This is a genomic window from Streptomyces hamibioticus (assembly GCF_047946815.1).
Taxonomy (GTDB): domain Bacteria; phylum Actinomycetota; class Actinomycetes; order Streptomycetales; family Streptomycetaceae; genus Streptomyces.
Map to the genome: position 1 here is coordinate 960,849 of NZ_JBKKQY010000001.1, position 56,230 is coordinate 1,017,078.

At 73.7% G+C, this 56,230-nt stretch carries 49 protein-coding genes, 2 tRNA genes and 1 pseudogene (1 of these 52 running past the window's edge); 29 read left to right on the forward strand and 23 right to left on the reverse strand.

Annotation, left to right across the window (positions count from 1 at the left end; genetic code table 11):
* Window positions 1-78: 78 nt before the first annotated feature.
* Complete coding sequence (locus ACLGIH_RS04395) at window positions 79-1,311, reverse strand: cation:proton antiporter (RefSeq protein ID WP_416523887.1); 1,233 nt, start codon at window positions 1,309-1,311, stop codon at window positions 79-81.
* Window positions 1,312-1,585: 274 nt separating this feature from the next.
* Between ACLGIH_RS04395 and ACLGIH_RS04400 the strand changes: the two genes are divergently transcribed.
* Complete coding sequence (locus ACLGIH_RS04400) at window positions 1,586-2,692, forward strand: TerC family protein (RefSeq protein WP_416523888.1); 1,107 nt, start codon at window positions 1,586-1,588, stop codon at window positions 2,690-2,692.
* A 51-nt stretch (window positions 2,693-2,743) separates the two neighbouring features.
* On the forward strand, window positions 2,744-2,986 hold the full coding sequence (locus ACLGIH_RS04405; RefSeq protein WP_416523889.1) for a hypothetical protein: 243 nt from the start codon (window positions 2,744-2,746) through the stop codon (window positions 2,984-2,986).
* 21 nt (window positions 2,987-3,007) lie between these two features.
* On the opposite strand, the gene ACLGIH_RS04410 is transcribed toward ACLGIH_RS04405, so the two are convergent.
* From ACLGIH_RS04410 to ACLGIH_RS04425, 4 genes are all read right to left on the reverse strand, one after another.
* Window positions 3,008-4,912 carry an ABC transporter ATP-binding protein gene (locus ACLGIH_RS04410; protein ID WP_416529278.1) on the reverse strand — a complete coding sequence of 635 codons (1,905 nt, stop codon included), beginning with the start codon at window positions 4,910-4,912 and terminating at the stop codon, window positions 3,008-3,010.
* A 343-nt stretch (window positions 4,913-5,255) separates the two neighbouring features.
* Complete coding sequence (locus tag ACLGIH_RS04415) at window positions 5,256-6,500, reverse strand: NAD(P)/FAD-dependent oxidoreductase (protein WP_416523890.1); 1,245 nt, start codon at window positions 6,498-6,500, stop codon at window positions 5,256-5,258.
* Window positions 6,497-7,900, reverse strand: coding sequence for an FAD-dependent oxidoreductase (locus tag ACLGIH_RS04420; RefSeq protein WP_416523891.1), 1,404 nt, complete (start codon window positions 7,898-7,900; stop codon window positions 6,497-6,499). Before ACLGIH_RS04420 ends, ACLGIH_RS04415 begins: the two co-directional genes overlap by 4 nt.
* Window positions 7,897-9,339 carry an FGGY family carbohydrate kinase gene (locus ACLGIH_RS04425; RefSeq protein WP_416523892.1) on the reverse strand — a complete coding sequence of 481 codons (1,443 nt, stop codon included), beginning with the start codon at window positions 9,337-9,339 and terminating at the stop codon, window positions 7,897-7,899. The genes ACLGIH_RS04420 and ACLGIH_RS04425 overlap by 4 nt, the downstream gene beginning before the upstream one ends.
* Before the next feature lie 259 nt (window positions 9,340-9,598).
* On the opposite strand from ACLGIH_RS04425, the gene ACLGIH_RS04430 reads away from it, so the two are divergent.
* The 6 genes from ACLGIH_RS04430 to ACLGIH_RS04455 all read left to right on the forward strand — a co-directional run bounded on the left by ACLGIH_RS04430 (window position 9,599) and on the right by ACLGIH_RS04455 (window position 17,919).
* Window positions 9,599-10,594, forward strand: a complete 996-nt coding sequence (locus ACLGIH_RS04430) for a hypothetical protein (protein WP_416523893.1) — start codon at window positions 9,599-9,601, stop codon at window positions 10,592-10,594.
* A gap of 56 nt (window positions 10,595-10,650) precedes the next feature.
* Complete coding sequence (locus ACLGIH_RS04435) at window positions 10,651-12,165, forward strand: amino acid permease (protein WP_416523894.1); 1,515 nt, start codon at window positions 10,651-10,653, stop codon at window positions 12,163-12,165.
* Between the two features lie 176 nt (window positions 12,166-12,341).
* Entirely contained in the window at window positions 12,342-13,526 is a 1,185-nt protein-coding gene (locus ACLGIH_RS04440; protein ID WP_416523895.1) for a mechanosensitive ion channel family protein, read from the forward strand.
* On the forward strand, window positions 13,523-15,742 hold the full coding sequence (locus ACLGIH_RS04445; protein WP_416523896.1) for an NADP-dependent isocitrate dehydrogenase: 2,220 nt from the start codon (window positions 13,523-13,525) through the stop codon (window positions 15,740-15,742). Before ACLGIH_RS04440 ends, ACLGIH_RS04445 begins: the two co-directional genes overlap by 4 nt.
* 89 nt (window positions 15,743-15,831) lie before the next feature.
* Window positions 15,832-16,629: an N-formylglutamate amidohydrolase gene (locus ACLGIH_RS04450; RefSeq protein ID WP_416523897.1), complete on the forward strand. Its 798-nt coding sequence runs from the start codon at window positions 15,832-15,834 to the stop codon at window positions 16,627-16,629.
* Window positions 16,630-16,698: 69 nt separating this feature from the next.
* Entirely contained in the window at window positions 16,699-17,919 is a 1,221-nt protein-coding gene (locus ACLGIH_RS04455; protein WP_416523898.1) for a cytochrome P450, read from the forward strand.
* Between the two features lie 21 nt (window positions 17,920-17,940).
* On the opposite strand, the gene ACLGIH_RS04460 is transcribed toward ACLGIH_RS04455, so the two are convergent.
* Genes ACLGIH_RS04460 through ACLGIH_RS04470 form a run of 3 tightly spaced genes read right to left on the reverse strand, consistent with a single transcriptional unit; the run spans window position 17,941 to window position 20,551 of the window.
* Window positions 17,941-18,474, reverse strand: coding sequence for a hypothetical protein (locus ACLGIH_RS04460; RefSeq protein ID WP_416523899.1), 534 nt, complete (start codon window positions 18,472-18,474; stop codon window positions 17,941-17,943).
* Window positions 18,471-19,121 carry an RNA polymerase sigma factor gene (locus ACLGIH_RS04465; protein WP_416523900.1) on the reverse strand — a complete coding sequence of 217 codons (651 nt, stop codon included), beginning with the start codon at window positions 19,119-19,121 and terminating at the stop codon, window positions 18,471-18,473. The genes ACLGIH_RS04460 and ACLGIH_RS04465 overlap by 4 nt, the downstream gene beginning before the upstream one ends.
* Window positions 19,118-20,551: a S8/S53 family peptidase gene (locus ACLGIH_RS04470; protein WP_416523901.1), complete on the reverse strand. Its 1,434-nt coding sequence runs from the start codon at window positions 20,549-20,551 to the stop codon at window positions 19,118-19,120. Before ACLGIH_RS04470 ends, ACLGIH_RS04465 begins: the two co-directional genes overlap by 4 nt.
* Before the next feature lie 124 nt (window positions 20,552-20,675).
* Between ACLGIH_RS04470 and ACLGIH_RS04475 the strand changes: the two genes are divergently transcribed.
* Window positions 20,676-21,383 (forward strand): tetratricopeptide repeat protein, encoded by a 708-nt coding sequence (locus ACLGIH_RS04475; RefSeq protein WP_416523902.1) that lies wholly within the window; start codon window positions 20,676-20,678, stop codon window positions 21,381-21,383.
* A complete protein-coding gene (locus ACLGIH_RS04480) occupies window positions 21,308-23,695 on the forward strand; it encodes a CHAT domain-containing protein (protein WP_416523903.1) in 2,388 nt (795 codons plus the stop codon). The genes ACLGIH_RS04475 and ACLGIH_RS04480 overlap by 76 nt, the downstream gene beginning before the upstream one ends.
* Before the next feature lie 18 nt (window positions 23,696-23,713).
* On the opposite strand, the gene ACLGIH_RS04485 is transcribed toward ACLGIH_RS04480, so the two are convergent.
* The gene (locus ACLGIH_RS04485; RefSeq protein ID WP_416523904.1) at window positions 23,714-25,525 is read right to left on the reverse strand and encodes a LuxR family transcriptional regulator AbsR2; all 1,812 of its coding nucleotides are present in this window, start codon (window positions 25,523-25,525) and stop codon (window positions 23,714-23,716) included.
* 96 nt (window positions 25,526-25,621) lie between these two features.
* Between ACLGIH_RS04485 and absR1 the strand changes: the two genes are divergently transcribed.
* Window positions 25,622-26,749 (forward strand): beta-glucuronidase AbsR1, encoded by a 1,128-nt coding sequence (gene absR1 / locus ACLGIH_RS04490; RefSeq protein WP_416523905.1) that lies wholly within the window; start codon window positions 25,622-25,624, stop codon window positions 26,747-26,749.
* A 257-nt stretch (window positions 26,750-27,006) separates the two neighbouring features.
* On the opposite strand, the gene ACLGIH_RS04495 is transcribed toward absR1, so the two are convergent.
* A tRNA-Pro gene (locus ACLGIH_RS04495) sits at window positions 27,007-27,080 on the reverse strand.
* Window positions 27,081-27,357: 277 nt separating this feature from the next.
* Here ACLGIH_RS04495 and ACLGIH_RS04500 point away from each other — a divergent pair.
* The gene (locus ACLGIH_RS04500; protein ID WP_416523906.1) at window positions 27,358-27,702 is read left to right on the forward strand and encodes a cupin domain-containing protein; all 345 of its coding nucleotides are present in this window, start codon (window positions 27,358-27,360) and stop codon (window positions 27,700-27,702) included.
* Between the two features lie 12 nt (window positions 27,703-27,714).
* On the opposite strand, the gene ACLGIH_RS04505 is transcribed toward ACLGIH_RS04500, so the two are convergent.
* Entirely contained in the window at window positions 27,715-28,758 is a 1,044-nt protein-coding gene (locus tag ACLGIH_RS04505) for a LacI family DNA-binding transcriptional regulator (protein WP_416523907.1), read from the reverse strand.
* 115 nt (window positions 28,759-28,873) lie between these two features.
* Here ACLGIH_RS04505 and ACLGIH_RS04510 point away from each other — a divergent pair, with 115 nt between their 5' ends.
* Window positions 28,874-30,037 carry a Gfo/Idh/MocA family protein gene (locus ACLGIH_RS04510; RefSeq protein ID WP_416523908.1) on the forward strand — a complete coding sequence of 388 codons (1,164 nt, stop codon included), beginning with the start codon at window positions 28,874-28,876 and terminating at the stop codon, window positions 30,035-30,037.
* A 30-nt stretch (window positions 30,038-30,067) separates the two neighbouring features.
* On the opposite strand, the gene ACLGIH_RS04515 is transcribed toward ACLGIH_RS04510, so the two are convergent.
* Window positions 30,068-31,102, reverse strand: a complete 1,035-nt coding sequence (locus ACLGIH_RS04515; RefSeq protein WP_416523909.1) for a LacI family DNA-binding transcriptional regulator — start codon at window positions 31,100-31,102, stop codon at window positions 30,068-30,070.
* Window positions 31,103-31,358: 256 nt separating this feature from the next.
* Between ACLGIH_RS04515 and ACLGIH_RS04520 the strand changes: the two genes are divergently transcribed.
* Complete coding sequence (locus ACLGIH_RS04520) at window positions 31,359-32,363, forward strand: Gfo/Idh/MocA family protein (protein WP_416523910.1); 1,005 nt, start codon at window positions 31,359-31,361, stop codon at window positions 32,361-32,363.
* A gap of 133 nt (window positions 32,364-32,496) precedes the next feature.
* Here ACLGIH_RS04520 and ACLGIH_RS04525 read toward each other — a convergent pair whose 3' ends face one another.
* The 4 genes from ACLGIH_RS04525 to ACLGIH_RS04540 are packed head-to-tail and all read right to left on the reverse strand — an operon-like array spanning window position 32,497 to window position 36,453.
* On the reverse strand, window positions 32,497-33,399 hold the full coding sequence (locus ACLGIH_RS04525; RefSeq protein ID WP_416523911.1) for a sugar phosphate isomerase/epimerase family protein: 903 nt from the start codon (window positions 33,397-33,399) through the stop codon (window positions 32,497-32,499).
* A gap of 1 nt (window position 33,400) precedes the next feature.
* Window positions 33,401-34,348: an ATP-binding cassette domain-containing protein gene (locus ACLGIH_RS04530; protein WP_416523912.1), complete on the reverse strand. Its 948-nt coding sequence runs from the start codon at window positions 34,346-34,348 to the stop codon at window positions 33,401-33,403.
* Window positions 34,349-34,354: 6 nt separating this feature from the next.
* Window positions 34,355-35,431, reverse strand: coding sequence for an ABC transporter permease (locus ACLGIH_RS04535; RefSeq protein ID WP_416523913.1), 1,077 nt, complete (start codon window positions 35,429-35,431; stop codon window positions 34,355-34,357).
* A complete protein-coding gene (locus ACLGIH_RS04540; protein ID WP_416523914.1) occupies window positions 35,431-36,453 on the reverse strand; it encodes a sugar ABC transporter substrate-binding protein in 1,023 nt (340 codons plus the stop codon). The genes ACLGIH_RS04535 and ACLGIH_RS04540 overlap by 1 nt, the downstream gene beginning before the upstream one ends.
* Before the next feature lie 222 nt (window positions 36,454-36,675).
* Between ACLGIH_RS04540 and iolC the strand changes: the two genes are divergently transcribed.
* From iolC to ACLGIH_RS04565, 5 genes are read left to right on the forward strand one after another with little or no spacing between them, the layout of a single operon-like run.
* Window positions 36,676-37,683, forward strand: coding sequence for a 5-dehydro-2-deoxygluconokinase (iolC, locus tag ACLGIH_RS04545; RefSeq protein ID WP_416523915.1), 1,008 nt, complete (start codon window positions 36,676-36,678; stop codon window positions 37,681-37,683).
* Complete coding sequence (locus ACLGIH_RS04550) at window positions 37,680-38,558, forward strand: Cgl0159 family (beta/alpha)8-fold protein (RefSeq protein WP_416523916.1); 879 nt, start codon at window positions 37,680-37,682, stop codon at window positions 38,556-38,558. The genes iolC and ACLGIH_RS04550 overlap by 4 nt, the downstream gene beginning before the upstream one ends.
* A 20-nt stretch (window positions 38,559-38,578) precedes the next feature.
* On the forward strand, window positions 38,579-39,472 hold the full coding sequence (iolB, locus tag ACLGIH_RS04555) for a 5-deoxy-glucuronate isomerase (RefSeq protein ID WP_416523917.1): 894 nt from the start codon (window positions 38,579-38,581) through the stop codon (window positions 39,470-39,472).
* Window positions 39,469-41,349: a 3D-(3,5/4)-trihydroxycyclohexane-1,2-dione acylhydrolase (decyclizing) gene (iolD, locus tag ACLGIH_RS04560; protein ID WP_416523918.1), complete on the forward strand. Its 1,881-nt coding sequence runs from the start codon at window positions 39,469-39,471 to the stop codon at window positions 41,347-41,349. Before iolB ends, iolD begins: the two co-directional genes overlap by 4 nt.
* A gap of 34 nt (window positions 41,350-41,383) precedes the next feature.
* Window positions 41,384-42,139, forward strand: a complete 756-nt coding sequence (locus tag ACLGIH_RS04565; protein ID WP_416523919.1) for a GntR family transcriptional regulator — start codon at window positions 41,384-41,386, stop codon at window positions 42,137-42,139.
* A 7-nt stretch (window positions 42,140-42,146) separates the two neighbouring features.
* Here the strand turns inward: ACLGIH_RS04565 and ACLGIH_RS04570 are convergent.
* Window positions 42,147-43,134: pseudogene (locus ACLGIH_RS04570) on the reverse strand (aldo/keto reductase).
* A 145-nt stretch (window positions 43,135-43,279) separates the two neighbouring features.
* Between ACLGIH_RS04570 and ACLGIH_RS04575 the strand changes: the two are divergent.
* Window positions 43,280-43,666 (forward strand): BlaI/MecI/CopY family transcriptional regulator, encoded by a 387-nt coding sequence (locus ACLGIH_RS04575; RefSeq protein WP_416523920.1) that lies wholly within the window; start codon window positions 43,280-43,282, stop codon window positions 43,664-43,666.
* A 6-nt stretch (window positions 43,667-43,672) separates the two neighbouring features.
* Complete coding sequence (locus ACLGIH_RS04580) at window positions 43,673-44,605, forward strand: M56 family metallopeptidase (protein ID WP_416523921.1); 933 nt, start codon at window positions 43,673-43,675, stop codon at window positions 44,603-44,605.
* Between the two features lie 61 nt (window positions 44,606-44,666).
* On the opposite strand, the gene ACLGIH_RS04585 is transcribed toward ACLGIH_RS04580, so the two are convergent.
* On the reverse strand, window positions 44,667-45,122 hold the full coding sequence (locus ACLGIH_RS04585) for a tellurite resistance TerB family protein (protein ID WP_416523922.1): 456 nt from the start codon (window positions 45,120-45,122) through the stop codon (window positions 44,667-44,669).
* A gap of 245 nt (window positions 45,123-45,367) precedes the next feature.
* Window positions 45,368-45,441 (reverse strand) — tRNA-Pro (locus tag ACLGIH_RS04590).
* Window positions 45,442-45,541: 100 nt separating this feature from the next.
* On the opposite strand from ACLGIH_RS04590, the gene ACLGIH_RS04595 reads away from it, so the two are divergent.
* Together ACLGIH_RS04595 and cobF are read left to right on the forward strand one after the other, a co-directional pair.
* Window positions 45,542-46,120, forward strand: a complete 579-nt coding sequence (locus ACLGIH_RS04595; RefSeq protein WP_416523923.1) for a DUF309 domain-containing protein — start codon at window positions 45,542-45,544, stop codon at window positions 46,118-46,120.
* Window positions 46,121-46,172: 52 nt separating this feature from the next.
* On the forward strand, window positions 46,173-46,943 hold the full coding sequence (cobF, locus tag ACLGIH_RS04600; protein WP_416523924.1) for a precorrin-6A synthase (deacetylating): 771 nt from the start codon (window positions 46,173-46,175) through the stop codon (window positions 46,941-46,943).
* Window positions 46,944-47,081: 138 nt separating this feature from the next.
* On the opposite strand, the gene ACLGIH_RS04605 is transcribed toward cobF, so the two are convergent.
* The 4 genes from ACLGIH_RS04605 to ACLGIH_RS04620 all read right to left on the reverse strand — a co-directional run bounded on the left by ACLGIH_RS04605 (window position 47,082) and on the right by ACLGIH_RS04620 (window position 51,539).
* The gene (locus ACLGIH_RS04605) at window positions 47,082-47,837 is read right to left on the reverse strand and encodes a cobalt-precorrin-6A reductase (RefSeq protein ID WP_416523925.1); all 756 of its coding nucleotides are present in this window, start codon (window positions 47,835-47,837) and stop codon (window positions 47,082-47,084) included.
* A gap of 20 nt (window positions 47,838-47,857) precedes the next feature.
* Entirely contained in the window at window positions 47,858-48,631 is a 774-nt protein-coding gene (locus tag ACLGIH_RS04610; protein WP_416523926.1) for a sulfite exporter TauE/SafE family protein, read from the reverse strand.
* Between the two features lie 63 nt (window positions 48,632-48,694).
* The gene (locus ACLGIH_RS04615) at window positions 48,695-50,209 is read right to left on the reverse strand and encodes a long-chain-fatty-acid--CoA ligase (protein ID WP_416523927.1); all 1,515 of its coding nucleotides are present in this window, start codon (window positions 50,207-50,209) and stop codon (window positions 48,695-48,697) included.
* A gap of 142 nt (window positions 50,210-50,351) precedes the next feature.
* Complete coding sequence (locus ACLGIH_RS04620) at window positions 50,352-51,539, reverse strand: thiolase family protein (protein WP_416523928.1); 1,188 nt, start codon at window positions 51,537-51,539, stop codon at window positions 50,352-50,354.
* A gap of 203 nt (window positions 51,540-51,742) precedes the next feature.
* On the opposite strand from ACLGIH_RS04620, the gene ACLGIH_RS04625 reads away from it, so the two are divergent.
* From ACLGIH_RS04625 to ACLGIH_RS04650, 6 genes are all read left to right on the forward strand, one after another.
* Window positions 51,743-52,552 carry an alpha/beta hydrolase gene (locus tag ACLGIH_RS04625; protein ID WP_416523929.1) on the forward strand — a complete coding sequence of 270 codons (810 nt, stop codon included), beginning with the start codon at window positions 51,743-51,745 and terminating at the stop codon, window positions 52,550-52,552.
* Between the two features lie 125 nt (window positions 52,553-52,677).
* Entirely contained in the window at window positions 52,678-53,160 is a 483-nt protein-coding gene (locus tag ACLGIH_RS04630; RefSeq protein WP_416523930.1) for a Dps family protein, read from the forward strand.
* A gap of 83 nt (window positions 53,161-53,243) precedes the next feature.
* Complete coding sequence (locus ACLGIH_RS04635; protein WP_416523931.1) at window positions 53,244-53,576, forward strand: DUF3140 domain-containing protein; 333 nt, start codon at window positions 53,244-53,246, stop codon at window positions 53,574-53,576.
* Between the two features lie 2 nt (window positions 53,577-53,578).
* Window positions 53,579-54,226, forward strand: coding sequence for an endonuclease (locus tag ACLGIH_RS04640; RefSeq protein WP_416523932.1), 648 nt, complete (start codon window positions 53,579-53,581; stop codon window positions 54,224-54,226).
* Between the two features lie 515 nt (window positions 54,227-54,741).
* Window positions 54,742-55,578, forward strand: coding sequence for a hypothetical protein (locus tag ACLGIH_RS04645; protein ID WP_416523933.1), 837 nt, complete (start codon window positions 54,742-54,744; stop codon window positions 55,576-55,578).
* Between the two features lie 93 nt (window positions 55,579-55,671).
* Window positions 55,672-56,230, forward strand: the 5' portion of a protein-coding gene (locus ACLGIH_RS04650) for an SAM-dependent methyltransferase (RefSeq protein ID WP_416523934.1). 254 nt of this gene lie beyond the right edge of the window; the window shows 559 of its 813 coding nt (coding positions 1-559); it begins with the start codon at window positions 55,672-55,674; its stop codon lies off the right edge, out of view.

Below are 56,230 nucleotides of genomic sequence, written 5' to 3' on the forward strand. Positions count from 1 at the left end.
ATTCTTGCACAGTGCAAGGGTGTGGAGCCGGACGGCCTCGCCCCGGGCCGGCCCGGCCTTGCCTGGCCCTGACCCGCCCTACTCGGAGGTGGTCCGCGCCGTCTCGGTGTCCCGCCGTCCGTCGCCGTCGGCCATGCCCGCCAGGTCCTCGACGTCGAAGGCGCGGGCGATCGGAACGTCCGTAGAACTGTGCGCGACGATCGAGAAGGCGATGCAGACGGCGATGAGCGTGAACGCCTGTTCCGCCTCGGGGACGCCGGAGTGCAGCACCAGCAGCCCGTAGACGACCGACGCGAACCCCTTCGGGCCGAACCAGGCCGCGACCAGCCGCTCCTTGCGTGTCAGGCGCGTGCCGACGAGGGACAGCAGGAGCGAGGCCGGCCGGATCAGGACGATCGCCAGGATCACGGCCAGGTACCCGCCCACCGAGAGGTCACCGAACAGCTGCGGGGTCAGCAGCGCGCCGAACACCAGCAGTGCCGCGAACTTCGCCAGCTCCGCCAGTGCCTCGCCGAGGGGCGCGAAGGACTCCTTCGCCTCCGGGGAGAGGTGGGCGATGACCGCGCCCGCCGAGAAGGCCGCCAGATACGGGTTGGCGTGCGTGAGGTGGCAGGCGGCGTACAGGATGACCCCGACGGCCAGCGGCAGCAGCGGCTGGAGCTTCGGTTCCGCGCCCAGCAGCCGGAAGCGCACCAGCCAGTTGACCAGCAGCGGCAGCAGACAGCCGAAGACCAGTCCGAGGAGCAGTTCCAGGGAGATCGCGCCGGGCGACGCGTGCATGCCCTCGGCAGTGGGGCCCGCGGCGGCGATCAGGATCAGCACGACCGGGAGGGCGAGCCCGTCGTTGATCCCGCTCTCCACGTTCAGCAGCTGACGCAGCTTGGCGGGGACCTCCGCCCGGCCCACGATCGCCGAGGCGAAGACCGGGTCGGTCGGCGCCAGGACCGCGCCGACGAGGAAGGACGTCGTCCAGTCCAGGCCCACCAGGTAGTGCGTCACCAGCGCCATGAAGACGAACGCCAGCGGCATGCCCAGGCCCAGGGCCCGTGCCGGGTTCCGCCAGTTGGACCGCAGCTTGTCGAACGACACGTGCATGCCGTCGGTGAACAGCACCGCGAAGAGCGCCAGATCGGCCGTCACGGACACGATCTCGCTGTCCGGCGTGACATGGATCAGCCCGAGGAAGCCGTCGCTGACGAGCGCGCCGCCGACCAGGAACAGCAGGGACGTCGACAGGACCGTGCGTGCCGCGAGCCCCGACAACAGCACCGCCACCAGCAGCGCGACGCCGAACACCACTACCAGGACCATGCCGGAAAGCCCCCGATCGGAAGAAGATTGCCCCTGCTCGCCGACCAGACTTCCCGGCACACCGAGGCGCACACTACATGTTCTTGACACGTCATCGACAGCTTGCTCATGCGCACACGGAGTAGTCGCACATTGCCGGGTCCCGGCAGTGTCGGCACCGGGGCGGAGCGGCCCCCGCGGCCGGACGGCGCTGTTCGCGGGGGAGACATCCACCCACCGATGCCCCAGACTCTAAGCAGGACATGAGGTCGATCCCGCTCGAGAGGTCGGACCTGTGCATGATGTGCCGTTCTGGTTGTGGGCGGTTTTCGCCGTCACCGTGATCGTGTCGTTGGCCGTCGACCTGCTCGCGCATCGACAGGCGCATGTCATCGGCTTCAAGGAGGCCGCGGCCTGGAGCTGTGTGTGGGTGGGGCTGGCGGTGGTGTTCGGCGCCGTCGTCTTCGTCGTCGTCGGCACGACCGCCGGCGTGGAGTACACGACCGCGTGGCTGCTGGAGAAGAGCCTGTCCGTCGACAACCTCTTCGTCTTCGCGCTGATCTTCGGCTATTTCCAGGTGCCGCGCGCCTATCAGCACCGGGTGCTCTTCCTCGGGGTGCTCGGCGCCCTGATCTTCCGCGGCGTCTTCCTGGCCGCCGGTGTGGCGGTGGTCAGCCGCTTCACCGCCGTGCTGTTCGTCTTCGCGGCCATCCTCTTCTGGAGCACGTACAAGATCCTCCGGGAGGAGGACGACAGTTTCGACCCCGGCAAGAGCATCGCCGTGCGCATGCTGCGCAAGGTCGTCCCGGTGCGGGACGAGTACGCGGGGCCCCACTTCTTCGTGAAGGAGGCCGGCAAGCGCGTCGCCACGCCCCTGCTGGCGGTCGTCGCCGCCATCGAGGCCGCGGACCTGGTGTTCGCCGTGGACAGCGTGCCCGCCGTCCTGGCCGTCAGCAGCGACGCGTTCATCGTCTACACCAGCAACGCCTTCGCCATCCTCGGTCTGCGTGCCCTGTACTTCCTGCTCGCCGGCCTGCTGGACCGCTTCCACTACCTCAGCAAGGGTCTGGCGCTCATCCTGGGCTTCATCGGCGTCAAGCTGATCCTTCAGGCCTCGCACAAAACGATCAGCACGGCCGTGCCCGAGATCCCCTCGCTGCTCAGTCTCGCCGTCATCGTGATCGTGCTGGCCGTTTCCGTCGGGCTGAGCATGGCCCGGCCCCCGGCATCAGGCGAACGCGACGACCACGGCGACCACGGCGACCACGGCGACCACGGCGACCGTGAGAAGCGTCAGGGTCCCGAGGACCTCGTAGACCGCATAGACCGCATAGACCGCGAAGACCGCGAAGACCGCGAAGACAAGGCATGGACCGAGGCGAATGAGCCACCCGACGGTTAAGGCACGTCAAGCACCCCCCAAACGCCATTAAAAAGGACGTAAAATACCATCATGAACAGCGAGCGACGACACAAGGCGGCCTCGCACTCCCCGCAGGTCTGCCCCAAGTGCAAGCAACCGGTGGAAGCCGTCGTGGAACGGCACAAGAACATGGCGGTCTACGTTCCCGTCTGGTCCCCGGGCCCCTGTCGCAACCCGCGGTGCGAGCGGTACGAACCGGAAATGGTGCCGATCGACTCGGTGCGCGGTCCCCGGAAAGAAGGGGGCGACGAGACCGGCCGGCCGGCCGGCTAGCCGCTCACGTCGCCCCCTGTCTCACACCGCGAGGGTCTTCGCCGGCCGCTCCGGCTGCTCCGGCCGCTCCGGCTGCCGGGCGAACTGCGTGCGGTACAGCTGCGCGTACCGTCCGCCGGCGGCCAGCAGTTCGTCGTGCGTGCCCCGCTCCACGATCCGGCCCGCCTCGACCACGAGGATCTGGTCCGCCGCGCGGACCGTGGACAGCCGGTGGGCGATGACCACGGCCGTCCGGCCCTGAAGCGCCTCGGTGAGGGCCTCCTGCACGGCCGCCTCCGAGGTGTTGTCGAGGTGGGCGGTGGCCTCGTCGAGGATCACCACGCGCTGGCGGGCGAGCAGCAGCCGGGCGATGGTCATGCGCTGGCGCTCGCCGCCGGACAGCCGGTAGCCGCGCTCGCCGACCACCGTGTCCAGGCCGTCCGGCAGCGACCGTACGAGGTCGTCGAGGCGGGCGCGCCCCAGGGCGTCCCACAGCTCGTCGTCACTCGCGTCGGGGCGGGCGAGCAGCAGGTTGGCGCGGACGGTGTCGTGGAAGAGGTGGCCGTCCTGGGTGACCATCCCGACGGTCTCCCGCAGTGACCCGGCGTTCAGGTCGCGCACGTCCACGCCGCCGATCCGCACGGCGCCGCCGTCGGTGTCGTACAGCCGGGGCAGCAGCTGGGCGATGGTCGACTTGCCGGCGCCGGAGGAGCCGACGAGGGCGATGGTCCGACCGGGCTCGGCGCGGAAGGAAACGCCGTGCAGCACCGCGGCGCCGCCCCGGCTGTCCAGCGTGGCGACCTCCTCCAGGGAGGCGAGGGAGACCTTGTCGGCCGACGGGTAGCCGAAGCGGACGTCGTCGAACTCCACCGACACCGGGCCGTCCGGGACCCGGCGGGCGTCCGGCTTCTCCTCGATCAGCGGCTTCAGGTCCAGCACCTCGAAGACGCGCTCGAAGCTGACCAGCGCGCTCATCACCTCCACCCGGGCCCCGGCGAGCGCGGTGAGCGGCGCGTACATCCGGGTCAGCAGCAGCGCCAGTGCCACGACGGCACCCGGCTCCAGGCTGCCGCGCAGCGCGAACCAGCCGCCGAGCCCGTAGACCAGAGCCAGGGCGAGGGCGGAGACCAGGGTCAGCGCGGTGATGAACGCCGCCTGGGCGGTGGCGGTGCGCACGCCGATGTCGGCGACCCGCCGGGCCCGCACCGCGAACTGGGCCGACTCCTCCTCCGGACGGCCGAACAGCTTCACCAGTGTGGCGCCGGGCGCCGAGAACCGCTCGGTCATCCGGGTGCCCATGGCCGCGTTCAGGGCGGCGGCCTCGCGCTGCATGCGGGCCATGCGGCTGCCCATGCGCCGGGCCGGCACGACGAACACCGGGAGCAGTGCCAGCGCGAGCAGCGTGATCTGCCAGGACAGGGTGAGCATCACGGCGAGCGTGAGCAGCAGCGTCACCAGGTTGCTGACCACGCCGGACAGGGTGTTGCTGAACGCCCGCTGGGCGCCGATGACGTCGTTGTTGAGACGGGAGACGAGCGCTCCCGTACGGGTACGGGTGAAGAACGCGACCGGCATGTGCTGCACATGATCGAACACGGCCGTGCGCAGATCGAGGATGAGTCCCTCCCCGAGCGTCGCCGAGAGCCGCCGGGAGAGGATGCCGAGCCCCGCCTCGGCGACGGCGATCAGCGCGATGAGCAGGGCCAGGCGGACGACGGTTCCCTCGTCGCCGTCCGACACGATCGTGTTCACGACGCGGCCGGCCAGGACGGGAGTGGCGACGGCGAGCAGAGCGGTCACCACCCCGAGCACGACGAACAGGGTGATACGGCGGCGGTGCGGACGGGCGAAGGCGCCGATGCGGCGCAGCGTCGCGCGGGCGAAGGGGCGGCGGTCCTGCTCGGCGTTCATGACGCTGTGCAGCTGGGTCCAGGCGGTGGTCTCCATGCTCATGGTCAGGACGGTAGGACCTCAAGCAACCTTGAGGTCAAGCGTCGTCCGCCGTCCGTCCGCAACCCGCCGGTCCCGCCGCGCCACCAATGGGTGGCCTGCTGTGGCCTGTTACTGATCGGCCTGCGGGATCCGGACGACCGCAGTCCCTGCCTCCAGGTCTACCGCGGCTCGGCGAAGCGGGACTCCGCAGGCAGTCGACGTCGATCCGGCCTCGGTCGAGCCCGTCGTACATGGCGCCGTGCCGACGCCGGTGCTCCGGCGACAGCCCGGTTCTCCGGCAACAGGGTCGGCTCCACCGCCGGGCGCGCCGCATCCGGCGCACAGAGCGCCCCCGGGCTCAGCGGCGGTGGGGCCGCACGCCGACGCGTACCGGTCCGCCGCCCGGGTTCACGCGATCGGTCCAGCGTGCCGACAGACGCAGGTTCCGGTTCGGCACGGCCGTACGGGCCCGGAGGCGTTCGCGGTGCAGTGTGCGGCCGTCCTGGGTGACGTACAGGACCGGGCGGGTCAGCAGGGCGTCGGTGCGCAGCACGTACGGGAGCCGGTCGGACGGGGTGACGCGGTGCGGCGCGATCCAGCGCAGGGGCGCTTCGGCCAGCAGGGGGACGGAACCGGGGCGCTCGCCGGAGCGGGGCCACTCGCCCGAGGCGAGCCAGTCGCGTACGGCGGCCGCGGCCCGGGCGCCCTCGCGGGCCGCGGTGGCGGCGGTCCCGGCGGGGTGCAGCACGCTGCCGACGGCGAACACGCCCGGCCGCGCGGTGCGCAGGGCGCCGTCGACGGCGGGGCCGCGGGTGCCGGGGTCCAGGGCGATGCCGCCGCGCCGGGCCAGACCGTGCTCGGGGGCGAAGTCGCCGGTGAACACGACGGTGTCGCAGGGCAGCGTCGCCGTACGTCCGTCCCGGTGGCGTACCCGGACACCCGACAGCCGTCCGTGGCCGAGGAGTTCGGTGACCGTGGTGGACGTGAGCACGGGGACCCGGCGGCGCAGCCGTGCGTCCAGCGCCCGCACGGTCCCCGTCTGGACCACGGGCAGGCCGGTGACCAGGGCGACGACCTCGGCCCCGGCCGCCCGCACGGTGCCGGCGGCGGCGTAGGAGACGTCCTCGGCGCCGACGATCACCGCCCGGCTGCCGATCCGCTGCCCGAACAGGTGGACGGCCTGCTGGAGTTCGCCGGTGGTGTAGACGCCGGCCGGGCGGGTGCCGGGAACCAGGCGGGCGGCGCGGGGGCGTTCGCGGGCGCCGGTGGCGAGCACGACCGCCCGGGCGGCGAGGGTCTCCGGTCCCCGGGGCCCGACGGTCGTCAGCGACAGCGGCCCCGCCCAGTCCAGGGCGGTGACGCCGGTCCGCACGGACGCGCCCGACCGCAGCGCCGCCTCGGTGAGCCGGCGGGCGTACGCGGGGCCGGTCAGCGGGCGCGGCCAGGTGCCGAAGCCGCCGTGCGCGCAGTGCCGGGGCACGCCCCCGGCGCGCTGCTCCCGGTCCAGCACCTCCACCGAAGCCCCGTCGGCCGCCAGCCGGGCCGCGGCGGCGAGTCCACCGGGTCCGGCGCCCACCACGAGCACCTCGACGCGTCGGGTCACGCCCGTCCCTCCTCCAGCAGCGCGCGGACGGCCGCCCCGCAGTGGAAGCCCTGGCAGCGGCCCGCCCGCGCGCGGGTACGGCGGCGCAGTCCGTCGAGATCGCGGGGCGGGACCGTACTGGCCAGGGCGTCGCGGATCTCGCCGCGGGAGACGCGCTCGCAGTGGCAGACCAGGGTGCCGTACTCCGGGTCGGCGGCGATCAGTTCGGGCCGCTGGTACGGGCGGGGAAAGGCCTCGCCGATGTTGGGCATGCGCACCGGGTCCGGTGCCCGCTCCGGGCCGAGGTCCAGTCCCGTGCCGGCGAGCAGCCCGGCGACATGGTCGGCGATGGCGAGGGAGGCCGTCAGTCCGGTGGAGCGGATGCCGCCGACGGTGACGTACGCGCGCTCCGGGTGAGCGGCGATCCGGTAGTCGTCGTGCCCGGTGGCGGCGCGCAGTCCGGCGTAGACCGCGGTGACCTCCTCGTCGGCCAGCGCGGGCAGGACGCGGCGGCCCCGGGCGCGCAGCAGGGCGATGCCCTCGGCGGTGGAGCCGGTGGCGGTCTTGTCGTCCAGGTCCTCGGCGGTGGGCCCGACCAGGACGTTGCCGTGGACGGTGGGGGCGACAAGGACGCCCTTGCCGAGGGCGGTGGGGACGGGCAGCAGGATGTGCCGCACCAGCGGGCGGGCGGCCTTGTCGTGGACGATGAGCTGGCCGCGGCGCGGGGTGACGGTGAAGTCGTGCAGCCCGAGCCGGGCGTCGAGGGTGTCGGCGTGCAGTCCGGCCGCGTTGACCAGCCACCGGGTGCGGAGGGCGCCGCGCGGGGTGTGCAGGAGATGGGTGTCCTCGTCCGCCCGCACGTCGCCCACGGGGCAGCCGAGGTGCAGGTCGACCCCGGCGCGGACGGCCTGGGTGGCGTACGCCAGGGTGGTCGTCCACGGGCAGACGATGCTCTCGCCGGGCACGTGCAGGGCACCGAGGGCGCCGGGGCCGAGGTGCGGTTCGCGGGCGTAGAGGTCGCCGGGGGCGAGGAGGCGGGCGGCGTCGTAGGCGTTGCGCCGGGCCTTGTCCGCCAGGCGGGGCAGGGCGGCCAGCTGTTCCTCGTCCCAGGCCACGAGCAGCGCGCCGACCGGCTCGACGGGGATGCCGGACTCGGCGGCGTAGACGGTGAGGGCCCGGGCGCCCGCGCGGACGAGCCGCGCCTCCAGCGAGCCGGGCACGGCGTCGAAACCGGTGTGCAGGATCGCCGTGTTGGCCTTGGACGTGCCCTGGCCGACGTCGCCCCGGGCCTCGACGAGGGCGACGCGCAGCCGCGGGTGGTGGGCGAGTCGCCGGGCGATCGCGCAGCCGACCACACCGGCGCCGACGATCGCCACGTCGTACGGCTGCGGGGGCAGCGGACCGTCGGCGGTGACCGTCATGCGGGGTCCCCGTCGAGCAGGGCGGCGACGGCGGAGCGGAACCGGCCGAGGCGGTCGGCGGCCTCGTCGGCGGTGATGCGCGGTTCGTACACGGCCGCCGGTGCATCGTCCGGCAGCACCTCGGCCGGCGTCAGGCCGGGTTCCGTGCCCAGCCGGGCCAGGGCGGCGACGCCGAGCGCGGTGGCGTCCGGCAGGACGGACACCTCGACGGGGCGTTGCAGCAGGTCGGCCTGGGTCTGCATGAGCAGCGCCGAGCGGGTCAGACCGCCGTCGGCGCGGAGCACGGTCAGGGGGGAGCCGAGGTCGGCCGCGGCGGCGTCGGCGAGTTCGGCGACCTGGGCGGCCAGTCCGTCGCACAGTGCGCGCACCAGGTGCCCGGGCGTGGTGTCCAGGCCGAGCCCGGTGAGCGAGCCGCGCAGGTCGCCGCGCCACCAGGGGGCGGCGAGGCCGACCAGCGCAGGGACGAAGGTGACGCCACCGCTGTCCGGCACCGCGCCGCCGACGGGGTCGAGGTCGGCGGCGCCGGTGATGACGCCGAGGTCGGTGAGCCAGCGCACGGCGGAGGCGGCCGTGTAGACCTGGCCGTCGAGGCAGTAGCCGGCGCGTCCGGCGAGCCGCCAGGCGACGCAGCTGACCAGGCCGGAGGCGCCGCGGCACGGGGTGTCGCCGGTGTGGGCGAGCAGGAACGCGCCGGTGCCGTAGGTGCACTTGGCGGTGCCGGGTGCGGTGACCCGCTGGGCGAACAGGGCGGCCTGCTGGTCGACGGCGAGGCCCGTGAGCGGGAGTTCGGGGCCGAAGGCGGTGGTCGTGCCGACGGGCCCGGCGTTGTCCACGATCTCCGGGAGGCGTTCGCCGGTGAGGCCGTACACCTCCTGGGCGCGGGGCGACCAGTCGACGCGGTCGAGGTCGAGCAGCTGGGTGCGGGAGGCGGTCGCGGCGTCGGTGACACAGGCACCGGTGAGCCGGTGGACCAGCCAGGCGTCGGAGGTGGTGACCAGGCCGTCCCCGGTGAGCCGGCGGCGTATCCAGGCCATCTTCGGGGCGGCGAAGTACGGGTCGAGAGGCAGGCCGGTGAGGTCGCGCAGCTCGTCGGCGTGCGGGGCGAGTTCGGCGCAGACGGTCTCGGCGCGGCGGTCCTGCCAGACGAGGGCGTCGGTCAGCGGGCGGCCGGTGTCCGGATCCCAGGCGAGGACGGTCTCGCCCTGGTTGGCGAGGCCGAGGGCGGTGACCGGTTCACCGGCCTCGGACAGGGCGCGGTGCCCGGCGGCGAGGACCGAGCCGTACAGCTCCTCCGGGTCTGCCTCGACCCGGCCGCCGGGCAGGTGGCGGGGGCGGACGGGAGCGAAGCCGGTGCCGATGACGCCGCGTTCGGGGCAGACCACCAGGGCCTTGGTGCCCGAGGTGCCCTGGTCGACGGCGAGCAGCGGTCCCCTGGTCAACGCGCGCCTCCCGGTCCGGACGATCACTGCGCGTCAGCCTGCCCCCGGTGCGCACGCCCCGTCAAGCGGTGCTGACCGATGGTCATGAGCCACTGGTTGCGAGGGAGTTGGCCAGAGATCGTCATAACCCGACAGGGGCGGAAGGTCCGCCTCTATAGTGACCGCCGACCACCACACTGCTGTACCACCGCCCCTGGGGAGGGCTGTTGTTACTCCATCCTGCCGTCGTGCCCGTGCCGCTCCCGGGAGCGGGCGGGTGATGGCCAGAGACGGAGCACGCCCCGCCTACGACCCCGCCGGCCACGACACCGCGCTGCGCGCGGCCCTCCAAGAGGTGCGCACCGGCCGCTGGATGTCGATGCGCACCCTGCTGGAGCAGACCACGTCCTGGTGGCAGTGGACGCAGCGCACCCAGGTGCTGGCGACCGCGGCGGCCGGCACGGACGTGGTGCGGGCCTGGCTCGGGGAGGAGCCGCACAGCGTGCCGGCCGCGGTGATGCACGCACGCGTGGCCGTCGAGCGGGCGCTGCGGGCGCACCGCGAGGAGCACCGCCGTACGCACGAACTGTGGCTGGAGGCCTGGCACGCGTGCGACGCGGCGACGCGCGTCGCACCGTACGACCCGGTGCCGTGGGTGTGTCTGCTGGCCCTGGCCCGGCTGGACGGGGAGCAGCGCTGGGCGGAGCACCGGGTGCCGCCGCCGGAGCCGATGCTTCCGCCGGGCCCGTGGGGGCTGCTCGGCCAGGCCGACAAGCGGGACCCGTTCAACCGCGAGGCCCACCACCGGATGCTGCAGTTCCTCTACCCGCGGGCCGGTTCCGGACGGATGGCCGAGGCGGCGGGGTTCGCCCACTGGGCGGCCGGTGCGGCCCCGCCCGGGTCCGCGCTGCATGTGCTGCCGCTGTACGTGCGGGTCGAGCGCTACCGGCGCTCGGACGGGCGGGCGGCCGCACTCGACCTGCACTGGGTGGCGGAGGACGCCGCCCGTGAGGCGCGGCAGGCGTTCCACTCCTGGTTCCGGCTCACCGCTCCCGCCGAGCGCTCGGTGCTGGACCTCAACCATCTGGCACACGCCCTGTGGGGCGCCCTGAGCTTCCCGGAGGCGGCGGAGGTGTTCGACGCGCTGGGCCCCTACTGCACCCCGCTGCCCTGGGCCCTGCGCGCCACCGACCCGGGCGATCCGGGCCGGGCCGTGGAGGTCTTCGTCCAGGCCCGGGCGCGCAGCCGGTCGGCCGCGGGCCGGTCCCCCCGCTGAGCCGCGCCACGCCCCGCCCCCGCCACCCACCCTCTCGACCCGACGGAGGTTTCCGCATGCCACGCACCCCCGCTTCCCCGCCGCGCGACGAGGAGCAGCGCCTGCGCGAACTCGGCTACCGGCCGGTGCTGGCCCGCCGCATGGGCGGGTTCGGCAATTTCGCGATCAGCTTCTCGGTGATCTCGATCCTGTCCGGCTGCATGACCCTGTACGGCTTCGGCCTGGGCACCGGCGGCCCGGCCGTGATGCTGTGGGGCTGGGTGGGCGTCGGCCTGTTCGTGCTGTGCGTCGGAATGGCGCTCGCCGAGGTCACCAGCGCCTACCCCACCTCCGGCGCGCTGTACTACATGGCCGACCGGCTCGGCGGCCGGCGCTGGGGGTGGTACACGGGCTGGCTGAACCTGCTGGGGCTGCTGGGCGCGATCGCCGGCATCGACTACGGGGCGGCGCTGTTCACCGGCGCCTTCCTGAACCTCCAGTGGGGCTTCCAGCCGACGCCGGAGAAGACGATGCTGATCTTCGTCGTGATCCTGCTGCTGCACGCCACCCTGAACCTCTTCGGGGTCCGGCTGGTCAGCGTGCTCAACTCGGTCAGCGTGTGGTGGCACCTGGCCGGCGTGGCGCTGATCGTCGGCGCGCTGGTGATCGTCCCCGACCACCACCAGTCGCCGTCCTTCGTGTTCACCGAGTTCGTCAACGACACCGGCTGGGACAACCCGCTGTACGTGGCCGCGATCGGCCTGCTGCTCGCGCAGTACACCTTCTCCGGCTACGACGCCTCGGCCCATCTGTCCGAGGAGACCGCCAACGCCTCGGTGTCGGCGGCGCGCGGCATCGTCCGGGCGATCTGGGCCTCGTGGATCGCGGGTTTCGTGCTGCTGGCGGGCCTGACCTTCGCCATCCAGGACTACGAGGCCACGCAGAACACCGCGACCGGGGTGCCGCCCGCCCAGATCCTGCTGGACGCCCTGGGCACCGACGGGGCGAGCGCGCTGCTGCTGGTGGTGATCGTCGCCCAGTTGTTCTGCGGCAACGCCGAGGTCGCCGCCGCCAGCCGGATGGTGTTCGCGTTCAGCCGGGACGGGGCGCTGCCCGGCTCGGCCCTGTGGCGCAGGGTTTCGGCCCGCACCCAGACGCCGGTCGCCGCCGTGTGGCTGTCGGTGGCGGTCGCCTGCGCGCTGGCGCTGCCCTCCCTGTACTCGGCGACCGCGTACGGTGCGGTGACCGCGATCAACGTCATCGGGATCACACCGGCGTACGCGATCCCGGTCCTGCTGCGGCTGCGGGCGGGCTCCCGGTTCACGCCGGGGCCGTGGCACCTGGGCCGGTGGAGCAGGCCGATCGGCTGGATCGCGGTGGTGTGGGTGGCGTTCGTCACGGTGCTGTTCTGCCTGCCGCAGTCGTCGCCGGTGACGGTGGGCACGATGAACTACGCCGCGGTCGCCCTCGTGACGGTGCTGGTCCTGGCCACGGTGTGGTGGTTCGTCGCCCGTCGCCGGTACGCGACCCCGACCACGGCGGCGTACGGCGACGACCGCGAGCAGGCGGAACTGGCCGAGGGCATCGTCTGAGCGATGCGCCGGTACGAACGGCCCCTGCGGATGGGGCAGGATGAGCGAGCGCGCCGGTCGAACTCCCTTGCGGAGACGGCGCGCTCGCATCCCGGAATCCGAGCAGGTGACGACGTGTCGACATTTCACATACCGCCCAGTCCCCTCCTGGCGAGCGCACACCACGGAGGTGTCCGGTGACGCACGACCTCACCGTGGACTACCTGGTCCCCGCCGGCATCGCGCTGGCCGCGGGCCTGCTGGGCGCGTTCCTGCTGCGCATGCTGCTGCGCTGGCTGGCGGGCCACGCCGGCCGCACCCGCTGGAGCGGTGACGACGTCATCGTGGACGCGCTGCGCACGGTGCTGCCCTGGGCGGCGGTCTCGGGCGGTGTGGCGGGCGCCGCGGCGGCGCTGCCGCTGACCCGGACCGTGCAGCACAACGTCAACCAGGTGCTGACGGTGCTGCTGATCTTCGTCGTGACGGTGTCGGCCGCCCGGGTGGTCGCCGGCCTGGTGCGGACGGTGACGACGTCCCGGTCCGGGGTGGCCGGATCGGCCACGATCTTCGTCAACATCACCCGGATCCTGGTCCTGGCGATCGGCTTCCTGGTGGTGCTGCAGACGCTGGGCATCTCCATAGCGCCGCTGCTCACCGCGCTCGGTGTCGGCGGTCTGGCGGTCGCCCTGGCCCTGCAGGACACGCTCGCCAACCTCTTCGCGGGCATTCACATCCTGGCCTCCAAGACCGTGCAGCCCGGTGACTACATCCAGCTCAGCAGCGGCGAGGAAGGGTACGTCGAGGACATCAACTGGCGGCAGACCACCGTCCGTGAGCTGTCCAACAACCTCGTCGTGATCCCGAACGGCCAGCTCGCCAAGTCGAACATGACCAACTTCATGCGGCCCGAGCAGCAGCTCACCATCCTGGTGCAGGCCGGCGTCGCCTACGACAGCGACCTGGACCACGTGGAGCGGGTGACGACCGAGGTGGTCGCCGAGGTCATGACGGAGATCACCGGCGCCGTGCCGGATCACGAGCCGGCGGTGCGCTTCCACACCTTCGGCGACTCGCGGATCGGCTTCACCGTGATCCTGGGCGTCGGCGAGTTCAGCGACCAGTACCGGATCAAGCACGAGTTCATCAAGCGACTGCACCGGCGTTACCGCGCGGAGGGCATCCGGATCCCGGCGCCCGTCCGGACCGTCGCGCTCCAGCAGGGGGCGGTGGTGTTCCCGCAGCAGCGGGCCGGCGACGCCGACGACGCCCCGCACGCCGGATTCGCCCCGGAATCTCCGGGCGGACCCCAGTCGAGGACGGATCGATCAGGAGATATCTTGATGTCGAGCAATGTTGCAGACGTGGAGCGGAGCACCCGGTGACTGACTCGACCATCATCTATACGCACACTGACGAGGCCCCCGCCCTGGCGACGTATTCCTTCCTGCCGGTGGTCCGGGCGTACGCCTCGCAGGCCGGTGTCGGGGTGGAGACCCGCGACATCTCGCTGGCCGGACGCATCATCGCCGTGTTCCCGGAGTACCTCACCGAGGACCAGCGCATCCCCGACGCCCTCGCGGAGCTCGGCGAACTGGCCAAGACGCCGGCCGCGAACATCATCAAGCTGCCGAACATCTCGGCGTCCATCCCGCAGCTCAAGGCCGCCATCGCCGAGCTGCAGGGCCAGGGCTACGCGCTGCCGGACTACCCGGACGACCCGAAGACCGACGAGGAGCGCGAGATCCGCGCCCGCTACGACAAGGTCAAGGGCTCCGCGGTCAACCCGGTCCTGCGCGAGGGCAACTCCGACCGCCGCGCCCCGGCCTCGGTGAAGAACTACGCCAAGGCCCACCCGCACCGCATGGGTGCCTGGACCGGCGAGTCCAAGACGAACGTGGCCACCATGGGCGTGGACGACTTCCGCTCCACCGAGAAGTCCGTGGTGATCGCCGAGGACGGCGCGCTGCGCATCGAGCTCAAGGGCGACGACGGCTCCACCACCGTGCTGCGCGAGTCGGTACCCGTGCGGCAGGGCGAGGTCGTCGACGCCTCCGTGATGCGGGTCGCGGCGCTGCGCGAGTTCCTGACCGCGCAGGTCGCCCGCGCCAAGCAGGAGGGCGTGCTGTTCTCCGTGCACCTGAAGGCCACGATGATGAAGGTCTCCGACCCGATCATCTTCGGTCATGTGGTGCGCGCCTTCTTCCCGAAGACCTTCGCGAAGTACGGCGACAAGCTCGCCGCGGCCGGCCTCACCCCGAACGACGGCCTCGGCGGCATCTACAAGGGCCTGGAGTCCCTGCCGGAGGGCGCCGAGATCAAGGCCTCCTTCGACGCCGAGCTGGCCGAGGGCCCGGAGCTGGCCATGGTCGACTCCGACAAGGGCATCAGCAACCTGCACGTGCCCTCCGACGTCATCATCGACGCCTCGATGCCGGCCATGATCCGCACCTCCGGTCACATGTGGGGCCCGGACGGCCAGGAGCACGACGCCCTCGCGGTCATCCCGGACTCCTCCTACGCCGGTGTGTACCAGGCCGTCATCGAGGACTGCCGCGCCAACGGCGCCTACGACCCGTCGACGATGGGCTCGGTGCCGAACGTCGGTCTGATGGCGCAGAAGGCCGAGGAGTACGGCAGCCACGACAAGACCTTCGAGATCCCGGTCACCGGCACCGTCCGCCTGGTCGACCAGGCCGGCAACGCCCTCATCGAGCAGGCCGTGTCCGCCGGTGACATCTTCCGCGCCTGCCAGACCAAGGACGCGCCGATCAGGGACTGGGTGAAGCTGGCGGTCACCCGCGCCCGCGCCACCGGCGACCCGGCCGTCTTCTGGCTGGACGAGACCCGTGCGCACGACGCGAACCTGATCGCCAAGGTCGAGCAGTACCTGCCGGAGCACGACACCGAGGGCCTGGACATCCGGATCCTGAACCCGGTGGAGGCGACGAAGCTGTCGGTGGAGCGCATCCGCCGCGGCGAGAACACCATCTCCGTCACCGGCAACGTGCTGCGCGACTACCTGACCGACCTGTTCCCGATCCTGGAGCTGGGCACCAGCGCCAAGATGCTGTCGGTCGTCCCGCTGATGGCGGGCGGCGGCCTGTTCGAGACCGGCGCCGGCGGCTCCGCGCCCAAGCACGTGCAGCAGCTGGTCAAGGAGAACTACCTGCGCTGGGACTCCCTGGGCGAGTTCTTCGCCCTGGTGCCGTCCCTGGAGCAGTACGCCGAGGTCACCGGCAACGCCCGGGCCAAGGTCCTGGCCGACGCCCTCGACCGCGCCACGGCGACCTTCCTCAACGAGGACAAGTCCCCGACCCGGCGCATCGGCGGCATCGACAACCGCGGCAGCCACTTCTACCTGTCCCTGTACTGGGCGCAGGAGCTGGCCAGGCAGACCGACGACGCGGAGCTGGCCAAGGCCTTCGCCCCGCTCGCCGAGACGCTCGCCGCCAACGAGCAGAAGATCGTCGACGAGCTGAACGCCGTCCAGGGCAAGCCGGCCGAGATCGGCGGCTACTACCAGCCCGACCCGGCCAAGGCCGCCGAGGTCATGCGCCCCTCGGCCACCTGGAACGAGGCCCTGGCCTCGCTGGGCTGACCCGCGCGCATCCCCCGGGCACCCCGTCTCCGTCCCACGGAGGCGGGGTGCCCGGCTGTCCGTTGCCGTCCACGTCCCTGGAGCAGTCCATGACCGACGCCCCGCCGGCCTTCGAGCTGTTGCCCGGCTCCGACGCCTCCCCCGTGATCCTCCACGTGCCGCACTCCGCCCGGGCGATACCGCCGGACGTCCGCTCCGGCATCGTGCTGGACGACGCGGCGCTGGAGCGGGAACTGGACCACATCGTCGACGCGCACACCGCCGAGATCGCCGAGGCGGCGGCCCGGTCGGCCGAGGTGACGCCGTGGCGGTTCGTCAACCGGTTGTCGCGCCTGGTGGTCGACCCGGAGCGGTTTCCGGACGAGCGGGAGGAGATGACGGCCGTCGGCATGGGCGCGGTGTACACGCGGACCACCCACCGGGACGTCCTGCGGCCCGCCGACGTCGATCCCGAGCCGCTGATCGAGCGGTACTTCCGCCCCTACGCGGCGGCGATGACCCGGGCCGTGGCGGACCGGCTCGCCGCCACCGGGCGGGCGGTGATCATCGACGTGCACTCCTACCCCACCGAGCGGCTGCCCTACGAGCTGCACGGCACAGGCCCGCGCCCGCCCGTCTGCCTGGGCACGGACGCGTTCCACACGCCGCCCGCGCTGCTCGCCGCCGCCCGGGAGGCGTTCGCGCCCTGTGGGGAGACCGGGCTGGACAGCCCGTTCGCCGGCACCTACGTACCGCTGGACTTCTACCGGAAGCGGGCCGAGGTGAGCGCGCTGATGGTGGAGATCCGCCGGGACACCTACATGAGCGAGCCGGGCGGTCCGGCCGGGCCGGGGCTGTCCCGCCTCGCCGGGTCGCTGGCGGCGCTGGTCGACGCCGCCGGCGGCTGACCGCCGGCGGACCACCGCCTGGAGCACTCCGGCGCGACAGGGGGCCGGGGCGGCGGCGAGGGTGGGGGCATGACTCAGGAGACCACCACGCTCACCGGACAGCCCCCTCCCCCGGTGCGGGACTGGCCCGCCGTCGACCTGGCCGGGACGATGTTCGACCCGCACCTCGCCGAGCTGATGCGCGAGGGGCCGCTGACCCGCATCCGGCTGCCGCACGGCGAGGGGTGGGCGTGGCTGGCCACCCGGTACGAGGACGTGAAGCTGATCACCAACGATCCGCGGTTCGGGCGGGCGGAGGTGACGAGGCGTCAGGTGACCCGGATGGCACCGCACTTCAAGCCGCGGCCCGGCTCGCTCGCCTTCGCCGACCAGCCCGACCACAACCGGCTGCGCCGGGCGGTCGCCGGGGCGTTCACCGTGAGCGCGATGAAGCGGCTGCGGCCCCGGGCGCAGGAGATCCTCGACGGCCTGGTGGACGGCGTCGTCCGGGACGGGCCGCCGGCCGACCTCGTCGAGCGGGTACTGGAGCCGTTCCCGATCACCGTCGTCAGCGAGGTCATGGGCGTGCCGGCCGCCGACCGGGAGCGGGTGCACGCATGGACGCGGGAGATCATCTCCACCACCGGGGTGGAGGCCGCCGAGCGGGCAAAGAACGGCCTGTACGGCTGGATCACGGACACCGTCCGGGCCCGCGCCGACAGCCCCGGCAACGACGTGTACTCCCTGCTCGGCGCCGCCGTGGCCCGGGGGGAGGTCGCGGAGGAGGAGGCGGTCGGGCTCGCCGGGCCGCTGCAGATCGGCGGCGAGGCCGTCACCCACAACTGCGGGCAGATGCTGTACCTGCTGCTCACCCGGCCCGAGCTGATGCGGCGGATGCGCGAGCGGCCCGAGGAGCGGGGCGCCGCCCTGGACGAACTGCTGCGCTGGATCCCGCACCGCTCCTCCGTGGGCCTGGCCCGCATCGCCCTGGAGGACGTCGACCTGCACGGCCACCACATCGTCGCCGGCGACCCCGTGTACGTCTCCTACCTGGCCGCCAACCGTGACCCGGACGTCTTCCCCGACCCGGACCGCATCGACCTCGACCGGGACGCCGGCCCGCACCTGGCCTTCGGCAACGGGCCGCACTACTGCACCGGCGCCGTGCTCGCCCGGATGCAGACCGAACTCCTCGTCGACACGCTGCTGGGCTGGCTGCCGAAACTGCGGCTGGCGGTCCCGCCCGACCAGGTGGAGTGGCGCCGCAAGACCATGATCCGCGGACCGCGGACCCTGCCCTGCGCCTGGTAGGCCGGGCAGGCCGACGCGCGGTCAGGCGCGCAGCCACTCGGTGACGAGCACCTCGCCGCCGGCCGCCAGCCGTAGCGCGAACGGGCCGGCCGGCGGCGCCTCGCCGGTGAACCGGCCCAGGTCGTCGGCCGTCAGCGTCCGGGCGGCCTGCGGTCCGCTCAGCACCTCGATCCGGGCCGGGCCCGGCGGCAGCAGCTGCCCGATCAGGCCCTCGGCGGTCACCTCGACGTCGATCGTCACCTCGCCCGCGCTGAACGTCAGCATCCGCGGCGGGTCCTCCTCGCCCCGCACCGGGATGCCGTCCACCAGCGAGTCGAACGTCAGCTCGGCGAGCCGGGCGTCCAGGTCGTGCAGGGCGTAGGCGTCGACGGCGATCCGGCTCAGCTCGGCCGGCACCGGGTCGAGGACGGCGGCGGCCTGCCGCAACTGCTCCTCCAGCATCCCGTCGCCGAACTCCCCGTCGGAGAACTCCCTGTCGGGGAACCCGTCGTCGAACACGCCGTCGCCGAACACGCCGTCGCCGTCGTCGCCGTGCGCATCGCTCAGGTCACTCATCTCTTCCCCCGTGCTTCCAGCCGGTCGCGCAGGCGGCGCAGACAGCGCTGGCGCGTCGGCCCGATGCTGCCCACGGCGATGCCCAGCGCCGCCGACACCTCCTGATAGCTGGGCGGCGGCGAGGCCATCAGCACGCGCAGCAACTGCCTGCACCGCTCGCCCAGTTCCTCGAACTCCTGCCACAGCCGCCGGATCCGCTCGCTCTCGGCGGCGGCCTCCTCGGAATCGAGCACCGACTCCTCGGGCGTACGGTCCTCGCTGACCCGGTCCAGCAGTTGCGGGTCGTCCGTCGGCGTCCAGCGCCGCGCCGCCCGGAGCACCTTCAGCGACTCGTGCCGCGCGGTGCTGGCCAGCCAGGACCCGGCCTTGTCCGGTTCGCGGAGCCGCCCCAGGTGCTGGGCGAACCGGAACCAGGCGGTCTGGTACACCTCGTGCGCGTCGGCGTCCGACAGCCTGTGCGCGCGCACCACGGACCAGACCAGCGGGCCGAGCCCCTCCACCAGTGCCTTCCACGCCGCCGCGTCACCGTCGGCGGCGGACTGGACGAGCGCCCCGACAGCGTCACGTTCCACGGTCCCACCCCTCGTGTACGACACGTCATCGTACGCCGTGGAGGGGGCCGTTCCGCCCTGCGTGCCGCGGCTCATGTCCCGGCGGCCGGCGGGTCGGCCGGGCCCGGGCGCCAGGTGGGCGGCAGCAGCGCCGGCACGTGCGCGCCGCGCACTTCCGCGTACTCCGTGCCGGCCGCGAGGAGCTGTGTGCGGGCGGTGCGCGGGTCGGTCTCCTTGTGCGCCGTCATATGGGCGGCGATCATGCCCGCGACCACGGGCGTGGCGAACGAGGTGCCGCTCCACCGGGCGTTCCCCTCGAACATCACCTGGTCCGGCTTGGCGGGCGGCTCGCCCGGGTCGCTGAGGAGGCCCGTGTGGCGGGGGTACTGGCAGGTGCAGGAGTAGCCGAAGCCGTACCGGCAGGCGTCGTAGGTGGAGTGCTGGTAGACGTACGGGACGGGGGTGCCGAAGCCGGTGAGGGCGCTGGTGAGCCGCTCGCCGGGGGCGTAGACCTTGACCCAGCCGCCGTGGTTGGTGAAGCAGGCGCCGAACTCGCCGTCGGTGCGCAGCGCGCCGACCGACAGCACGGCGTTCCGCCAGCCGGGCAGGTCGGCGTAGGCGGCGGGCCAGAAGGGGGTGGCGCTGGCGTTGTTCCCGGCGGCGGCGACGAGCAGGGTGCCCTGCTCGCGCAGTTCCTCCATGAAGGCGTGCACGCCGAGCAGGCCGTCGGTACGGCCGTTGGAGGTGCCGGCGGAGAGGCTGATGACGTCCGGCCAGCCGTCGCGGTCGACGGCCTCGAAGAGTTTCTCGCCGAACTCGTCCTCCAGGATCGCCCCGGCATCGTTGAGGGTGTTGCGCACGGTGATGTCGGTGTTGGGCGCGACGGCCGCCAGGAGCCCGGCGATGAAGGTACCGTGACCGACGTACTGCTGGAGTGTCCCGTCGTCGTCGCATTCCTGGATCTGGGCGTCGCCGTCGGTGTGGGCCAGCAGCGGACAGGACCGGTAGTCGTGCATGAGGCCGGTGTCGATGACGAGGACGCCGACGGCGGTGTCGGCCGTGTACGGCGTGGTGTCGGGCGCCGGGTTGGGCGGCTCGGTGCGCGGGACGGGCACCGGTTCGTCGCCGGGGCAGGCGTTGACGGCGATGGACACCACGTGGTTGCGGCTGATCAGCCGGCGGCCCGCCCGGCCCTCGGGGGCCCGCAGCGAGCGCAGGGCGACGGCGACGGCCGGGTCGCCGCTGCCGTCGCCCTCGCCGGGGTCGGCGACCCGGATGCGGGTGATGCCGGTGCGGTTGGTCTCGGGGCTCGCCCGGCGCACCTGGTCCCCGCTCAGTCCGGCGAACGTCGTGAAGTGCTCGCGCACGGTGTCCTCGACGATGCGCGCCTCCTCGCCGTCGCGGGCGAGGACGACGCCCTTCTCGTAGAGGAACTCGGCGGAGTCGTCCGGGCCCATCGCCAGGGGGACGCCCGGCATCGAGCGCTGGATCTGGTCGAACTGCTCGCGGAAGCGGTGTGGTGCCATGGACGTGTCCTCCCACTGAGGCGACGGCGGTCGCGGCGGCGGTCGTCAATCAGAGCCCGGGGATGGCTGATTGATACAGACACCAACCTGTGGGACACGGTTCCGGAGCACTACCATCCGTGGGGTGACCGCGGGAAGCGACTCGGTGCTCGACCTGCTGCCGATGGTGTTCGCCGCGCCCAACGAGGCCCTGGCGCGGGCGGAGGAGGTGCTCGCCGCCGCTCCCGGGCCGCTGGACGCCTCCGTGGCCCATCAGGTGATCGGCATCTGGCAGCGGGACTTCGGCGACACCCGGCTGGCGCTGTCCCATCTGCGCCGGGCCCGCGGCCTGGCGGCCCGCGCGGACTCGGCCGAACGCGAGGCCGACGTGCTGGCCACGCTCGGGGTGGCGCTGGTGCACACCGGCCGCACCCGGCAGGGGCTGGCCGCGTTCGAACGGGGCGTGGCCCGGGGCACGGGGCACACCCGGGCGCGGGTGCTCTACCGGCGGGCCTACGTGTGGTGGGTGCTGGGGCGGCACGCCGAGGCGCTGGAGGACGTACGGCGGGCCATCGCGGTACTGCGCCAGGTGGACGACGTGATCTGGACGGCGCGGGCGCTGACGCTGCGGGCGACGGTGCATCTGGCGCTGGGCGCGGTGGACCGGGCGGACGCCGACTTCACGGCGGCGGAGGCGCTGTGGGACACCACGGGCCAGGAGCACGACAAGGCGGACGCGGTGGAGAGCCGGGGCTGGCCGCGTTCCGCTCGGGCGACGTGCCGGTGGCGCTGCGGCTGCTCGACGAGGCCGAGGAACGCTACGCGAAGCTGGGCACACCGACGTTCGTGCTGAACATCCGGCGCTGCGAGGTGCTGATGGCGGCGGGGCTCGCCCCGGAGGCGCTGGCCGAGGCGGACGCGGCGCTCGCCGCGCTGGACGGCATCGGCGGGCAGTCCACGCGCCGCGCCGAACTGCTGCTGGTGGCCGCGCGGGCGGCCCGGCTGGCCGGGGACGCGCAGACCGCCGTCGCCCGCGCGGCGGTGGCCGTGCGGCTGTTCGCGGGGCAGCGGCGCACCTGGTACGAGACGCACGCCCGGCTGGTGCTGATCGAGGCGCGGGTGGCGGCCGGGCGGGGCTCGGGGCGGCTGGTCGCGGACGCCGCGGCGGTGGCCGAGCGGCTGGCGTCGTTCGGTGCGCCGGCCGCGCCGGAGGCGTCGCTGCTCGCGGGCCGGATCGCGCTGGACCTGGGCTGGACGGCGGACGCCGAGCGGCATCTGGCCCGGGCCGCGCGCAGCCGGCACAGCGGGCCGCCGCTGGCCCGGGTGACGGGCTGGGCGGCGCAGGCGCTGCGGGCGCGGGCGGCCGGGTCGACGCGCGGGGTGCTGGAGGCGTGCCGGCGCGGTCTGGACGTGCTGGACGACCACCGGATGACGCTGGGCGCCTCGGAGCTGCGGGCCCGGGCCACGGAACAGGGCGCGGAGCTGGCGGCCATGGCGCAGCGGGCGAGCCTCGCCTCGGGCGGGCCCCGGCGGCTGCTGGTGTGGAGCGAGCGGTGGCGGGCGACGGTGCTGTCCGCGCCGCCGACCCGGCCGCCGGCCGACCCGGCGCTGTTCAGCGGCATGACGGCGTTCCGGGAGATCGCCGCCCGCGCGGAACAGGCGCGCAGGGACGGCCGTCCGGTCGCGGCGCTGGAGCGCGAGCAGCGGCGCCTGGAGCGGGAGATCCGCTCCAGGACCCTGCACATACGGGGCGAGGCACCGGGCGAGGGGGACCGGTTCGACGTCGGCCGGCTGCTGGCGGCCCTCGGGGACGAGGTGCGGCTGGTGGAGCTGGTCGTGCTGGACGGACGCGTGCATGTGCTGCTGTGCGGGCAGGGGCGGGTGCGCCGGTTCGAGGCGGGGCGGCTGGCGGAGGCGGAGCGGGAGGCCGAGCATGTGCAGGCCGGGCTGCGGCGGCTGGCCCATCCGGGGGCGGAGGCCCGGTTGCCGCTGGTGGAGGCCGCGGGTCGCCGCCTCCAGGAGTTGCTGCTCGGCCCGGCGGCGGCGCATCTCGGCTCGGGCGCGGTCGTCGTCGTACCGCCGGGGCGGCTGCACCGCGTGCCGTGGGCGCTGCTGCCGGCGCTGCGGGAACGGGTGCTGAGCGTGTCGCCGTCGGCGAGCAGCTGGCTGCGCGCACGCGAGACCGAGCCGCCGCCCGGCGGCCGGCACGTGCTGGTGCGCGGCCCGGGGCTGGCCAGCGGTGGGGCGGAGGTGCCGGAACTCGCCCTCCGGTACGGGGGCCGGGCGGCGTCGCCGGGTGCGCGGCCGCGGGACACGGCGGGCGCCGCCGGCTACGCGTGCCGGACGGGACCGAGGGCCGCGGTGGCGCGGCCCCCGTCCACCGCGAACGGCCGCCGGGGCCCGACCGAACCCGAATCCGATCCCGAACACACCGAACCGGGACACACCGAATCGGGACACACCGAATCGGGACACACCGCACCGCGGCCACCATCGGCGGCCGCCCGGCGCGGGACGCCGACCGGAGCGGAGCGCACCGGAGCCGACCCGTCGCCGGCGGCCGGGCGGGCCCCGGAGCCGGCCGGAGTGGAAGGCGCCGGGGTACGGCGGCCGCCGCCCGGCCTCCGGGACGCCCACCCGACCGGGCGGCCGGACGGCGGGAGCGGGAGCGCGGCCGTGCCGGTCGCCGGGGCGCCGGTCGTCCTGGAGGACGACCGGGCACGGGTGCCGCGGGTGCTGCGGGAGCTGGACGGGGCCGCGTTGGCGCACATCGCCGCGCACGGCACCTTCCGGGCGGACAGTCCGCTGTTCTCGGCGCTGCGGATGGGTGACGGGCCGCTCATCGTGCACGACTTCGAACGGCTGGACCGCAGTCCGTACCGCATCATCCTGTCCTGCTGCGACACCGCCCGGTTCGCGACGGTGGGCGCGGACGAGCTGCTCGGTCTGGTGACCGCGCTGCTGCCGCTGGGCACGGCCGGCGTGGTGGCGTGCAGCGCGCCGGTCAACGACGCCGCGGTGGTGCCGCTGATGCTCGCGCTGCACAAGGGGCTGGAGGCGGGGCTGTCGCTGGCGGAGGCACTGCGCGACGCGCGGGCCGCGTTGCCGGACGACGCGGTGCACCAGGCCACCGGGTGGGCGTTCACCGCGTTCGGGGCGGCCTGACCCTGATCGTGGGCCGCGTCAGGCGGGCCGCGCCGAAGCTGGCTCCACCAGCCAGGACAGGGCGGCGCGGTCGCCGGCGCCGAGACGGGCGTAGGCGCCGTACAGGTGGTTGCCGACGGTGCGGACGGACAGGGTGAGCCGCTCCGCGATCTGCCGGTTGCTCAGGCCGCCGGCGGCGAGTGTGACGATCTGCCGCTGACGAGCGGTGAGTTCGCCGAGCGCCAGGCCGGACAGCGCCGGGGTCCGGGCGCCCTGGCAGCGCCGGGCCAGGGCCACGGCACGGGTGCGGGAGGTGCGGGCGGCGCGCGGGTCGCGGTGGACGTGGACGGCCTGGGCGTGGGCCTCGGCCGCGAACAGCAGGAGGCCGCGCCGCCGCAGCTCCTCGGCCGCCCGGTCGAGGCCCGGCCCGTCACCGTGGGCGAGCGCCTCGGCGTGCGCGGCGAAGACGCCGGTCAGCCGCCCGGCGGCCCGGCCCGGGGCGCCCAGCCGCACGGTGTCGTAGGCGTCGTCGTCGGTGACGGCGGCCAGGGCCCCGTCGAGGTCACCGCGTGCGGCGGCGGCCCAGGCCACGGCCGCGCCCTCGACGTCCTCCCCGGCGGCCGGCGGTTCGCCCGACTGGGCCGCGGCGAGGGCGAGTTCGGTCCGGCAGGCGCGGTCACCGGGGGCGGCGCGCAGGCCCTCCCGGGCCCAGGCCGCGGCCAGGCGCAGCTCGCCCCGCAGGCGGGCGCAACGGGCGCGTACGGCCGCGTACCCGGCCGGTACGGATGCTCCCTCGCCCACCAGCCACTCCCCCACCGGCCCCCTGATCCGGCGTACGTCGGCCCGCTCGACGCACCGGAGCAGGGCGGCCCGCTCCGCGGTCAGCGCGGGACCGCACCGACCGGAAACGGCCCGGGACAGGCGCCGGGCGCGCAGCCGGCCGGCCAGGGACCGCAGGACGGGGCCGTACAGGGGGTGGGCGAGGCGGGCGGCGCCGTCGTCGTCGACGTGGACCAGGCCCTCGGCCTCCAGCGCCTCCAGTTCCTTCAGGGTGCGTGCGTCGGCGTCCTCCGGGTGCAGCGCGAGGGGCTCGGTGAAGGCGAGGAGCTCCAGCGTCTCGCGCTCCTCGGGGCGGGCGCGGTCCAGGAGGTGAGCGGTGCGTTCCCGTACGGCCGCGGTCACGGGCACCGGTCCCCGCCACGCCCACGGGGAGACACCCGGAACCGGGTCGGCCGCCTCCACCAGGTCGCGCAGCAGCCGCAGGTCACCCTGGCACAGGCGGTGCAGCCGGTCGGCGGTGAGCGGGTCCGGGCGGCCGCCGGCCCGCGCGGTGAGCAGCTCCGCTGTCTCGTCGCGGGACAGCGGCTCCAGGGCGAGGCGCGGCAGCAGTTCGCCGGCCCACAGGCGGGAGACCGCGCGGGGCGCGGGTTCGCCGTCGGTCGCGACGACCAGCAGCCGGGCGCGTCCGTGCGCCGCGAGCTGGTGGACCAGCGCGGCGGAGGCGTCGTCGAGCAGATGCGCGTCGTCGACCAGCAGCAGCCGCAGCCCGGACAGCAGCCGGACCGCGCGGTGCAGGGTGACCGACTCGGGCAGCAGGTGGGCGAAGGCGGCGAAGGGCATGTCCCCGGTGCCGGGCGTTCCGGTGACCAGGGCGCAGTCGGTGCCGCGGACGGCCTCGGTGACGAGCCGGGTCTTGCCGCGGCCCGCCGGCCCGGTGACCGCGAGGCCGGGCCGCCCGGCGGCCACGGACCGGCGCACCAGCTCCAGTTCCTCCTCACGTCCCGTGAACGGCCAGGGCGGCCGCGGCGTGGTCGCGTCCCGGTCGGATTCCCGCACGTCGAAAGTGGTCACACCAACAAGAGCCCGCCTACTCACCTTTGATACAGGGCGACTTGAGCAGCCCTCGACTCACGCTTCCGCGGCCGGGCGGGCGGCAGTCTGGGCCCCATGACCGCCCGCTACTGCTCGCTCGCGCCGCAGGCGGCCCCCGCGTTCGCGCCGGGACTGGCCGCCGAGCGGCTCGCCGCGCTCACCGGCGGACGGCGGATGTGGGTCAACGGCACCGTGCTGCACTACGCGTTCTACGACGACGACGGCGCCGGTGACGCCTCGGTCATCACCGTGCCCGGGACCGGCCGGACCCGCCGGGTTCCGTGGGCCGGGCCGGCGGAGCAGCGGGACGTGGTGCGCGCGTGCTTCCACCAGTGGCAGGACCTCGGCCTCGGGCTCACCTTCAGTGAGGTCGGCGACCGTGCGGAGGCCGAGCTGCGCATCGGGTTCCAGCAGGGCGACGGCTCCTGGTCGGCCGTGGGCCGGGACGCGCTCCGGGTCGGCCTGCACGAACGCACCATGAACTTCGGCTGGGACCTCACCGCGCCCGGCGAGCGCGGCACGGCGCTGCACCAGATCGGCCACGCGCTCGGGATGGTCCACGAGCACCAGAGCCCGTTCGCCGGGCTCCACTGGGACGAGGAGGCCGTCTACGCCGAGCTGGCGGGGCCGCCGAACCACTGGAGCCGGGAGCGGACGTACCACAACATCCTGCGCAGGCTCGATGTCCACGAGGTCAACGGTGATCTCTGGGACCCGCAGTCGGTCATGACGTTCGCCGTGCCGCCGGGGCTGGTCCTGGAACCGGAGCAGTACCGCGCGGGCCTGCACCCGCCCGGCACGCTGTCCGCATCCGACAAGGAGTTCGCGCTGCGCTGGTACCCGCCGGCCGGCCCTCCTCCGGTCCCGGACCGGCTCGGCCGGGGAGACCTCGGCCGGCCGCCCGCGCTGGTGCCGTTCCGTTCGGTGCCGCTCGGTCTCGGGCCGGGCGAGCAGGCCGACCTCTCGATCGAACCGCCGCAGACCCGCGCGTACACCGTGGGAACCTTCGGCGACAGCGACGCCGTCGTGGTGGTCTTCGAGGAGCGCGACGGCCTGCCGCGCTACCTCGCCGGGCAGGACGACGGCGGTACGCCCGGGAACGCGAGGATCACGGCCCGCCTCGTCAAGGGCCGCCGCTACGTCGTCCGGGTGCGTCTGTACTCCGCGTGGGGTGCGGGCGAGACCGCGGTCATGTGCTGGTGACGGCACGGCCGCGGCGCACCGGGACGTGACAGGCCGCAGTCCGGCGCCGGGGGAAAGGGCCGGGAGCGCCGCCTTCGGGGGAGGGCGACGCTCCCGGCGCCACCGGCGTCCGCCGCACGGGGGTCGGCGGACGCCGGGTCCGGCCGCTCGGCCAGCGCCGTCCGGCGCGGGACCTGCGAGGGTGAACGGCGGTGCCGACTGAGCCCGAGAGGCCGTACCGGATGTTCCGCTACGGCCTCTGACCCGCGCTCCACGAGTCGGGACGACAGGATTTGAACCTGCGACCCCTTGACCCCCAGTCAAGTGCGCTACCAAGCTGCGCCACGTCCCGCTGCGCCTCCAGGACATCCCGGTGAACGCGCCGGTCAACCCTACCAGCCACGGAGCGACGCGGCGTGGGGCGGTGGCGTGCACAGCCCGGGGTGGCTGCGGGGCCATGCGGCACATCAATGCTGTTCACCCTGCCCCTGCCCCTGCCCCTGCCCCTGCCCCTGCCCTTGCCCCTGCCCCTGCGTCCCGGCGCGCGCGACGAAGTGTCCGCGTCCCGCCCCCGAAACGGCACAACCTGTCGCCCGTCCCGGCGGGTCCGCGCTGGCTAGGGTCGCCGCATGGACCACAGCTTCGTTCTTCACATCCCCGACGTCGAGCTCGAACCCGAGCCCCTCGACCCGGAGCAGATCGTCTCCGGTACGCCGGAGGTGACCGGCAAGGTGGTCTGGGAGTCGCCGGACGGCCGTCAGCTGCGCGGCGTCTGGCAGATCACCCCCGGCGTCGTCACCGACACCGAGGCGGACGAGCTGTTCGTGGTGATCAGCGGGTCGGCCACCATCGAGGTGGCGGGCGGGCCGACGCTGACGGTCGGGCCGGGTGACCTGGCCGTGCTGCGCGAGGGCGACCGCACGACGTGGACCGTGCACGAGACGCTGCGGAAGGCCTACGCCATCAGTCTTTAGCGGCCTGTGCCGTCAGTCCTCGAAGGAGGGCGGGGCCGTGGTGCCCCGGATCTCCAGTGCGGGCGGCGCCAGATGGACGCCGCCCTCTCCCCCGGGCCGCTCGAGGCGGTCCAGCAGGCAGCGGGCGGCGCGGCGGCCGACCTCGTGCCCGCCGGTGTCGACGGTGGTGAGCCACAGGTGACGCAGCCGGGAGATGCCGGTGTTGTCGTAGCCGGCCACGGACAGGTCCCGCGGCACCCGCAGGCCCAGCTGCCCGGCCGCCGACAGGGCGCCGACGCCGGCGATGTCGTTGACGGCGAAGACGGCGGTGGGCCGCTCGGGGCGGCTGAGCAGCCGGACGGCGGCGCGGTAGCCGCCCTCCTCGGTCATGTCGGTGGGCTCCACGACCGCCCGGTCGGCGAGGCCGTGGGCGCGCATGGCCGCCTCGAAGCTGCGGCGGCGCAGTTCGCCGACCGCCCCGTACCCGGCGAGGTGCGCGACACGGCGGTGGCCGAGCCCGATGAGGTGCTCGGTGACCAGCCGCGCTCCCCGTTCGTCGTCACCGGCGACCACGTCCACCCCGGGCGGCACCGGCTCGCGCGCGCCCGCGACGACGACCGGCATCCGGGCGGCGACCGCCCCGAGGGCGACCGGGTCGGGCAGGGTGCCGACCACCACCAGACCGTCGACGCCGAGGTCGCCGAGCGGACCGGCGGGGTCCTGGCCGGTGCGGTGGTGGAGGCGGGCGTCGGCCAGCAGCATGGAGAGGCCGGCCGCGTGCAGCAGGGAGTTCAGGTTGTCGAGCAGGTCGACGAACCACGGGTTGCGCAGGTCGTTCAGCAGCACGCCGACCACGGGGGTTCCCCCGCCCGGGCGGAGCCGGGAGTGGGGGAGGGTGCGTCGCTCGCCGAGGCTGCGGGCCGCCGCGTTCGGCCGGTAGCCGAGTTCCCGCGCGGCACGCAGCACGGCCTCCCGCTTCTCGGGGCGCACCTGTGCGGAACCGCGCAGCACCAGTGACACGAGGGACTTGGAGACTCCGGCGCGCTCGGCCACGTCGCGGATGGTCGGCTGCTTCATGCTTTGGACCGTTCCATGAAGACCGCTCCCCTGTCAAAGGCTTGACACCCTTGGTGGCGCGCACAGAAGGTGGGCTGGACAGTGGCAGTGCCTGGACCGGTCCAAAGGGGCTCTCATGGTGGATGTGCTCGGTGTCGCCGTCGTCGGGTTCGGCTGGATGGGCCGGGTGCACACCCAGGCGTACGCCCGGGTCCGGCACCACTATCCGCTGCTGCCGCTGCGCCCGGAGCTGGTGACGGTCGCCGAGGAGGTGCCGGGCCGGGCCGAGGAGGCCGCCGCGCAGTTCGGGTTCGCCTCGACCACCCGCGACTGGCGCGAGGTGGCCGCCGACCCACGGGTCCGGGCGGTCAGCATCACCGCCCCGAACTTCCTGCACCGCGAGATCGGCGTCGCCATGGCCGAGGCCGGCAAGCACCTGTGGATCGAGAAGCCGGTGGGCCTGACCGCCGAGGACGCCCGTGCGGTGGCCGACGCGGTCGCCCGGGCGGGCGTCCAGGGCACGGTCGGCTTCAACTACCGCAACGCGCCCGCCGTGGAGGCGGCCCGCGACCTGATCGCCACCGGCGACATCGGCACGGTCACACACGTCCGCATCCGCCTGTTCAGCGACTACGCGGCGCACCCGGAGTCGGCCCTGACCTGGCGGTACGAGCGGGAGCGCGGCGGCAGCGGGGTCCTCGGCGACCTGGCGTCCCACGGCACGGACCTGGCCCGGTTCCTGCTGGGCGACATCGCCTCGCTGACCGCGGACACCGCGATCTTCCTGCCGCGGCGGGCCCGGCCGGCCGCGGCCACCGCCGGCCACGCCCGGGCGACCGGCGGCGAGCTGGGCCCCGTGGAGAACGAGGACTACGTCGGCTGCCTGCTCCGCTTCGCCTCCGGGGCGCGCGGCGTCCTGGAGGCCAGCCGGGTGTCGGTGGGCGAGCAGAACGCGTACGGCTTCGAGGTGCACGGCACCCGGGGCGCGGTGTTCTGGGACTTCCGGCGCATGAACGAGCTGGGCGTCAGCCGCGGTACGACGTACCAGGACCAGCCGGTGAGCACGGTGTACGTGGGCCCGGGGCACGGGGAGTTCGCCGCCTTCCAGCCAGGTGCCGCCAACGCCATGGGCTACGACGACCTGAAGGTCGTGGAGGCCTACCGCTTCCTGCGCTCCGTCGCCGAGGGCACCCCGCACGGGGCCACGCTGCGCGACGCCGTGCACACCGCGGAGGTGCTGGACGCGATGGCGCGGTCGGCACGGAGCGGTGCCTGGGTGGACGTGGACGCGGGGACGTGACGGCGACGGCCGGCATCCCCCGGCCGGCCCTCAGGCTCCCGGCGCCTGCGGCGGCATGTTGTACGGCGTGACCACCTGGATCGCGGACGGCAGCGCGGGGCCCGCGGGCGGCAGGGCGCCGTGCGCGCGCATCACGGCGTGGCAGGCCTCGCGCACGTCCCGGCGCAGATCGTGGTGGAGCACGGCGGACAGGCGGTGCTCGCGCAGCAGCCGGGTGTTGTCCTGGTCCAGGTCGTGGGCGACGAAGACGGCGCAGGTGCGGCCCAGGTCGGCGAAGGCCCGGAGGGTGGCGATGTTGCCGCCGCCGATCGAGTAGACCGCCCGGATGTCCGGGTCGCGCTCCAGGGCGGCGCGGACGAGGTCGTACTGAGTGGCGTCCAGGCCCTGGCCCCCGGCCGTCTCGACGAGCGCCCGGTGAGGGTGGCGGGCCCGCATGACACCGCGGAAGCCCATCTCGCGCTCCTCCTCGTTGCGGAAGAACCCGCTGCTCAGGCTGGTCAGCACGTTGCCTGGGCGGTCGCCGAGCCACTGGCCCGTGAGATACGCGGCCGTGGCGCCCGCCGCCCGGTTGTCGATGCCGACGTAGGCGAGGCGGGTACTGGCCGGCAGGTCGGTCACCAGCGTCACGACCGGTATGCCGGCGGCGGTCAGCCGGCCCACGGCGGCGGTCGCCTCGGGGACGTCCGGGGCCTTGAGGATCACGCCCTGGGAGCCGCGCCGGGCGATCCGGTCCAGGGTGCGCACCAGTTCCCCGACGGGGCCGGTCTGCCGGAAGTGGAAACGGGAGCGGACGACGGCCGGGTGCAGGGAGGGCAGTTCGGCCTCCAGAGCGGCTCGTACGGCGGTGGTGAACCGCTCGGGTGCCTGCATCACGATGTCCACCATGAACGTCCGGCCGACCAGCCGTACCTGGGTGCGCTGCCGGTCCAGGTCGGCGATCGCGCGGTGCACCTCCTGTGCCGTGCTCGGCCGCACCCCGCCCCGGCCGTTGAGGACCCGGTCCACGGTGGCCTCGCTCAGACCCGCCTGGCGCGCGATCTCCCGGATCGGGAACGGGTGGCCCATGGGACGGCTCCTTGAGGGGTTTTTGATGGCTCGCCGCTGATTGTTCGAGGGGTTTGTACTGACAAGAATGGCAGGACCGTGCCGTTCCGTGACCCGGTTGCTCCGACTCGCAGGGAGCGATGACGTCCTCCACCCCCGCACAGCCCGTCCGGCGTTCGAGGACGAGCCGAAGGGCGCCCGGGGCGCGGGCCGGACCCGGTGACGGACAGCGGCCGCCCCGGACAGCGACCCGGAAACACAAGGAGCAACGGAGCCCATGCGCATCGGAATTCTCGGCCTCGGCCGCATCGGCGCCTTTCACGCCGAAACCCTCTCCGGCCTCGACGCCGTCGACTCGCTCGTCGTCGCCGACCCGTTCGCGGACGCGGCCAAGGCCGCCGCCGACCGGTTCGGCGCCGAGGTCGCGGACTCGCCGGAGGCCGTGCTGTCCGCCGGTGTGGACGGGGTCGTGGTCGCCGCCGCGACCGACGCCCACCCGGCGCTGATCCGCGCCGCCGTGGACGCCGGTGTCCCCGTCTTCTGCGAGAAGCCCGTCGCCCGCACCATGGCGGAGGGCGTCGAGGTGCTCAAGGCGATCGCGGGCCGGGACGTACCGGTGCAGATCGGCTTCAACCGCCGCTTCGACGCGGGGTTCGCCGCCGCCCGGGACGCGGTCCGCCGCGGCGAGCTCGGCAAGCTGCACACCGTGCGGTCGACGACGCTGGACCCGGCGCCGCCGCCGGCCGCCTACATCGCCGCTTCCGGCGGCATCTTCCGGGACTGCGCGGTGCACGACTTCGACGTCATCCGCTGGGTGACCGGCCGCGAGGTGACCGAGGTGTACGCCGCCGGCGGCAATCGCGGCGCGGACCACATCCGGGAGGCGGGCGACGCCGACACCACCGGCGCGGTCCTGACCCTGGACGACGGCACGCTCGCCGTGGTCTCCAACAGCCGCCACAACGCACGCGGCTACGACGTCCGGATGGAGCTGCACGGCTTCGCCGACTCCATCGCCGTCGGTCTGGACGACCGGCTGCCGCTGCGGTCGGTCGAGCCCGGAGTGGGCTTCCCGGCCGGCACCCCGCACGACTTCTTCATGGACCGCTTCACCGCCGCCTACCGTGCCGAACTCGCGGCGTTCACCGAGGTCGTCGCCGGCGCGCGACCCTCGCCCTGCACGGTCGAGGACGCGCTGGAGGCGGGCTGGATCGCCGAGGCCTGCACGCTGTCGCTGCGCGAGCACCGCCCGGTGACGGTGGCGGAGGCACGGCGCGGCTGAGCGGACGGGAGTGACGCCGGCGGGAGAAGCCGTCACCCGGGCCGCACCAGCGACAACGGCCTGCCGAACCGGCCGTGCGCGGGGCCCGCGCACGGCCGGTTCGGCGGGCCGCCTCGGGCCGCCTCGGGCCGGGTCAGGCGCCGCAGGAACGCAGGAACCTGCGGGTGCGGACGGCGATGGGCAGCGGCTTGTCCGGCTCGCAGGGGTACATGTCCTGCTCGACGATCGCGAACAGCTCCACGCCGAGCCGCTGCGCGGCGGCCAGCACCGGTTCCAGCTCCGGCACCCCGCCCGGCGGTTCGCACATCACGCCGCGCTGCACGGCCGGCCCGAAGGGCACGCCGTTCGCGGTGACGTCGGCGAGGATCCCCGGGTCGACCTGTTTGAGGTGCAGGTAGCCGATGCGCTCGCCGTAGGTCTCGATCAGCTTGACGCTGTCGCCGCCGCAGTAGGCGTAGTGGCCGGTGTCCAGGCAGAGGTTGACCAGCTCGGAGTCGGTGGAGTCGAGGAAGCGCTCGACGTGGTCCTCGGTGTCGATGTGGGTGTCGGCGTGCGGGTGGACGACGATGTCCAGGCCGTAGGTCTCCTTGACCTCGTGGCCGAGCCGCTCCATGCCCTTGGTCAGGTGGGCCCACTGCTCGTTCGTCAGCTCGCGGGGCTCCAGGATCTCGGCGGTCTTGTCGTCCCGCCAGAAGGAGGGGATGACGACGAGGTGCCGGGCGCCCATGGCCTGAGTGAGCGCGGCGACCCGGCCGACCTGTTCCCAGGTGCCGTCCCACTCGGCGGGTCCGCGGTGCAGGCCGCAGAAGATGGTGCCGGCGGAGACCTTCAGGCCGCGCCGGTCCACCTCGTCGGTGAGCCGGGCGGGGTCGGTGGGGAGGTAGCCGTAGGGGCCCAGTTCGATCCAGGAGTATCCGGCCTCGGCGACCTCGTCCAGGAAGCGTTCCCAGGGCACCTGCAGCGGGTCGTCGGGAAACCAGACGCCCCAGGAGTCGGGGGCGGAGCCGACCCGGATGCGGTCGAGGGCAGGGGGCATGTCAGGACTTCCCTTCGGTCCGTTCGGGCGCGGCGGGCCCGCCGGGTGCGGTGGGCTCGGCGACCGGTTCCCGGGTGAGGTCCCGGTCCTCCGGAAGCCGCTCCACGTCGACGCCGCCGACCTGCGCCAGCTCGTGCTTGAGGGCGGCGAGTTCGGCGCCGCCGGCCATGTGGTTGGTCAGTTCCTCCAAGGTGATCTCGCTGCGGGCGGCGGACAGTTCCAGGGTGCCCAGGCGCAGCACGGTGAAGTGGTCGCCGACCATGAAGGCGTGGTGGGGGTTGTGGGTGATGAAGATGACGCCGAGGCCGCGGTCGCGGGCGGCGGCGATGTACTTCAGCACCACGCCGGACTGCTTGACGCCGAGGGCGGCGGTGGGCTCGTCCAGGATGAGGACGCGGGCGCCGAAGTGCACGGCGCGGGCGATGGCGACGCACTGGCGCTGGCCGCCGGAGAGGGCGCCGATGGGCTGCTCCAGGTCGTCCAGGACGATGCCCATGTTGCGCAGTTCCTCGTCGGCGGTCTTCTTCATGCCGGCGATGTCGAGGCGGCGGACCGGCCAGGGTCCCTTGGTCAGCTCGGAGCCGAGGAAGAAGTTACGCCACACCGGCATCAGCGGGACGGTGGCGAGGTCCTGGTAGACGGTGGCGATGCCGCGGTCGAGGGCCTCGCGCGGGGTGGCGAAGCGGACCGGTTCGCCGTCCACGAGGAACTGGCCCTCGGTGTGCTGGTGCAGCCCGGAGATGATCTTGATGAGGGTGGACTTGCCGGCGCCGTTGTCGCCGAGCACACAGCTCACCCGGCCGGGGTGGACGGCCAGGTCGACGCCGTGCAGGGCGCGGATGTTGCCGTAGGACTTGCCGGCGCCGCGCAGTTCGACGACCGGGCGGTCCCCGTCGGGTCCGGTGTCCTTGAGGACGGCTCCATGGGTGCCGGTGGTGTTGCTGGTCATTTCCGATCACCTCCGGGTCGCCGTGCGGCGGACCCACAGATTGACGAGCACGGCCCCGAGCAGCATCACGCCGAGGAACGCCTTGAACCAGTCGGGGTTCCAGCCGGCGTAGACGATGCCCTGGTTCACCATGCCGAACATGAACGCGCCGAAGACGGGGCCGATCGCGGAGCCGTAGCCGCCGGTCAGCAGGCAGCCGCCGATGACGGCCGCGGCGATGTAGATCAGCTCCTGGCCGACGCCCTCGCCGGACTGCACGGTGTTGAAGGAGAACAGCTGGTGCATGCCGACGAACCAGGCGCCGAGGCCGACCAGCATGAACAGGGAGATCTTGGTGAAGGTCACCGGGACGCCGACGGCCCGGGCGCTCTCCTTGCTGCCGCCGACCGCGAAGATCCAGTTGCCGTACCTGGTGCGCAGCAGCACCCAGGTGGCCAGCGCCGCGAAGGCGAGCCACCACACGACCGTGATCTTCACCTGGACGCCGCCGATGTCGAAGGAGGAGGCGAAGACGGCCCTGGCCTGGTCGAAGCCGTCCATGTCGCTGATGTCGTCGGTGGCGACGTTGCCGGTGACCAGCTTGGTGACGGCGAGGTTGACGCCCTGGAGGATCAGGAAGGTGCCGAGGGTGACCAGGAAGCTGGGCAACCCGGTCTTCACCAGCAGCCAGCCGTTGAACGCGCCGACGCCGAGGGACACCAGCAGGGCGACGAGCACGCCCATCCAGATGTTCAGGGTCAGCTGGTAGCTGAGCATGCCGGCGGTCAGCGCCGAGGTGATGACGGCGACGCCGGCCGACAGGTCGAACTCGCCGCCGATCATCAGCAGTGCCACCGGAAGGGCCATGATCCCGATGGTGGACGACTGGTAGAGGATCGTCGCCATCGACCCGCCCTGGCGGACCGTCGGGGCCGCGATCAGGAAGAAGACGAGGACCGCGACGGCGCCGAGGAAGACCCCGACCTCGGGCCGGGCGAGCAGCCGCAGGGCCAGGGGGCGCTGCCGGGTCCGCCCGTCGGACTGCCGGGGGCCGGGGGCCGGCGGTGGGGTCACCGCCGGCGCAGCCTGCTGGGTCATGCCCATCACCGGGTGCCCTTCGCGGCGAACTCGGCGATCCTGTCGACGTTGGACTCGTCGACGAAGGCCGGGCCGGTCAGCACCGGCTGCTCACCACCGCCGCTGTAGTTGCCGTTGTTCTCGTAGAGCCACAGTCCGTCCACCGCGAGGTAGCCCTGGAGGTAGGGCTGCTGGTCGACGGCGAACTCGACGGTGCCGTCCTTGATGGCGCCGGTCAGCTGCTTGTTGAGGTCGAAGGTGGCGACCTCGGCCTTGCTGCCGGTCTCCTCCACCGACTGCGCGGCGGTGAGCGCGAACGGGGCGCCGAGGGTGACGACGTGGTCGATGGCGCCGTCCTGCTTCAGCTTGGCGGTGATCGTCGACTTCACGGACGGCATGTCGGTGCCGTTGACGTAGAGGTTCTCGATGGCGCCCTCGAAGGTCTTCTTCACGCCGTCGCAGCGCTGGGTGAGGCCGATGTTGCCCTGCTCCTGGATGACACAGACGGCCCTCTTGGCGCCGACCTCGTTGAGCTTCTTGCCGAACGCCTCGCCCGCCACGGTCTCGTCCTGCCCGAAGAACTCCAGCAGGCCCAGCTCCTTCCAGTCGCTCAGTCCGGAGTTGAGCCCGACGACGGGTATCCCGGCCCGCTGTGCCTTGGCCACCACGCCCTTGAGGGCGTCGGGCTTGGCGAGGGTGACCGCGATGCCGTCGACCTTCTGGTCGATCGCGTTCTGCACCAGGTTGGCCTGGTTGCCGGCGTTCGGGTCGGCGGAGTAGATCAGCTCGATGTTGTCCTTGGCGGCTGCGGCCTCGGCGCCCTTGCGGACGATGTCCCAGAAGGTGTCGCCGGGTGCCTGGTGGGTGACGAGGGCGACCTTCATCCGGGGGGTGTTCGCCTTGCCCGCGGAGGCGCCCGAGCCCCCCTCCTCGTCGGCCTTCTTCCCTCCGGAGCCGCTGGAGCAGCCGGCGAGGGTCAGGGCCGCCGCCGCGGCGAGGGCCACGGCGGGGGCGATTCTGCGGGAGCGGGCGTGCGAAGAGCGGTCCATCTTTCCTGCACCTCACTGTGCGACGGGGAGCCGTGTGCCGAGAGGAGACGGCTTTGCGCTGGCACCGGATACAAGTCCTTGGGACGCCCGCTGTCAATACTTTGTCAAGACATCACTTCACGAGCTAGTCCGAATGTAAGTACAAAGTATTGACAGGGTTGGTGCCCGAGTCCTACACCTGGGAGTCGGCAGGCCCCCGCCCAGCCCCGAGGAGCTTCCTACATGGCCGAATACGCCGAACACTTGGCCGAGTCAGCCGAGTCGGCCCAGCCCTTCGATCTGATCACGATGGGCCGGATCGGGGTCGATCTGTACCCCCTGCAAACGGGCGTACCGCTCGCCGAAGTGGAGACCTTCGGCAAGTTCCTGGGCGGCTCGGCCGCCAACGTGGCGGTCGCCGCGGCCCGCCTGGGCCGCCGATCGGCCGTGATCACCCGCACCGGCGACGATCCGTTCGGCGGCTATCTGCACCGGGCTCTGAAGGAGTTCGGCGTCGACGACCGCTGGGTCACCCCGGTCGCCGCGTACCCGACGCCCGTCACGTTCTGCGAGATCTTCCCGCCGGACGACTTCCCGCTGTACTTCTACCGCCGGCCCAAGGCCCCCGACCTGGAGATCCGCACCGAGGAGCTGGACCTGGCGGCCGTCCGCGCGGCCCGCGTCTTCTGGATCACCGGCACCGGCCTGAGCGAGGAGCCGAGCCGCTCCGCCACCCTGGACGCCCTCGCGGCCCGGGCCGGGGCCGGGACGACCGTCTTCGACCTGGACTGGCGCCCGATGTTCTGGACCGACCCGGAGGCGGCCCGCCCGCACTACGCCGAGGCACTGCGGCACGCCACCGTCGCGGTCGGCAACATCGACGAGTGCGAGATCGCCACCGGCGTGCGCGAGCCGAAGGCGTGCGCCGAGGCGCTGCTGGCGGCGGGCGTGGAGCTGGCCGTGGTGAAGCAGGGCCCGAAGGGGGTGCTCGCCGTGCACCGCGACGGGACGACGGCCGAGGTGCCGCCGGTGCCGGTCGAGGTGGTCAACGGCCTCGGCGCGGGCGACGCCTTCGGCGGGTCGCTCTGCCACGGCCTGCTCTCCGGCTGGGAGCTGGAGCGCACCATGCGGTACGCCAACGCGGCCGGCGCCCTGGTCGCCTCCCGTCTCGCCTGCTCCTCCGCGATGCCCACCGCGGCCGAGGTCGACGGCCTCCTCGCCCGAGCCTGCCCGAACGGAGCGTCGTCTTGACCCTCAGCATCCCCGACCTCACCGCGGTCAGAGCCCGGCACCCGGAGGCGATCACCGAGGCCGCGGCCCGGCGGACGCGCCGCCCGCTGATCGGCGACAGCGGCCGGCTGATGATCGTGGCCGCCGACCACCCCGCGAGGGGCGCGCTGGCCGTCGGCGACCGCCGGCTCGCCATGGCCAACCGGGCGGACCTTCTCGGACGCCTGTGCGTCGCGCTGTCCCGGCCCGGCGTCGACGGTGTGCTGGCCACCGCCGACGTCCTGGAGGACCTGCTGCTGCTCGGGGCGCTGGAGAACAAGGTCGTCATGGGTTCGATGAACCGCGGCGGCCTCGCGGGCGCCGCCTTCGAGATGGACGACCGCTTCACCGGCCACCGCGCCGAGGACCTCGTCCGCCTGCGGTTCGACGCGGGCAAGCTGCTGCTGCGCATCGACTACGACGACGCCGGGTCGCTGGCCACGCTGGAGTCCACGGCCCGGGCCGTGGACACGATGGCCGCCCACCGGCTGCCGGTCTTCGTGGAGCCGTTCCTGTCCCGCCGGGTCGACGGGCGGGTGCGCAACGACCTGTCGGCCGGGGCGGTCACCCGGTCCATCGCCATCGCCTCGGGGCTGGGCGGCACCTCCGCCTACACCTGGCTGAAGCTGCCGGTCACCGACGACCCGGACGACATGGGCGAGGTCCTGGAGACCTCCACCCTGCCGGTCGTGCTGCTCGGCGGCGACGTCGGGAACGATCAGGACGTCGCCTACGAGCGCTGGCGCAAGGCGCTGCGCCTGCCCACCGTGCAGGGCCTGGTGGTGGGCCGCTCGCTGCTCTACCCGGCCGAGGGCAGCGTGGAGCAGGCGGTGGACACGGCCGTCGGCCTGTTGTGACGAGGACGGAGACGACCCTGATGACGTATCACCACCCTGCCGGGAAGACGGCGAACGGCCCCTACACCGTGGACGTCACCCCCGGGGACGCCGGCTGGGGGCACTCCGCTCTGCGCGTCCTGCACCTGCCGCCGGGCGGCAGCCACACCTTCGACGCCGACGACAGCGAGTGGATCGTCCTGCCGCTCGGCGGCGGCTGCACGGTCACCGCCGAGGACGGCTCCGGCCGGGACACCTTCGAACTGCACGGCCGCCCCGACGTGTTCAGCGCGGTCAGCGACTTCGCCTACGTGCCCCGGGACGCCCGTACGACCGTGACCTCGGCCGGCGGCGGACGGTTCGCGCTCACCGGCGCCCGCTGCACCCGCCGGCTGCCCGCCCGCTACGGACCGGCCTCCTCGGTCCCGGTGGAACTGCGCGGCACCGGCAACTGCTCCCGCCAGGTGAACAACTTCGGCGCCGCGGGCGTCTTCGAGTGCGACAAGCTGATCGCGGTCGAGGTGCTCACCCCGGGCGGCAACTGGTCGTCGTTCCCGCCGCACAAGCACGACGAGCACCGCCCCGGCGAGGAGTCGGTGCTGGAGGAGATCTACTACTTCGAGTTCGCCGCCCACGACGGCACCCCCGGCCTCGGCTACCAGCGGGTCTCGCCGTCCGGGCGGGGGCGCGGCACGGACGTGCTGGCCGAGGTGCGCGACGGCGACGTGGTGCTGATCCCCGACGGCTGGCACGGACCGTCGATGGCCGTGCCCGGCCACCACATGTACTACCTCAACGTCATGGCGGGGCCGGAGGACGAACGCGCCTGGCTGATCTGCGACCACCCGGATCACGCCTGGGTCCGCGACACCTGGCCCGAGCAGCCCGTCGATCCCCGACTCCCCCTCTACACCGCGCCGGAGAGGTCCGCATGAGCGCACACAGCGCCCCCACCCGCCGACTGACCACCGCCCAGGCCCTGGTCCGGTTCCTGGCCGCCCAGTACACCGAACGCGACGGCGTGCGCCACCGCCTGATCACCGGCACCTGGGGCATCTTCGGCCACGGCAACGTGGCGGGCATCGGCCAGGCCCTCGTCGAGTACGCCGACGTGATGCCGTACCACCAGGGCCGCAACGAACAGGCCATGGTGCACGCGGCGGTCGGCCACGCCCGGCAGCTGAACCGCCTGTCCGCTCAGGCGGTGACGACGTCGATCGGCCCCGGCGCCACCAACCTGGTCACCGGTGCCGCCCTCGCCACCATCAACCGGCTGCCGGTCCTCCTGCTGCCCGGCGACTACTTCGCCTCGCACGCCGCCGACCCGCTGCTCCAGCAACTGGAGCACCCCGTGTCCGCCGACGTGTCCGTCAACGACACGCTGCGCCCGGTCTCCCGCTACTTCGACCGGATCACCCGCCCCGAGGCGCTGATCCCCTCCGCGCTGGGCGCCATGCGGGTGCTGGCCGACCCCGCCGAGACCGGCGCCGTCACCCTCGCACTGCCGCAGGACGTGCAGGCGGAAGCCTTCGACTGGCCCGAGGAGTTCTTCGCCGACCGCCTCTGGCGCGTCCGCCGGCCCGCGCCCGACCCGGAGGAACTGGCCGAGGCCGTCCGCGCCGTCCGGGCCGCCGAGCGTCCGCTGATCATCGCGGGCGGCGGCGTCCACCACAGCGAGGCCGAGGCGGCGCTGAAGGCGCTGGTGGACGCCACGGGCATCCCGGTCGCCTCCACCCAGGCCGGCAAGGGCTCACTGCGCCACGACCATCCCGCCGACGTCGGCGGCATCGGCCACACCGGCACCGCGGTCGCCGACGCACTCGCCCGCACCGCCGACCTGGTGATCGGCGTCGGCACCCGCCACACCGACTTCACCACCGCCTCCGGCACCCTCTTCCAGAACCCGCACGTCCGCTTCCTCAACCTCAACATCACCGCCTTCGACGCGCACAAGCTCGCCGCGCGGACGCTGGTCTGCGACGCGCGGACCGGCCTGGAGAAGTTGACGGAGGCGCTTGCCGGCCACCGGGTCGACCCGGCGTACGCGTCCGAGTACGCCGCCGGCAAGGACCGCTGGGAGCGGATCGTCGAGACCGCCCACCGCGCCGACGACGACGGCGCCGTGCCGACCCAGACGCAGGTGCTCGGCGCGCTGGACGTGGTGGTGGGCGACGACGACGTGGTGATCAACGCGGCCGGCTCGCTCCCCGGCGACCTGCACAAGCTGTGGCGGGCCCGCTCCGCGCGCCAGTACCACCTGGAGTACGGCTACTCCTGCATGGGCTACGAGATCCCGGCCGCGCTCGGCGTCCAGCAGGCCGCGCCGGGCACCCCGGTGTGGGCGCTGGTCGGCGACGGCACGTACCTGATGAACCCCACGGAGATCGTGACCGCCGTCCAGGAGAACCTCCCGGTGAAGCTGGTGCTGATCCAGAACCACGGCTACGCCTCGATCGGCGGCCTGTCCGAGACGGTGGGCGCCGAGCGGTTCGGCACCGCCTACCGCCACCGGGCCGCCGACGGCTCCTTCACCGGCGCCCCGCTGCCCGTCGACCTCGCCGCCAACGCGGCGAGCCTCGGGATGGAGGTGCGGCGCGCGAAGACGGTGGGCGAGCTGCGCGAGGCGCTGGCCGCCGCCCGCGACTCGGACCGTCCGGCCTGTGTGTACGTCGAGACCGACCCGGCGCCGACCGCTCCCCCGGCCGAGGCCTGGTGGGACGTGCCGGTGGCCGAGGTGTCCGGCCGCGAGGCCGCGACCGGGGCCCGCGAGCGCTACGAGCGCGCCGTGGCCGACCGCCGCCGCCACCTGTGAGAGCGCCCGCCCCCGGACGAAGGAGGTACCTGTCGTGACCGCCGCCGCGCACCACTCGCTGGACCTCGCCCTGGACCGCACCAGCCCGGTCCCGCTGTACCACCAGCTCGCCCAGCAGCTGGAGGCCGCCATCGAGCACGGCGGGCTCGCCCCGGGCGACCGGCTCGGCAACGAGGTCGACCTGTCCGCGCGCCTCGGCCTGTCCCGGCCCACCGTCCGCCAGGCCATCCAGTCCCTGGTCGACAAAGGGCTGCTGGTCAGGCGGCGCGGGGTGGGCACCCAGGTGGTGCACACCCGGGTCCGGCGCCCACTGGAGCTGAGCAGTCTCTACGACGACCTGGAGGCGGCCGGGCAGGGCCCCACCACCCGGGTCGTACGCCACGAGCCGGAGCCCGCGGCCGCCGACGTGGCCGCCGCCCTGGGAGTGCCGGACGGCAGCGAGGTCACCGTCCTGGAACGGCTGCGGCTGACCCACGGCCGGCCGGTGGCCGTGCTGTGCAACTACCTCCCGGCCGGACTGCTGGAGCTGGACGACGCCCGCCTGGAGTCGACGGGCCTGTACCGGATGATGCGCGCGGCCGGCATCACCCTGCACAGCGCCCGGCAGACCGTCGGCGCCCGCTCGGCCACCGCCGAGGAGGCCGCCCGCCTCGACGAGCGGCCGGGCGCCGCCCTGCTGACCATGCGGCGCACGGCGTACGACGTCACCGGCCGGCCGGTGGAGTACGGCACGCACATCTACCCCGCCTCCCGGTACACGTTCGACTTCCAGCTGCTGGCGCGGACCTGACGCGGGGTCAGTGGGCGGCGTCCAGCCGGGCCCGCTGCTCCGCCGTCAGCTCCAGCTCCACGGCGGCGAGGTTCTCCTCCAACTGCGCCACGGAGGAGGCCCCGGCCAGCGGGACCACCGGCAGGTCGCCGCCCATCTGCCAGGCGAGGACGACCTGGCCCGCGGTGGCGCCGGTCTCCTTCGCCACCTCCCGCAGCACCGCCAGCCGGGCCGGGGTGCCGGGGTGGTCGTAGTCCGGCGGCAGCGGCTTGTCGGCGCGGGTGTAGGCGCCGGAAAGCAGCGGCGAGTAGGCGACCAGGGTCAGACCGGGCTCGGCGCGCAGACAGCCGAGCAGGTCGGGCCCGGCGTGGCCGAGGCTGCCGTCCGGGAAGAGGTCGCTGGGCACGTCGAAGCGCGGGCGCAGCAGGCTGTGCTGGTACTGGAGCACCTCGTAGCCGGGCAGCCCGGCCGCGGCGGCGATCGCGCGTGCCCGCCTCCACCCGCCAGGTCGCCTGATTGCTGACGCCGAGCAGCCCGACCGTGCCCTCGGCGACGAGGGCGGCGAAGCCCTCGACGGTCTCGCGCTGCGGCACGGCCGGGTCGTCGATGTGCGCGTACAGCAGATCGAGCTTCTCCACGCCCAGCCGGTCCCGGCTGCGTTCGGCCGACTCCCGGATCACCTTCGCCGACAGGCCCTCCGGGTTGTCGACGAAGCCGGTGCCGGGGGCCGGCGGGCGGGCGCCGACCTTGGTGGCGATGACGACCTCGGAGCCGATGCCGCGGCTGCGCCGCCACCGCCCGAGGAGTTCCTCGCTCTGTCCGCCCTGGCCACCGTCGGTCCAGAAGGCGTAGTTGCCGGAGGTGTCGATGAAGTTCCCGCCGGCCTCGACATAGCGGTCGAGCACGGCGAAGGAGGTCTTCTCGTCGGTCACCGAGCCGAACAGCATCGCGCCGAGCGCGAGCTCGCTCACCTCGCGGCGGCCGTCCGGACCGGTGCCGATGGTGCGGTACTTCATGGTGCGGCTCCTCCCGTGCGTACCCGGTCGTCCGGGCACACCCCGGAGTCTTCGGCTTGCAGTGCGCTCGAAGTCAACCCGCCGTGTCGGATGTCCTTACGATGGACCGCCTGTGACGTACGCGGCAGCCGAAGGGAGACAGGGCGTGACGGACCACCGGCGGCCCCGGCGACGGGGGCAGGGTGAGCTGGAGGTGCAGGTGCTGTCGGCGCTGCGCGAGGCGGACGGCCCGGCGAGCGCGGGCTGGGTGCAGGAGCGGCTCGGCTCGGACCTGGCCTACACGACGGTGATCACGATCCTCACCCGGCTGCTGGCCAAGGGGGCGGTGACCCGGGAACGCGCCGGGCGGTCGTTCCTGTGGACGCCGGCCGCGGACGAGGCGGGGCTGGCCGCGCGGAAGATGCGCAAGGTGCTGGACGGCGAGCAGGACCGGGGGGCGGTGCTGGCCAGCTTCGTCACCGGACTCGGCCCCGAGGACGAGCGGCTGCTGCGCGAACTGCTGGATCGGCCGGCGGACCACGGGGAAGACTGAGGCCTCATGGGGGTCTTCGTGTTTCTGCCGCTGGTGCTGCCGCTGACGGCCTGGCCGATCGCCCGGCTGGCCGAGCAGCACCTGCATCCGCGTGTCGCGACGCGACTGCTGACGGGTGTGGCCGGCGTGATGGCGCTGTGCAGCACGGTCTGCCTGGGACTGCTGATGGTGGTCGGCACCGCACAGCTGCCCGGCAATCCGCTGCCGGACGGCTGGTCGGACCCGGAGGTCCGCGCGGCCGTGCCCTACGACGAGGTGGCCGGCCGGGCGGCCATCCCCGCGCTGCTGGCCGTGGCCGTGGTGTGCGGCCGGACGCTGTGGCGGCACCGGCGGGTGCGCCGCCGCGCCCACCGGGCGCTCGCCCACCTGCCCGCGACGGAGGTGGCGGTACTCCCCGACGAGGAGCCGTACGCGTACGCGCTGCCCGGCGGCGCCCGGGACCGGATCGTCGTCAGCACGGCCCTGCTGCGCAGTCTGCGGCCCGCCGACCGGCGCGCCCTGTTCGCCCACGAACGGGCGCACCTGTCGGCGCGTCACCACCGGTTCCTGCTGGTCGCTCAGCTGGCGGCGCGCGCGAACCCCTTCCTGCGCCCGCTGCGCACGGCGGTGTCGTACACGACGGAACGGTGGGCGGACGAGGATGCGGCCCGGGCCGTCGGCGACCGCCGGACGGTGGCACAGGCCATCGGGAAGGCCGCGCTGGTCTCACGGGGCACGCCGGCCCCCGCGCTCGCGGGGTTCGCCGCACCGGGGCCGGTGCCGCGCCGAGTGGCCGCTCTGCTGGGGCCCGCTCCCGCGACGCGCACCTGGCCGTCGGTGTTCACCGGCGTGGGGGTGGCGGCATGGCTGGCCGCCGCCGGGACGGCCGTGTCCGCGATGGCGTCCGCCAACTCCGCGGTGACGATGGTCTTCGTCCTGCACGCGGCCACGCCGCTGTGAGGCCTGAAGCCTGAGACCAGGGGCCGGAGGCCGGGGGCCGTGGGGAGCGGGGGCCGGGATCTCAGAGGTCGAACTCGTGCGGCGGCAGGTCCAGCGCGAAGCACGCCTCCCGTACGACGGCCTGCTCGTCCTTGTCGAAGTCGCCGTCGGCGCCGCCGATGACGATGCCGATCTGGATGACGGCACGCGCCTCGGCGGGCTTCTTCTTCGCCTTGCCGATCTCCTGGAGCACGCCGACCTTGCCGAAGGCGAAGTCGGCGGTGAGCTTGTCCAGGTTCTCCTCGAAACGCCGGCGCAGATCCATGGCGTCGAAGTTCTGCAGCACCTCGTTGGTGGCGATGAGCTGGGCCACCCGCTGCCGCTCGGCGGGGTCGACGGTGCCGTCGGCGGCGGCGACGAGCGCGCACATCGCCATGCTCGCGTCGCGGAAGGCCCCGCTCTTGAGGTCGTTCTTCTTCGCCGTCAACTGGGTCTGCATCTGCGACGCGGACTCCTTGATGCGGTCCCACAGGGCCATGAGCACTCCGTTTGCCTCTCAGGGCATGCCCGGACGGACCGAACGGCGGGTCCGGACAGCCAGATTTCTACAACAATGTAGAAGGTATCAGTGTGACGGCCCGTCCGCGGCGGTCCGCCCGTGCGGTGATCCCGGCGCTCCTCGCCCAGCCGCACGCCGGGGACCGCCAGCAGGTGTGACGAGAAGACCTCAGAGACGAAAGAAGGGTCTTCCCGGGCTCGTGCCCGTGAAGACCCTTCACAACGTCGGGACGACAGGATTTGAACCTGCGACCCCTTGACCCCCAGTCAAGTGCGCTACCAAGCTGCGCCACGTCCCGATGCGCTCGCACACGGCGAACCGCGCGATCACGCGGACAGCACTCTACCGCACGCTCCCCCGTACGCCGAAGCGGGCACGGGCGCGGGACAATCGAGGTCATGGACAGCACCCCCTCGAACCCGCCTACGCCCTCGACCCCCTCCACCCCCTCCACGCCCTCGACCCCCTCGAACCGCCCGGCGGACCCGCGGGACCGCGACAGCGAGGGCCGGGCACGCAACGCCCGGCCGCGGGACGGACTCGGCCGGCCGCTGCCGTACGGCGCCGAGGGCGTGCCCCGGCAGCCGGAGGGCCTGGTGCGGTCCCCGGAGGAGACCGTCGTCGAGGCGCAGCGGCTGCTCGACGAGGGGAAGCCGTTCCACGCCCACGAGGTCTTCGAGGACGCCTGGAAGTCCGGGCCCGAGGAGGAGCGGGAGCTGTGGCGGGGCCTGGCCCAGCTCGCCGTCGGGCTGACGCACGCGGCCCGCGGGAACGTGACGGGCGGCGCCAGGCTGCTGCGGCGGGGGGCCGGCGCCGTGGAGGAGTGGGCGGCGCGCTCCGGGCGCCCCGAGCCGTACGGGGTGGCTCTCGCGGGGGTCGCCGGCTGGGCACGGGAGCTGGCCGCGGACGTCGAGGGTGGCGGCGCGGCCGTGGACGCGGGGGCGCGGGCGCCCCGGCTGCACGGCCGGGGGACGTGACGGCCGGCGGCCCGGCGTCGGCCCGTTCCGGAGTGTGCGGCAGACTCGGAGCGTGCGGAAGATTCATGTCATCGGTATCGGTGCGGGCGACCCCGACCAGCTGACCCTGCAGGCGGTCCGGGCGCTGCGCGGCACGGACGTGTTCTTCGTCCTGGACAAGGGCGAGGCGAAGGCGGACCTGGTGCGGCTGCGCCGGGACATGCTCCGGGCGCACGTGCCGGAGGGGACGTACCGGATCGTCGAGGCGCGCGACCCCGAGCGGGACCGCGGCGCGGGCGGTGCGGCGTACTCCCCAGCGGTCGGTGACTGGCGCAGCGCCCGCGCCGACATCTACGAACGGCTGATCGCCGAGGAACTGGACGCGGACGGGACCGGCGCGTTCCTGGTGTGGGGCGATCCCTCGCTGTACGACAGCACGCTGGGGATTCTCGAGGAGATCCTCGACCGGGGCCGGGTGGACTTCGCGTACGACGTCGTACCGGGCATCAGCAGCGTCTCGTCCCTCGTCGCCCGGCACCGTACGGGGCTGAACCGCGTCGCGCGGCCGGTGCAGATCACGACGGGCCGGCGGCTGGCGGAGGGCTTCCCCGAGGGGGTGGACGACGTCGTGGTCATGCTCGACGCCCACCAGACGTTCCGGCGGTACGCGGACCAGGACATCGACATCTACTGGGGGGCCTACCTCGGCACCCCGGACGAGATCCTCGACTCCGGCCCGATCGCCGAGGCCGCACCGCGCATCGAGCGGCTGCGCGCCGAGGCACGGGAGCGCAAGGGCTGGATCATGGACACGTACCTGCTGCGCCGCAACCCGAAGGACTAGGCGCCCGAAGGAGCAGTCAGCCTGAGGGAACAGCCGCCACGAAGGAGCGGGCGCCACAAGGAGCAGGCGCCCCAAGGAGCGGACCGGCCGAGGGAGCGGGCCGGCCCCGGGACGGTCCGCTCCCGACTGCGCGGCCGGCTACGGCGCCGGCGGCGTGCCGAGGCCCAGGTGGCCGAGGACGGCCGGCACGTCGGGCACCGCCCGTACGCCCTCCGGGAGCGGGGGCCGGCGGACGATCACGACGGGCAGGGACAGGTCGCGGGCCGCGGTGAGCTTGGCCGCGGTGGCCGCTCCCCCGCTGTCCTTGGTCACCAGGACGTCGATGCGGTGGGCACGGAGCAGGGTTGTCTCGTCGGCCGGTGTGAACGGTCCCCGGGCCAGGACGACGTGGGTGTCCGGGGGCAGGGGAGGGTCCGGGGGTTCCACCGACCGTGCGACGAAGTGCAGTTCCGCCAGGTGGGCGAAGGCGGCGAGGCCGAGGCGGCCGGTGGTGAGGAGCACGCGGCGGCCCAGCGGCGGCAGCAGGTCCGCCGCCGCGGCCAGGGACGGGACGGGGTGCCAGTGGTCGCCGGGGCCCGCCCGCCAGCCCGGTCGGCGCAGGACGACCGCGGGGACGCCGGTCGCCGCGGCGGCCCGGGCCGCGTTCGCCGTGATCGAGGCCGCGAACGGGTGCGTGGCGTCGACGAGGGCGTCCACGCGCTGCTCGCGCAGCCAGTCGGCCAGCCCCTCGGCGCCGCCGAATCCGCCGATCCGCACGTCCCCCTCCAGGGCTCCGGGGCGGGACACGCGCCCCGCGAGCGAGGTGGTGACGCGGACGCCGGGCCGCGCGGCCAGCTCGGCGGCCAGCCGCCGGGCCTCGGTGGTGCCGCCGAGGATCAGTACGTGCGGGGACATGGCGCCGAGCGTACGGGGCGTCAGCCCAGCAGCAGCTGGAGGCCCCCGACGACCGTCGCCGCGATCACGAGCCGTTCGAACAGCCGCTGGTTCATCCGGTGCGCCGCCCACCTGCCGAGCAGCGCACCCGGCACCACGAACGCCACCAGCGCCGCGTCCAGGAACAGCGAACGGGCGTCGATCAGGCCGAGACCGGCGCTGAAGGGGAGCTTGGAGACGTTCACGATCAGGAAGAAGAAGGCCGAGGTGCCCAGGAAACCGAGCTTGCGGAAGCCGGCGGCGAGGAGATACATCGACATCACCGGCCCGCCGGCGTTGGCGACCATGGTGGTGAAGCCGCCCAGGACGCCGTACGAGCGGGCCTTGGCGCGGCCCGCCCGGCCGGTGACCGCCTCCGGTCGCGCCGCCGCGTCGGCCTGCCGCCGGCGCCACACGGTCACGCCCGCCATCAGCAGCAGGATGGCCCCGATCGAGGTGCGGACGGCCCCGTCGCCGGCCCAGGCCAGGAAGACCGTGCCGACGACCACGCCGACCCCGACCGCCGGGAACAGCCGCCACAGCGTGGGCCAGTGCGCGTGCCGGCGGTAGACGAGGACGGCCAGCACGTCACCGGCGATCAGCACGGGCAGCAGGATGCCGGTGGAGGCGCGGGCGGGCAGCACCGCGGCGAAGATCGCCAGGCTGACGGTGTTGGCCCCGCTCACGGCCGTCTTGGAGAAGCCGACGAGCAGGGCCGCGAAGGCGAGGGCGGCGAACTGCCAGCCGGTGACGTGCCAGAGGGTCATGGTGTCCATCGCGGGCACCGATGCTACGCACACCTAACCGTCGCCCGTAAGGACCGTCTCGCCAGATGATCCTTAGGCCCCGTCGGCGTACCGCACCCGCAGCTCCCGCTTGAGCACCTTCATGCTCGGACCCAGCGGCAACGCGTCCGTGAACTCCACCCGGCGCGGGTACTTGTGCTTGCCGAGGTGCTCCTTGGACCACTCGGTGATCTCGTCACCGGACACCGCGGCGTCCGGGGCCGGGACGACGACGGCGCACACCTCCTCGCCGTGCAGCTCGTCCGGCAGGCCGATGACGGCGACCTGGGCGACGCCCGGGTGGCGCGCCAGCACCTCCTCGACCTCGCGCGGGTAGACGTTGTAGCCGCCGCGGATGATGACGTCCTTCTTGCGGTCGACGATCCTGAGGAAGCCCTCGTCGTCCTTGGTGCCGAGGTCGCCGGTGCGGAACCAGCCGTCGACGAGCGCCGCGGCGGTGGCCTCGGGGCGGCCGAGGTAGCCGGAGAAGACGTTGTGGCCGCGGATCACGACCTCGCCCAGCTCGCCGGGCGGCAGCAGTTCGACGCGTTCCTCGGCCTCGGCGCGGGCGATCTCGACGTCGACGCCCCACAGGGGGTGGCCGATGGTGCCGGGCTTCGCCCCGAAGACCGGCTGGTTGACGGCCGCCGCCGGGGAGGTCTCGGACAGCCCGTAACCCTCGTAGACCTTCGCCCCGAAGGCCTCCTCGAACCGCTCCAGCACGGCGACCGGCAGTGAGGCGCCGCCGGAGATGCACACCCGCAGCCCGGGCAGCGCGCCGGCCTCGGCCGCCGCGGCGGCGAGCGCGACGAACATGGTGGGCACTCCGTGGAAGGTGTTGACCTTCTCCTTCACCATCAGCTCGATCGCGCGGGCCGCGTCGAACCGCGGCAGCAGCACGAGGGTCGCCCCGGCACGCCAGGTGGAGTTCATGGAGACGGTCTGCCCGAAGGCGTGGAACAGCGGCAGGGCGCCGAGCGCGACGTCGTCGGGCCGGATGTCGTTGGCGTCGAAGGCGTTGACGGTCGCGTTCATCACCAGGTTGAAGTGGCTGAGCACGGCGCCCTTGGGCACGCCGGTGGTGCCGCTGGTGTAGAAGACGACGGCCGGGTCGTCGGCGTCGCGGGTGACGTACGACGTGAGCGGCTCGGCGTCGGCCGCCAGCTTGCCGAACTCCTCGCCCAGGGTGACCACCCGCACCCCGGCGGCCCGGGCGGCGGCCGTGCCCGTCTCCGCCTGCGCCGGGTGGCACAGCAGCAGGGTGGCGCCGCTGTCGGTCAGCACGTGCTCGACCTCGGCCGGCGACAGCAGCAGATGAACGGGGACCACGACGCCGCCCGCCGCGGCGACGGCGTAGTAGGCCTGCGGGAAGTCGGCGGTGTTGGGCGCCATCAGCGCGACGCGGTCCCCCGGCCGTACGCCGAGTCCGACGAGGGCGCCGGCCTGCGCGCGGGCCCGCTGCCACACCTCCGCGAAGGTCAGCCGCAGCTCGCCCTCGACGAGTGCTTCCTTGCCGGGACGGCGGCGGGCGTTCTCGGCGAGAACGGCGGCGACGGAGAGGGTTGCCATGGGGTGTTGCTCCGTTTCTTTCTGCGGACGGCGGTAGTGCGGCGCTCCGAGGGGCACGGGGCTGTGTCGGCATGCGGCTCCGCCACGGGGGCGCGACCGGCCATCGAGCACCGCGGGCCGGCGACGGCCGAGCGCGAAGCGCTCAGGGCCTCTCGACCAGCACCGCGCTCCCCTGCCCCACCCCGACGCACATGGTCGCCAGCCCGCGGGCGGCCCCGGTGCGCCGCATCCGGTGCAGCAACGTGGTCAGGATGCGGGCCCCCGAGCAGCCGAGGGGGTGACCCAGCGCGATGGCCCCGCCGTAGGGATTGACCAGCTCGGGATCGATGCCGAGCTGCTCCACGCACGCGAGCGCCTGGGCCGCGAACGCCTCGTTGAACTCGGCCTCCCGCACGTCCCCGACGGTCCAGCCGGCGCGGGCCAGCGCCTTGCGGGTGGCGGGGACCGGGCCGATGCCCATGACGTCCGGGTGGACCCCGGCCGAGGCGCCGGCGACGTAGCGGCCCAGCGACTCCAGCCCGAGGTCGTTCAGCACCTCCTCGCTGACCAGGAGCAGTCCGGCGGCCCCGTCGTTCATCGGGGAGGCGTTGCCCGCGGTGACGGTGCCGCCGGCGCGGAAGACCGGCTTCAGCCGCGCCAGCTTCTCCGGCGAGGTGTCCTCACGGATGCACTCGTCGCTGTCTACGACGACGCCGTCCGGCCGCTCCACGGGCAGCAGTTCGTCGTCGAAGTGGCCGTTCTTGCGGGCCTCGGCGGCCAGCCGGTGGCTGCGCAGCGCGAACTCGTCCTGCCGTTCCCGGGGGACGCCGTACCGCTCGGCGACCTCCTCCGCCGTCTCCCCCATGGACAGCAGGCCGTGCAGTTCCTTCATCGCCGGGTTGACCAGGCGCCAGCCGAGCCTGGTGTCGGCGGTCTCGATGCGGTGCGGCAGCGCCTCGTCGGGGCGGGGCAGGACGAACGGGGCGCGGCTCATCGACTCCGAACCGCCGGCGAGCACGATGTCGGCCTCACCCGCGGCGACGGTGCGGGCGGCGGTGGTGACCGCCTCCAGCCCGGAGGCGCAGAGCCGGCTGACCGTGGCGCCGGGCACCGACTCGGGCAGGCCGGCGAGCAGCGCGGCCATCCGGGCCACGTTGCGGTTGTCCTCGCCGGCCTGGTTGGCGGCGCCCCAGTAGACGTCGTCGATGCGCGCCGGGTCGAGGGCCGGGACGTCGGCGACCAGACCGCGGATCACGGCGGCGGCGAGGTCGTCGGGCCGCACGGAGGACAGGGCGCCGCGGAGCTTGCCGATCGGGGTGCGGCGGGCGGCCGCGAAGTGGACGGGACGCACGAAGGATCTCCTGACCGTCGTCGCTCGGTCGCCGGCGGGTCGGGGCGCCGGGCGGACCTCCACGAGCCTTGAGCAGTACCCCACGTAATTAGCACTGCTAGTTTTGGACTATAGACCGCGGGCCGCCCCCTGGGAAGATCCCCCCGAGGCTTGGGTAGGTATCCGGGGACCTGCACCGACGCAGCCCGAGGAGTCGAGAGGCCATGGCCGACACCCGCGAACACGTCCTGACCGGAACCCGGGGCCGCATCACCGCCCGCGAGTGGCGCGGAGCGCGGCCCCGCTACGTGGCGCTGCTGGTCCACGGGTACGGCGAGCACATCGGCCGGTACGAGGAGGTGGCCGGGGCGCTGGTGGCGCACGGTGCGGCCGTGTACGGGCCGGACCACGTCGGGCACGGGAAGTCGGACGGCGAGCGGGTCCTGATCGAGGACTTCGAGGACGTGGTCACCGACGTGCACACCGTGGCCGGGCTCGCGCGGGCGGCACACCCCGGGCTCCCGGTGGTCATGGCCGGGCACTCGATGGGCGGCCTGATCGCCTCCCGCTATGCCCAGCGCCACCCCGGCGAGCTGTCCGCGCTGGTACTGTCCGGGCCGGTCATCGGCGACTGGGAGCTGCCCCGGCAGGTGCTCGCCCTCGACGAGATCCCCGACATCCCGATCAGCCCGTCCGCGCTCTCCCGCGACCCGGCGGTCGGGGAGTCGTACGCGGCGGACCCGCTGGTGTGGCACGGGCCGATGAAGCGGCCGACGGTGGAGGCGTTCGTCCGGACGCTGGGCACCGTCGCCGAGGGCGGGGACGTGGGCCGGCTCCCGCTGCTGTGGCTGCACGGCGACGACGACCGGCTGGTGCCGCTGTCCGGCAGCCGTCCCGGTGTGGAACGGCTCAGCGGCGGACATCTGACCGAGCGGATCTACCCCGGCGCCCGGCACGAGGTGTTCCTGGAGACCAACAGGGCCGAGGTCCTCGCCGACCTCACGCGATTCCTGGACGGCGTCCTGCGGCAGTGACGGCGTTTTGCCCTGGTGTGCGAGGGGCACCCGTGCCGCCGGAGCGGTCGCGCCGCGCATCCCCGACCGTCCGCGCGGCGCCGCTCCGCACACCACAGCCGATGCCGCAAGGAGAGAAGCACCGTATGACTGTCGTGAAGAGCACGATTCCGGAGTCGGCCCGCCAGGTCACCGGGGACGCGCTGCAGGGCACGCTCGTGGATCTGCTCGGGCTCTCCCTGATCGGGAAGCAGGTGCACTGGAACATCGTCGGACCGCGCTTCCGCTCGATCCATCTGCAACTCGACGAGGTGGTGTCCACGGCCCGGTCGTACGCCGACACGGTCGCCGAGCGTTCGGCCGCCCTGGGCGTGCCCGCCGACGGCCGTCCGGAGACGATCGCGTCGACGTTCACGCTGCCCGGCGCCAAGGAGGGCTGGGTGCGCGACAGCGACGTCGTCGCGCTGATGGTGGAGAGCCTGGAGGCCGCCGTCGCCCGGCTGCGCGAACGGATCGACGCCACCGAGAAGGCCGACCCGGTCACCCAGGACCTGCTGATCTCCATCACCGCCGACCTGGAGAAGCAGCGCTGGATGTTCGACGCGGAGAACTGGCCCAGGAAGGACTGACCCGGGGCCCGACCGGACGCACGGACGCACGGACGCACGTGCACAACGTACGCACCTACGCACGACGAAAAAGGGGCAACCTCATGGCCGACGCCCTGGAACTCGACGCGCTGTGGGAGGACTTCCACCGCGTGGTGAACATGACCTCCGCGGAGCTGGCCGCCTGGCTGCGGGTCCGCGACGCCGACGAGCAGACGGAACCGCTGCCGGAGGAGGCGGGCTCGCCCACCGGGCAGCACGTGCTGGCGATCCTGCAGAAGCGGCGCACCGACCTGACCGAGGACGACCTGCGGGTGATGCGCAAGGTCGTGGACTCGGTCACCGCGCAGACCGACGTGGAGAACGAGCCCGAGGCCGAGACCACCCGCCGCAGGCACCGGCTGATGACACTCGGGCACGATCCGCTGAAGGCGTAGCCGTGGACCGCGACGAGCGCGTCGTACGGGAACTCGTGGACGCACACGGGCGGACGTACGCCGAGGAGGCGGGCATCCGGCTGCGGGACACCCCGCAGCCGCTGTACCGCCTGCTGGTCCTGGCCCATCTGCTCAGTGCCCGCATCCGCGGCTCGATCGCGGTGGCCACCGCCCGGGCGCTGCAGGAAGCGGGACTGAGCGATCCGCGCCGGATGGCCGGGGCCGACTGGCAGGAGCGGGTGGACGCGCTGGGCCGGGGCGGCTACCGGCGCTACGACGAGCGGACCGCCACCCAGCTCGGCGAGGCCGCCGAGCTGCTCACCGAGCGGTGGGGCGGGGACCTGCGCCGGCTGCGCGAGGAGGCGCACGGCGAGGCCGGTGAACTGAGCCGGCTGCTCCAGGAGTTCCCCGGCATGGGCCCGGCCGGTGCCGACATCTTCCTGCGCGAGGTGCAGGGCGTCTGGCCGGAGGTGGCTCCCTACCTGGATCGCAAGGCGTTGCAGGGCGCGGAGCGGCTGGGCCTGCCGAAGGACCCCGGCCGGCTCCTGGACGCGGCCGGGAAGACCGACCCGGCCGTGCTCGCCGCCGCGTTGGTGCGGGCCTCGCTGGACAAGGACGTGGTCGAGGACGCCACAGAGCGGGCCGGATGACACCGCGGGCCCGACCGCCCGGCACGTGACCGCCGCCGGGAGCACGGCGCGGCGGCCGGGCACGTGACCGCCACCGGGAGCACGACACGGCCGCCAGGCACGTGACCGCCTCCGGGCGCGGAAACGCGGCCGCCGGGCGCAGGGGACGCCGCCCCGGACCCGAAAGACCTGGCCGCCCGACAGGCACGGAGGACGCGGCCCCCGGTCGCGGTGACGCGTGGCCGCCAGGCTCGAAAGGCTCGAAAGACCCGGGCGCCCGGCCCAGGGAACGTGGCCACCAGGGGCGGTGGCGAACGCGGCCACCATGCGCGGTGGCGAACGCGGCCGCCAGGGGTGGTGGCGAACGCGGCCGCCAGGGGTGGTGGCGCGGCTGGTCGCGGCGCGACGTGGGTGCCCGGCGCGGGGTACATGGCCGCCCGGCGCCCGGCGTCCCCCGATCGGTCCCGTGCGCTGGTGGTCCCACGGCAGCGGTGATGCCCTGAGGACACGCGCCACGTTCCCAGGAGGCATCCCCGATGAGCCGTCGTCCCGCCCACCCCGTCCGTGTCCTCGCCTCCGCCCTCGCGGCGGGCGCGCTGCTGACCACCGCGGCCTGCTCGGGCGGCGCCCGTGACTCCTCCGGCACTACGAGGGCCGACGCTTCACCCGCCGCCGAGCGGGCCGAGGCCGCCGGCCGGCAGACCACCAGCCCCTCCCCCGGCACCCTCACCGAGGACGGGGCACGGGCGGCTCTGCTCACCGAGGCCGACCTGGAGGACGACTGGCAGCACGTCGACGACGCCGCCACCTGGCGTGACCGCATGGTCGTCGCCGAAGTGGACGTCTCCGAGTTCCTGAGCGCCGAGGCGGACGCCGCGGACTGCCAGCGGCTGCTCGACTCCCTCTACAGCGACGCGTTGCTGGGCAAGCCGTCGGGGCCGTCGGCGGTCACCGGCTTCCAGCAGGGCGACTCCCGCCTCTTCGAGCAGATCGCCGCCTACGACCGGGGCAAGCTGGACGACTCCCTGACCTGGCTGGACCAGTTGCCCGTGAAGTGCGACGAGTTCACGGCCACCGGGTCCGACGGCGAGAAGCGGACCGTCCAGGTGACCGAGGCGTCGGTCCCCGACGTCGGCGACGCGCGCGAGGGCGTGCACGTGACGGTGCAGGGTCCCGCCGCCGGCAACCCGGCCGAGCTCTCCCTGAACCTCTCCGCCGTACGCGTGGGCAGCAGCGCCATGACCCTCACCGTCGGCGGGCTCTCCGGGGACGAGCGGGCCACCTTCGACCGGGCGACGAAGCTGGGCGCCCAGCGTCTGCAGGAGGTCATGGCCGGCCGGACGCCCGACGCGGACCCCACCGGCCTCTACTGAGCGTCCGGCTCCGTTTCCGTTTCCCGGGACAGGGAGATCACCCGGCGGCACAATGGGCGGCGACGGCGGAACGGGCGCGAAGGAGCTTCAGACGTGAGCCAGGGCCACACCCCGACGAGTGGGTCCGCAAGGCTGAACACCGGTGTGGCGCACAACGCGCGCGTGTGGAACTACTGGATCGGCGGCAAGGACAACTACGAGGTCGACCAGCAGGTCGGTGAGCACGTCGCGGACATGTTCCCGGTCATCCGCGAGGTCGCCCGGGCCGACCGCTGGTTCCTGCGCAGGGCCGTCCGCTTCCTGGCCGAGGAGCAGGGGATACGCCAGTTCCTCGACATCGGCACCGGGTTGCCGACCGCCGCCAACACCCACGAGGTCGCCCAGCGGATCGCACCCGAGGCGCGGATCGTCTACGTCGACAACGACCCGATCGTGCTCACCCACGCCCGCACCCTGCTGACCGGCACCCGGGAGGGCGCCACCGACTACATCGACGCCGACGTGCGCGATCCGGAGGCCATCCTGGAGCGCGCCGGGCAGACCCTGGACTTCTCCCGGCCGGTCGCCGTGATGATGCTCGGCATCCTGAACTTCGTACTCGACGACGACGAGGCGCGGCAGATCGCGCGCGGCGTCATGGCGGCCGTCCCCT

Coding starts and splice junctions, on each gene's coding strand:
- ACLGIH_RS04395 (WP_416523887.1), bottom strand. CDS start 1,311: ATGGTCCTGGTAGTGGTGTTCGGCGTCGCGCTGCTGGTGGCGGTGCTG.
- ACLGIH_RS04405 (WP_416523889.1), top strand. CDS start 2,744: ATGAACAGCGAGCGACGACACAAGGCGGCCTCGCACTCCCCGCAGGTC.
- ACLGIH_RS04410 (WP_416529278.1), bottom strand. CDS start 4,912: ATGGAGACCACCGCCTGGACCCAGCTGCACAGCGTCATGAACGCCGAG.
- ACLGIH_RS04420 (WP_416523891.1), bottom strand. CDS start 7,900: ATGACGGTCACCGCCGACGGTCCGCTGCCCCCGCAGCCGTACGACGTG.
- ACLGIH_RS04430 (WP_416523893.1), top strand. CDS start 9,599: ATGGCCAGAGACGGAGCACGCCCCGCCTACGACCCCGCCGGCCACGAC.
- ACLGIH_RS04435 (WP_416523894.1), top strand. CDS start 10,651: ATGCCACGCACCCCCGCTTCCCCGCCGCGCGACGAGGAGCAGCGCCTG.
- ACLGIH_RS04450 (WP_416523897.1), top strand. CDS start 15,832: ATGACCGACGCCCCGCCGGCCTTCGAGCTGTTGCCCGGCTCCGACGCC.
- ACLGIH_RS04455 (WP_416523898.1), top strand. CDS start 16,699: ATGACTCAGGAGACCACCACGCTCACCGGACAGCCCCCTCCCCCGGTG.
- ACLGIH_RS04460 (WP_416523899.1), bottom strand. CDS start 18,474: ATGAGTGACCTGAGCGATGCGCACGGCGACGACGGCGACGGCGTGTTC.
- ACLGIH_RS04465 (WP_416523900.1), bottom strand. CDS start 19,121: ATGAGCCGCGGCACGCAGGGCGGAACGGCCCCCTCCACGGCGTACGAT.
- ACLGIH_RS04470 (WP_416523901.1), bottom strand. CDS start 20,551: ATGGCACCACACCGCTTCCGCGAGCAGTTCGACCAGATCCAGCGCTCG.
- absR1 (WP_416523905.1), top strand. CDS start 25,622: ATGACCGCCCGCTACTGCTCGCTCGCGCCGCAGGCGGCCCCCGCGTTC.
- ACLGIH_RS04500 (WP_416523906.1), top strand. CDS start 27,358: ATGGACCACAGCTTCGTTCTTCACATCCCCGACGTCGAGCTCGAACCC.
- ACLGIH_RS04505 (WP_416523907.1), bottom strand. CDS start 28,758: ATGAAGCAGCCGACCATCCGCGACGTGGCCGAGCGCGCCGGAGTCTCC.
- ACLGIH_RS04510 (WP_416523908.1), top strand. CDS start 28,874: ATGGTGGATGTGCTCGGTGTCGCCGTCGTCGGGTTCGGCTGGATGGGC.
- ACLGIH_RS04515 (WP_416523909.1), bottom strand. CDS start 31,102: ATGGGCCACCCGTTCCCGATCCGGGAGATCGCGCGCCAGGCGGGTCTG.
- ACLGIH_RS04520 (WP_416523910.1), top strand. CDS start 31,359: ATGCGCATCGGAATTCTCGGCCTCGGCCGCATCGGCGCCTTTCACGCC.
- ACLGIH_RS04525 (WP_416523911.1), bottom strand. CDS start 33,399: ATGCCCCCTGCCCTCGACCGCATCCGGGTCGGCTCCGCCCCCGACTCC.
- ACLGIH_RS04530 (WP_416523912.1), bottom strand. CDS start 34,348: ATGACCAGCAACACCACCGGCACCCATGGAGCCGTCCTCAAGGACACC.
- ACLGIH_RS04535 (WP_416523913.1), bottom strand. CDS start 35,431: ATGGGCATGACCCAGCAGGCTGCGCCGGCGGTGACCCCACCGCCGGCC.
- ACLGIH_RS04540 (WP_416523914.1), bottom strand. CDS start 36,453: ATGGACCGCTCTTCGCACGCCCGCTCCCGCAGAATCGCCCCCGCCGTG.
- iolC (WP_416523915.1), top strand. CDS start 36,676: ATGGCCGAATACGCCGAACACTTGGCCGAGTCAGCCGAGTCGGCCCAG.
- iolB (WP_416523917.1), top strand. CDS start 38,579: ATGACGTATCACCACCCTGCCGGGAAGACGGCGAACGGCCCCTACACC.
- iolD (WP_416523918.1), top strand. CDS start 39,469: ATGAGCGCACACAGCGCCCCCACCCGCCGACTGACCACCGCCCAGGCC.
- ACLGIH_RS04580 (WP_416523921.1), top strand. CDS start 43,673: ATGGGGGTCTTCGTGTTTCTGCCGCTGGTGCTGCCGCTGACGGCCTGG.
- ACLGIH_RS04585 (WP_416523922.1), bottom strand. CDS start 45,122: ATGGCCCTGTGGGACCGCATCAAGGAGTCCGCGTCGCAGATGCAGACC.
- ACLGIH_RS04595 (WP_416523923.1), top strand. CDS start 45,542: ATGGACAGCACCCCCTCGAACCCGCCTACGCCCTCGACCCCCTCCACC.
- ACLGIH_RS04605 (WP_416523925.1), bottom strand. CDS start 47,837: ATGTCCCCGCACGTACTGATCCTCGGCGGCACCACCGAGGCCCGGCGG.
- ACLGIH_RS04610 (WP_416523926.1), bottom strand. CDS start 48,631: ATGGACACCATGACCCTCTGGCACGTCACCGGCTGGCAGTTCGCCGCC.
- ACLGIH_RS04615 (WP_416523927.1), bottom strand. CDS start 50,209: ATGGCAACCCTCTCCGTCGCCGCCGTTCTCGCCGAGAACGCCCGCCGC.
- ACLGIH_RS04625 (WP_416523929.1), top strand. CDS start 51,743: ATGGCCGACACCCGCGAACACGTCCTGACCGGAACCCGGGGCCGCATC.
- ACLGIH_RS04630 (WP_416523930.1), top strand. CDS start 52,678: ATGACTGTCGTGAAGAGCACGATTCCGGAGTCGGCCCGCCAGGTCACC.
- ACLGIH_RS04635 (WP_416523931.1), top strand. CDS start 53,244: ATGGCCGACGCCCTGGAACTCGACGCGCTGTGGGAGGACTTCCACCGC.
- ACLGIH_RS04645 (WP_416523933.1), top strand. CDS start 54,742: ATGAGCCGTCGTCCCGCCCACCCCGTCCGTGTCCTCGCCTCCGCCCTC.